Source organism: Mesorhizobium sp. M0960 (assembly GCF_040319055.1).
Classification (GTDB): Bacteria; Pseudomonadota; Alphaproteobacteria; order Rhizobiales; family Rhizobiaceae; genus Mesorhizobium.
On the sequence record NZ_JAMYNN010000010.1, the window covers coordinates 163,255 to 215,164 of the forward strand.

General features: G+C 59.1%; 45 protein-coding genes and 4 pseudogenes (1 of these 49 cut by a window edge). 15 read left to right on the forward strand and 34 right to left on the reverse strand.

The features are described 5' to 3' along the window. From NKH63_RS19390 to NKH63_RS19445, 12 genes and pseudogenes are all read right to left on the reverse strand, one after another. Positions 1 to 225: the beginning of an HlyD family type I secretion periplasmic adaptor subunit gene (locus NKH63_RS19390; RefSeq protein ID WP_023719317.1), read on the reverse strand. 1,089 nt of this gene lie to the left of the window's left edge; only the first 225 of its 1,314 coding nucleotides appear in the window; it begins with the start codon at positions 223 to 225; its stop codon lies off the left edge, out of view. After that, positions 203 to 1,975: a type I secretion system permease/ATPase gene (locus NKH63_RS19395; RefSeq protein WP_352822034.1), complete on the reverse strand. Its 1,773-nt coding sequence runs from the start codon at positions 1,973 to 1,975 to the stop codon at positions 203 to 205. The genes NKH63_RS19390 and NKH63_RS19395 overlap by 23 nt, the downstream gene beginning before the upstream one ends. A gap of 386 nt (positions 1,976 to 2,361) precedes the next feature. Further along, positions 2,362 to 3,153 carry a calcium-binding protein gene (locus NKH63_RS19400; protein ID WP_352483785.1) on the reverse strand — a complete coding sequence of 264 codons (792 nt, stop codon included), beginning with the start codon at positions 3,151 to 3,153 and terminating at the stop codon, positions 2,362 to 2,364. 891 nt (positions 3,154 to 4,044) lie between these two features. Then, positions 4,045 to 4,307, reverse strand: a pseudogene (locus NKH63_RS19405) (hypothetical protein); the annotation flags it as partial. A gap of 8 nt (positions 4,308 to 4,315) precedes the next feature. Beyond that, positions 4,316 to 5,278: a LysR family transcriptional regulator gene (locus NKH63_RS19410; RefSeq protein WP_352918415.1), complete on the reverse strand. Its 963-nt coding sequence runs from the start codon at positions 5,276 to 5,278 to the stop codon at positions 4,316 to 4,318. Between the two features lie 67 nt (positions 5,279 to 5,345). Next, complete coding sequence (locus NKH63_RS19415) at positions 5,346 to 6,134, reverse strand: ABC transporter permease (RefSeq protein ID WP_352494954.1); 789 nt, start codon at positions 6,132 to 6,134, stop codon at positions 5,346 to 5,348. Positions 6,135 to 6,137: 3 nt separating this feature from the next. Further along, entirely contained in the window at positions 6,138 to 7,049 is a 912-nt protein-coding gene (nodI, locus tag NKH63_RS19420; RefSeq protein ID WP_023719311.1) for a nodulation factor ABC transporter ATP-binding protein NodI, read from the reverse strand. A 43-nt stretch (positions 7,050 to 7,092) separates the two neighbouring features. Continuing rightward, positions 7,093 to 7,338 (reverse strand): annotated as a pseudogene (locus NKH63_RS19425) (carbamoyltransferase N-terminal domain-containing protein); the annotation flags it as partial. A 35-nt stretch (positions 7,339 to 7,373) separates the two neighbouring features. After that, positions 7,374 to 7,970, reverse strand: a complete 597-nt coding sequence (gene nodS / locus NKH63_RS19430) for a nodulation methyltransferase NodS (RefSeq protein WP_031194123.1) — start codon at positions 7,968 to 7,970, stop codon at positions 7,374 to 7,376. 80 nt (positions 7,971 to 8,050) lie between these two features. After that, a complete protein-coding gene (gene nodC / locus NKH63_RS19435) occupies positions 8,051 to 9,376 on the reverse strand; it encodes a chitooligosaccharide synthase NodC (RefSeq protein WP_352494955.1) in 1,326 nt (441 codons plus the stop codon). Positions 9,377 to 9,390: 14 nt separating this feature from the next. Then, a complete protein-coding gene (gene nodB, locus NKH63_RS19440; RefSeq protein WP_352457035.1) occupies positions 9,391 to 10,050 on the reverse strand; it encodes a chitooligosaccharide deacetylase NodB in 660 nt (219 codons plus the stop codon). Beyond that, entirely contained in the window at positions 10,047 to 10,640 is a 594-nt protein-coding gene (locus NKH63_RS19445; protein WP_352918417.1) for a NodA family N-acyltransferase, read from the reverse strand. Before NKH63_RS19445 ends, nodB begins: the two co-directional genes overlap by 4 nt. 266 nt (positions 10,641 to 10,906) lie before the next feature. On the opposite strand from NKH63_RS19445, the gene NKH63_RS19450 reads away from it, so the two are divergent. Further along, entirely contained in the window at positions 10,907 to 11,836 is a 930-nt protein-coding gene (locus NKH63_RS19450; protein WP_352591353.1) for a LysR family transcriptional regulator, read from the forward strand. 578 nt (positions 11,837 to 12,414) lie between these two features. Here NKH63_RS19450 and NKH63_RS19455 read toward each other — a convergent pair. Together NKH63_RS19455 and NKH63_RS19460 are read right to left on the reverse strand one after the other, a co-directional pair. Next, positions 12,415 to 13,446 (reverse strand): LacI family DNA-binding transcriptional regulator, encoded by a 1,032-nt coding sequence (locus NKH63_RS19455; RefSeq protein ID WP_352918419.1) that lies wholly within the window; start codon positions 13,444 to 13,446, stop codon positions 12,415 to 12,417. A 302-nt stretch (positions 13,447 to 13,748) separates the two neighbouring features. Further along, complete coding sequence (locus tag NKH63_RS19460) at positions 13,749 to 15,077, reverse strand: dicarboxylate/amino acid:cation symporter (RefSeq protein WP_023678259.1); 1,329 nt, start codon at positions 15,075 to 15,077, stop codon at positions 13,749 to 13,751. Positions 15,078 to 16,074: 997 nt separating this feature from the next. Here NKH63_RS19460 and nifA (NKH63_RS19465) point away from each other — a divergent pair. The 3 genes from nifA (NKH63_RS19465) to NKH63_RS19475 all read left to right on the forward strand — a co-directional run bounded on the left by nifA (NKH63_RS19465) (position 16,075) and on the right by NKH63_RS19475 (position 20,353). After that, positions 16,075 to 17,847, forward strand: a complete 1,773-nt coding sequence (nifA, locus tag NKH63_RS19465; RefSeq protein WP_352615324.1) for a nif-specific transcriptional activator NifA — start codon at positions 16,075 to 16,077, stop codon at positions 17,845 to 17,847. A 234-nt stretch (positions 17,848 to 18,081) separates the two neighbouring features. Next, positions 18,082 to 19,221 (forward strand): histidinol-phosphate transaminase, encoded by a 1,140-nt coding sequence (hisC, locus tag NKH63_RS19470; RefSeq protein ID WP_352918421.1) that lies wholly within the window; start codon positions 18,082 to 18,084, stop codon positions 19,219 to 19,221. 91 nt (positions 19,222 to 19,312) lie between these two features. Then, positions 19,313 to 20,353, forward strand: coding sequence for an LLM class flavin-dependent oxidoreductase (locus NKH63_RS19475; protein WP_023678254.1), 1,041 nt, complete (start codon positions 19,313 to 19,315; stop codon positions 20,351 to 20,353). A gap of 246 nt (positions 20,354 to 20,599) precedes the next feature. Here the strand turns inward: NKH63_RS19475 and NKH63_RS19480 are convergent, their stop codons facing one another. The 18 genes from NKH63_RS19480 to NKH63_RS19565 all read right to left on the reverse strand — a co-directional run bounded on the left by NKH63_RS19480 (position 20,600) and on the right by NKH63_RS19565 (position 37,639). Beyond that, positions 20,600 to 20,803 carry a hypothetical protein gene (locus tag NKH63_RS19480; RefSeq protein ID WP_352457028.1) on the reverse strand — a complete coding sequence of 68 codons (204 nt, stop codon included), beginning with the start codon at positions 20,801 to 20,803 and terminating at the stop codon, positions 20,600 to 20,602. A gap of 159 nt (positions 20,804 to 20,962) precedes the next feature. Further along, complete coding sequence (locus NKH63_RS19485) at positions 20,963 to 22,858, reverse strand: ABC transporter ATP-binding protein (protein ID WP_352720351.1); 1,896 nt, start codon at positions 22,856 to 22,858, stop codon at positions 20,963 to 20,965. Further along, positions 22,858 to 24,726 (reverse strand): ABC transporter ATP-binding protein, encoded by a 1,869-nt coding sequence (locus tag NKH63_RS19490; RefSeq protein ID WP_352855094.1) that lies wholly within the window; start codon positions 24,724 to 24,726, stop codon positions 22,858 to 22,860. Before NKH63_RS19490 ends, NKH63_RS19485 begins: the two co-directional genes overlap by 1 nt. A 73-nt stretch (positions 24,727 to 24,799) precedes the next feature. Then, complete coding sequence (locus NKH63_RS19495) at positions 24,800 to 25,705, reverse strand: SIR2 family NAD-dependent protein deacylase (protein WP_352918423.1); 906 nt, start codon at positions 25,703 to 25,705, stop codon at positions 24,800 to 24,802. A gap of 38 nt (positions 25,706 to 25,743) precedes the next feature. Next, positions 25,744 to 25,956 carry a putative nitrogen fixation protein NifT gene (gene nifT, locus NKH63_RS19500; protein WP_023678250.1) on the reverse strand — a complete coding sequence of 71 codons (213 nt, stop codon included), beginning with the start codon at positions 25,954 to 25,956 and terminating at the stop codon, positions 25,744 to 25,746. Next, complete coding sequence (locus NKH63_RS19505; protein WP_352918425.1) at positions 25,953 to 26,273, reverse strand: nitrogen fixation protein NifZ; 321 nt, start codon at positions 26,271 to 26,273, stop codon at positions 25,953 to 25,955. Before NKH63_RS19505 ends, nifT begins: the two co-directional genes overlap by 4 nt. Positions 26,274 to 26,372: 99 nt before the next feature. Further along, on the reverse strand, positions 26,373 to 26,567 hold the full coding sequence (locus NKH63_RS19510) for a 4Fe-4S dicluster domain-containing protein (RefSeq protein WP_023678248.1): 195 nt from the start codon (positions 26,565 to 26,567) through the stop codon (positions 26,373 to 26,375). Between the two features lie 32 nt (positions 26,568 to 26,599). After that, complete coding sequence (nifB, locus tag NKH63_RS19515; protein ID WP_352918426.1) at positions 26,600 to 28,078, reverse strand: nitrogenase cofactor biosynthesis protein NifB; 1,479 nt, start codon at positions 28,076 to 28,078, stop codon at positions 26,600 to 26,602. Between the two features lie 238 nt (positions 28,079 to 28,316). Then, on the reverse strand, positions 28,317 to 30,080 hold the full coding sequence (gene nifA / locus NKH63_RS19520; RefSeq protein ID WP_036238852.1) for a nif-specific transcriptional activator NifA: 1,764 nt from the start codon (positions 30,078 to 30,080) through the stop codon (positions 28,317 to 28,319). Between the two features lie 181 nt (positions 30,081 to 30,261). Further along, on the reverse strand, positions 30,262 to 30,561 hold the full coding sequence (locus NKH63_RS19525; RefSeq protein ID WP_023678245.1) for a ferredoxin family protein: 300 nt from the start codon (positions 30,559 to 30,561) through the stop codon (positions 30,262 to 30,264). 11 nt (positions 30,562 to 30,572) lie between these two features. Then, positions 30,573 to 31,880, reverse strand: coding sequence for an FAD-binding protein (locus tag NKH63_RS19530; protein ID WP_023678244.1), 1,308 nt, complete (start codon positions 31,878 to 31,880; stop codon positions 30,573 to 30,575). 9 nt (positions 31,881 to 31,889) lie between these two features. Next, positions 31,890 to 32,999: an electron transfer flavoprotein subunit alpha/FixB family protein gene (locus NKH63_RS19535; RefSeq protein WP_352918428.1), complete on the reverse strand. Its 1,110-nt coding sequence runs from the start codon at positions 32,997 to 32,999 to the stop codon at positions 31,890 to 31,892. Between the two features lie 18 nt (positions 33,000 to 33,017). Next, the gene (locus NKH63_RS19540; RefSeq protein ID WP_352466656.1) at positions 33,018 to 33,869 is read right to left on the reverse strand and encodes an electron transfer flavoprotein subunit beta/FixA family protein; all 852 of its coding nucleotides are present in this window, start codon (positions 33,867 to 33,869) and stop codon (positions 33,018 to 33,020) included. Between the two features lie 189 nt (positions 33,870 to 34,058). Then, on the reverse strand, positions 34,059 to 34,439 hold the full coding sequence (gene nifW / locus NKH63_RS19545; RefSeq protein WP_352503026.1) for a nitrogenase stabilizing/protective protein NifW: 381 nt from the start codon (positions 34,437 to 34,439) through the stop codon (positions 34,059 to 34,061). Beyond that, entirely contained in the window at positions 34,436 to 35,644 is a 1,209-nt protein-coding gene (gene nifV, locus NKH63_RS19550) for a homocitrate synthase (RefSeq protein WP_352918429.1), read from the reverse strand. The genes nifW and nifV overlap by 4 nt, the downstream gene beginning before the upstream one ends. Further along, on the reverse strand, positions 35,641 to 36,858 hold the full coding sequence (gene nifS, locus NKH63_RS19555) for a cysteine desulfurase NifS (protein WP_352918431.1): 1,218 nt from the start codon (positions 36,856 to 36,858) through the stop codon (positions 35,641 to 35,643). Before nifS ends, nifV begins: the two co-directional genes overlap by 4 nt. Beyond that, entirely contained in the window at positions 36,809 to 37,054 is a 246-nt protein-coding gene (locus NKH63_RS19560) for a NifU family protein (RefSeq protein ID WP_352815953.1), read from the reverse strand. The genes nifS and NKH63_RS19560 overlap by 50 nt, the downstream gene beginning before the upstream one ends. A gap of 264 nt (positions 37,055 to 37,318) precedes the next feature. After that, positions 37,319 to 37,639 carry an iron-sulfur cluster assembly accessory protein gene (locus NKH63_RS19565; protein ID WP_352815951.1) on the reverse strand — a complete coding sequence of 107 codons (321 nt, stop codon included), beginning with the start codon at positions 37,637 to 37,639 and terminating at the stop codon, positions 37,319 to 37,321. Between the two features lie 725 nt (positions 37,640 to 38,364). On the opposite strand from NKH63_RS19565, the gene NKH63_RS19570 reads away from it, so the two are divergent. The 5 genes from NKH63_RS19570 (at position 38,365) to NKH63_RS31365 (ending at position 42,942) form a co-directional block, all read left to right on the forward strand. Beyond that, on the forward strand, positions 38,365 to 39,432 hold the full coding sequence (locus NKH63_RS19570; RefSeq protein WP_352725743.1) for a hemin-degrading factor: 1,068 nt from the start codon (positions 38,365 to 38,367) through the stop codon (positions 39,430 to 39,432). An 853-nt stretch (positions 39,433 to 40,285) separates the two neighbouring features. After that, complete coding sequence (locus tag NKH63_RS19575; protein WP_352918434.1) at positions 40,286 to 41,503, forward strand: cytochrome P450; 1,218 nt, start codon at positions 40,286 to 40,288, stop codon at positions 41,501 to 41,503. A gap of 41 nt (positions 41,504 to 41,544) precedes the next feature. Next, positions 41,545 to 41,757: a ferredoxin gene (locus tag NKH63_RS19580; RefSeq protein WP_352918435.1), complete on the forward strand. Its 213-nt coding sequence runs from the start codon at positions 41,545 to 41,547 to the stop codon at positions 41,755 to 41,757. A 226-nt stretch (positions 41,758 to 41,983) separates the two neighbouring features. Next, on the forward strand, positions 41,984 to 42,208 hold the full coding sequence (locus NKH63_RS19585; protein WP_352918452.1) for a hypothetical protein: 225 nt from the start codon (positions 41,984 to 41,986) through the stop codon (positions 42,206 to 42,208). Positions 42,209 to 42,534: 326 nt separating this feature from the next. Next, positions 42,535 to 42,942, forward strand: coding sequence for a hypothetical protein (locus NKH63_RS31365; protein WP_502896344.1), 408 nt, complete (start codon positions 42,535 to 42,537; stop codon positions 42,940 to 42,942). 66 nt (positions 42,943 to 43,008) lie between these two features. Here the strand turns inward: NKH63_RS31365 and NKH63_RS19595 are convergent, their stop codons facing one another. Further along, the gene (locus NKH63_RS19595; RefSeq protein WP_352918439.1) at positions 43,009 to 43,644 is read right to left on the reverse strand and encodes a recombinase family protein; all 636 of its coding nucleotides are present in this window, start codon (positions 43,642 to 43,644) and stop codon (positions 43,009 to 43,011) included. A gap of 520 nt (positions 43,645 to 44,164) precedes the next feature. Here NKH63_RS19595 and NKH63_RS19600 point away from each other — a divergent pair. From NKH63_RS19600 to NKH63_RS19620, 5 genes are read left to right on the forward strand one after another with little or no spacing between them, the layout of a single operon-like run. Next, positions 44,165 to 45,988 (forward strand): ATP-binding cassette domain-containing protein, encoded by a 1,824-nt coding sequence (locus NKH63_RS19600; RefSeq protein WP_352842567.1) that lies wholly within the window; start codon positions 44,165 to 44,167, stop codon positions 45,986 to 45,988. After that, positions 45,985 to 47,337 carry an ATP-binding protein gene (locus NKH63_RS19605; RefSeq protein ID WP_352918441.1) on the forward strand — a complete coding sequence of 451 codons (1,353 nt, stop codon included), beginning with the start codon at positions 45,985 to 45,987 and terminating at the stop codon, positions 47,335 to 47,337. The genes NKH63_RS19600 and NKH63_RS19605 overlap by 4 nt, the downstream gene beginning before the upstream one ends. Further along, entirely contained in the window at positions 47,334 to 48,452 is a 1,119-nt protein-coding gene (locus tag NKH63_RS19610) for a hypothetical protein (RefSeq protein ID WP_352842565.1), read from the forward strand. The genes NKH63_RS19605 and NKH63_RS19610 overlap by 4 nt, the downstream gene beginning before the upstream one ends. A gap of 10 nt (positions 48,453 to 48,462) precedes the next feature. Continuing rightward, entirely contained in the window at positions 48,463 to 49,011 is a 549-nt protein-coding gene (locus NKH63_RS19615) for a phospholipase D-like domain-containing protein (protein WP_352918443.1), read from the forward strand. Next, positions 49,011 to 50,162: a hypothetical protein gene (locus tag NKH63_RS19620; RefSeq protein ID WP_352918445.1), complete on the forward strand. Its 1,152-nt coding sequence runs from the start codon at positions 49,011 to 49,013 to the stop codon at positions 50,160 to 50,162. The genes NKH63_RS19615 and NKH63_RS19620 overlap by 1 nt, the downstream gene beginning before the upstream one ends. A 305-nt stretch (positions 50,163 to 50,467) precedes the next feature. On the opposite strand, the pseudogene NKH63_RS31370 reads toward NKH63_RS19620, so the two are convergent. Next, positions 50,468 to 50,746, reverse strand: a pseudogene (locus tag NKH63_RS31370) (integrase core domain-containing protein); the annotation flags it as partial. Positions 50,747 to 50,990: 244 nt separating this feature from the next. Between NKH63_RS31370 and NKH63_RS19630 the strand changes: the two are divergent. Next, positions 50,991 to 51,653, forward strand: a pseudogene (locus tag NKH63_RS19630) (IS110 family transposase); the annotation flags it as partial. Positions 51,654 to 51,910 lie beyond the last annotated feature (257 nt).

The following is a 51,910-nucleotide window of genomic DNA, read 5'->3' on the forward strand; positions in this document are numbered from 1 at the left end:
TTCGCTCACCAGGATTTCTCCCACCACCCCGCCGGTCGGGTGCTGCACCTTCTTCACATAGGAATCGACGACAAAGTGTCCGGACGCGACAACCGCACCGGAGAGATTCGTGAAGGCCGCCCAGGCTCCGGCTCCTCCAACAAAGATCACGCTCGCCAGAAGGCCCGCCACCAGGTGCCGGCGAATGGAGCTGGAAACGTCATTATTCTGATGAATGCCGGCCACCGGGATCCTCCATGTCAGCGCGCTCTCCCACGTTATCCTGTGTAGACTCGATGGCCTTGACGCCAGCGCCTGGTGCCATCGCTGCCCTCTTCAAGACTTTGGAAAGCGCTTCATCACGCGCACCGAATGCTCGCTGCCGTCCACCTTCCATGACCAACACAAAATCCACGGCGCGGATGGCGCTCGGCCGATGGGCGACGACAACCGCAATGCCCTTGCGCCCGCGCACGGAGGCGATCGCCTTGACGACCGCAGCCTCACCTTCCGCATCGAGATTGGCATTGGGTTCATCCAGCACAACAAGGAAAGGGTCTCGATAAAGAGCACGGGCAAGACCGATACGCTGGCGCTGCCCGGCGGAAAGTGCCGATCCGGCCTCACCAATCGGAGTTTCGTAGCCGTGCTCAAATCGGAGGATCAGTTCGTGCGTGCCCGCTGCTTTCGCCGCGGTGACAATAGCCTCAGGGTCAGGATTATCTTCAAAACGAGCGATGTTTTCGGCAATGGTGCCGTCGAACAGTTCAACACCTTGCGGCAAATAGCCGATATGACGGCCTAGCGCTTCCGGGTCCCATTGATCGAGGCTTGCGCTGTCGATGCGAACCTTTCCGGCGACCGGCGTCCATGCGCCGACGATGGCGCGCGAGAGTGTCGACTTGCCCGAACCCGATGCACCGATGATCCCGAGTGCGCTTCCCGCCTGAACGGCAAACGCAAGGCCGGTCACGGTCGGCTTCCTTTCGCCGGGCGGAACGATTGTCACGCCTTCGACGCGGAGTTCGCGTTCAGGTGCAGGCATTGGCATAACAGGAGCGGTTTCAGGAACCTTTCCCAGGAGGTCCTCCAGCCGCGCCCAACCCTGGCGCGCCATGAGGAAGGGTTTCCAGCTTGAAATGGCCAGATCGACCGGAGCCAGCGCACGCCCCATCATGATCGAACTGGCAATCATGACCCCGGCCGTAGCCTCCTGCCTGATGACAAGGTACGCGCCGACGGCAAGAATGGCCGATTGCAGCAGCACGCGCAACGACTTTGCAATGCCACCCAGCCCACCTGCCACGTCCCCAGCTTTCCGGTTGGCGGCCAGATACTCGGCATTGGCCTTGTGCCATCGGGCAGCGATCCGCTTTGCGAGACCGAGAGCTTGCACGACCTCGGCATTGCGGCGCGCTGCTTCCAGTAGACCATTGCGTACCATGTTGTGGTCAATGGTATCGCGTATCGGCCGTTGCGACAGAGTGTTGGTAAGAAGTGTCAGAGATGTGAGACCGATCGCCCCGATAAGTGCCGTCATGCCGATCCAGAAATGAAGGAGGAAGCAAATGGCAAGATAAAGCAGCATCCATGGCAGATCGAAGAACGCTGTCGGACCGTTTCCACCTAAGAATCCGCGAATATTGTCGAGGTCGCGAAGCGGCTGCAAGCCGTCGCCCGGCATGCGCGTTAAAAGCGGAAGGCGAACGATCGCATCGTGAACGCGTCCGGAAAACTGTTCATCGAAACGCTCGCCAATCCGCAGCAGCACGCGGGCGCGCAAAACGTCGAGCAGGCATTGGAACGCATAAAGCCCTGCAGCAAGCACGACGAGCCCCACTAGCGTCGATACGCTGCCACTTGCCAGAACGCGGTCGTAGACCTGAAGCATGAACAGCGGCGAGATCAGCGCAAGCACGTTGACCACGCCGCTGATCAACAGAATTCCCCAAATAGCGGAAGTCAGAGGGAAAGGTCTCAAAGCTGAATCCTTCAAGGAATGGTTACTCACGTAGGTCTCCGTGAGGATCTGGCGACCCAGCTCCCTATATTGCTCCCCGAGCGGCAACCGACTCGCTGATTCAGGATCAGTGCTCCCGCCGAATATGTTTGGCTTGGCATCTAATGGAGCGGGTCAACAACAACACCGTCCGGCTGAAGGTTTGGAAGGGCAACGTCATCGTGGCCGGCCGCAAGGGCCCGAACAGGCTTCCGCCTCCACGCGTTCAGGGAGATTTCGGTGTACGACCAGCGCGACGTGCAGGGCTTCGTCAAGCTGTACACGCTGCGACTGCTCCCGGGCGCCCCGGCCCATCGCAAGTAGCGGAAACGGAAGCGCCCGCCCCCGGGGGGCGGGGCGCTGTTCCGTATGGGTTTTCTGGATCAAACGAAGGTGAAGTCCGACGCGGTCAGGCCTAGGTCGGCCACGGTGACCACACCGCCCAGGTGGACGAATTCATGCGCGTTGTTGTCGGCGGTGACATAGGCCAGAGTTGCGACTCTGTCGGTGTAGCTGCTTTGGTAGACAATGATGTCGCCGGCGTGCTCGCCGGAGATCGCACTCGCGGCTTCAGAAGCAGAGTTGAAAGATTCGCCAGTGATTACCACGACGTGTTCGCCGTTCGCACCTGAGGCCGCACCACTGTAGAAGCTGCTCACCGGGTAGCCGGACTGTATGCTGGCGTTGTTGACGAAGTTCGCGCCAAAACCGTCATTGTAGAGGCCCACCGCATCGAAGGCGAACTTGTCCTCCGCCGGGTTGAAATCGGTGATAGTGGTAATGTCCGACTTCGACCCGACAACCCCAGGCACCGGATTGTGGAACTGGAACACGAACGTGTCACTGTCGGTGCCCCCGGTCAACGTGTCCTGGCCGTCACCCACGTAGAGGACATCCTGGCCGGGACCGCCGCTGAGCCTGTCATTGTCCTCACCGGAGACGCGCGGGTTGAAGCGGCCGTTGTCGCCGGAGAGATCGTCCCAGCCATCTCCGCCGAAGATGCGGTCGTTACCCTTGCCGCCGATGAGTCGGTCACTGTCCGGGCCACCCGAGATCTCGTCGTTGCCGCCGCGACCGTCAATCCAGTCACCGCCCTGGAAACCCTCCATCCAATCGTCAAGCTCGGTGCCGATGAGTGTTTCGGCACCCGGGCCACCCTCGATAATCTTTGCCATCGAAAATACTCCTAATGATGCACCCTGCCTGACGCGTTCATATTGCTCATCGGATAATTAGAGAAATCGATTGCTTGGATAGACACACATTTACGAAATGGATGCATTCACGTTCACTTCGCCCTTCTGCTGAGCAGTTGCGGGCTCGCTGGCGGCGGGGACGCTGGTCGCCCAAGCAATCGATGAAGATTCGACACTCAAACCGGGACTAGGACGAACTTCGTAACGGGGCCGTCCTGGTTGGGCCCCAAACTTCTCTCTGTTTGCTCGACGCCGGCATACCCGCACCGTGAGCGCTGGACGAGGACAAGTTCCGCTGGCGGAGAACGGCGTGATCGGCTTGCCGCGCCGAAACTGATGGCGCTCGTCGAAGGCATGGACTGGACACGCGTTCGAGCCGAACGGCGACGGCGTCCGGCCGGAAGGCGGTGGCGAAGTGACTCAGGCGCAAAAGGCGGGCTTCAGGCCGTGCACAATAAGCTTCTGTCGGCGTCATGATGAGAAGCGCTTCGGCCCGTCCCCACGAAATCGATACGCTCAAGGCGATGTTCGTCGCCATGGCGGCGGAGAAGGCCGAACTGCAACAACTCCGGAGCGAAACACTCAAGGCCGAGATCGTCCGGATGGCGACACTCAACGAGCGTGCCCAGGTGAGGATCGCCGACCTTCATGGGATCGTCAAGCAGCTGGAGCGCGCCGCTTCGGTCGCAGCTCCGAGAAGCTCGAACGTGCCTAGCAGGCCTTCGCCTTCGAAATCCAGACCGGGCTCGGCGCGATTGAGTCCGAGCTCGAGGCCGCAAGACCGACAGGCGAGCCGCGACGTGCTGCGCGACCGCGCAAGGCGTTCCCGGCGCATCTGGAGCGGGTCGAGATCGTCATCCAGCCCGAGCCATGGGGGAAGAAGCGCTCCCGCAGCCAATCGTCCAGTCCGTCAAACGCGGTCGGCCGCACAGGCTTGCGAAACGGAACAGTCCCGCCCTCGCTTAGATACCGAGGCACCGTGTTGCGAGCGCACCCGAATTCGTTCGCCCGTCGGTTCCCCAGCCAAGCTCATGCAGCGGCAGCATCGCTGCCACCTCTTCAGGCTGAAGGATCTGCTCTCCCTGCATCGTTCTCGACAATGCAGGAATCGCCCAATCCCAATCGCCATCCATGCCTCCTCTCATAACGGAGGGGTCGTCGGCCGACAACTGAGACGTCCGGTGCTCTTAGGCGGGGTAATCATACGAGATGCCTCCTGCAACATCATTTCCCGCATCCACAGGCTTGCCGGATCATTATTGTGAAGCGCAGGCCATTGGACGGCCTCCGTGAATGCGGCAGGAAGTGGCGGCGGAAGTTCGACAATCCGCAGGGGTGTTAATTTTGCGAAATGCTGCGCCAGCCGTAAGGGCATTGTCCCAATGCGGTTGGTGCCTGATAGAAGGGGCGGGATCATGCTAAAGCCCTGTACGACGACCTCGATACGTCTCTCGAAACCGTTCTCGAGCAAATACCATTCCTCGATGGAGGGCTGCCGGGTGTCCCCGAATTTAAGCACAACCTGCCCCATCGACAAGTATCGGTCGAATGTAAGTGGCTCTGACAGCTGCTTGTTCGTGCCGCAGCCTACGCATACGAGCATATCTTCGAACAGGGCTGCGCGAGGATGTTTCGACATGAACACTTCGGGCATAATCAGAAAATCAACGTCGCCGCGCCGGAGAAGCTCCTCGGGGTCGTCGGAAATAAGCAGACATTCGAAGCGGACGGCGGGAGCTTCCCGCGCAGCACGCTCTACGATCCTCTTAAAAAATACGAGCGTGAGGTAATCGGAAAGGATGATGCGGAAGCGACGATCCGATCGGGCCGGGTTAAAGGCGTCCCAGGAAATAATCGACAGCTGGATGTGCAGCAATGCGTCCCGGACTGCTGTGGCGAGCCCCTCCGCGCGCGGTGTCAAAATGAGTTCGCGGCCGTTCATCGTAAATAGCTCATCGCTGAAATAGGCGCGTAACCGACCGACGGCGGCGCTCATGGCCGGCTGACTCAGGTTAATACTGCGGGCCGCGGCGGTGACTTTACGCTCCCTGATCAAAGCGTCCAGCACAACCAGGAGATTTAGATCGAGTCCCTTAAAACGCATGTATTGACCTATCCGACGCGTGGATGGGTATCGCCCAAAGAATCAATTTTACGAATGGTGAGTAGCGTCAACGCATCAGCCGACGACGAAATAGAGCAACCGATAGGAAGAACGGCAAAACCGTGTATATGCAAAGCGCGCCGATATGCAGGCCCATGCTGCCGGCCGGACGGCCAAGCATCGCCGGACGAATGAGGTCAATTGCATGTGCGAGCGGCAACAAGGAGGCGACGTCCTGAAAAGTGCCGGGCAATTGGTTGACCGGAAACATCGCGCCGCAAAGGAACAGCATGGGTGTTATAACAAGCGTATTATAAAATATGAAATATTCATAACTGGGCGCAAGCGCCGTGACGACCATCGCTAGACTCGCGAAGGCGAGGCCACTGAGAGCGATGACTGGCAGCAAGCAGAGGATGGATGGCCACGATGTGTAGCCGAGCGTGGTGGCAACAACAGTGATTGCTGTGCCCGCCATCAGGGCCTTGGTGGCTGCCCACGCCAATTCGCCGAGTAAGATATCGCCAAGCGTCAGCTGAGTGCATAACATTCCTTCCCAGGTGCGCTGGTTGTCCATGCGGCCGAAACTCCCGTAAACCGTTTCAGCAGTCGCCGATGCCATCGCGCTTGTGGCAACCATGCCAGCCGCGAGAAACGCAATGTACGACGTGCCCTCAATAGGACCTATCATTGTTCCGATGCCAAAGCCGAGACCGAACAGATAGATCATCGGATCGGCGAGGTTGCCGAGAACCGATGCAAGCCCGATTTTCTTCCATCCAAGATAGTTGCGGCGCCAAACCGCGACCCAATTCCACGCATTGGCGGGCATGGCCGCCGCATAACGTTCGCCCATTGTTCAGTCCTCCATCTCGCGCCCGGTTAGCCGCAAGAACACATCCTCGAGATTGGGGGGACGCTGCAGAAGGCGCAGACCCGCGCGCCCGCGTAGCTGCACCAGCACCTGCTCCGGATCGGGTGCATAGCAAAAAAGCGTCTCACCGCTCACCTCGATGCGCTGTGCGTACGGCCGGATCAGCGCACCCAGTTCATGCGGATTGCCGCCGTAGACCTCGACCACGTCACAGCCGATCTGCTCGTCAATGAGTGCGGACGGGCGGCCTTCGGCGATCTTGCGCCCCTCCTCCATAACGCACAGCCGATCGCACAGCCGCTCGGCCTCTTCCATGAAATGGGTAGTCAAAAGAATAGTCTTGCCCCGCGCCAGCAGCGATCGCAGCCGTTCCCAGATCAGGTGGCGGGCCTGCGGATCGAGGCCGGTGGTCGGCTCGTCCATCACCAGCAAGTGCGGGTCATTGATCAGCGCACGCGCGAGCGTCAGGCGCCGCTTCATGCCGCCGGACAGTTCGGCGACGCGCGCATCCGCTTTGTTCTCGAGGCGGGCGAACTCAAGCAGCGATGGTATGACCGCTTCGATCTGGCGTCTGCTCATCCGGAAGTAGCGCCCGAACACCAACAGGTTCTCGCGTACAGTGAACGCGGTATCAAGATTGTCGAACTGCGGGACCACGCCGATGCGCATACGTGCCAAACGCGCGCGCGCCGGCACTGGAGCGCCGAGCACAGTAATCTTCCCCGCATCAGGCGATGTCATGCCGAGGACCATACGCGCAATCGTGCTTTTGCCCGCACCGTTCGGTCCCAGGAGCCCGAAGCATTCCCCCGCCGCAACGCGGAACGACAGTCTGTCGACAACGAGCTTGTCATAAGTTTTGCTTACGTCAGTAAGATCGATCGCTACCATGGACATGGGTTCATTTTACCGAGAGGGACGCCAAGACTGGCGGTTGCTTGGTTGCCTGCCGGACCTGAAACTGTGACTCGTCTTCGCCATCCCAGCCGTCGATAACGAACTGATCGACATCACAAGGATTTAGCCCCTGTTCCGCCAAAGCGGCGACAATTGCGTCGAGATTATCGATGGTTTGATAACGCGGATTGTTGTGCCGCTTTTCCTGCTCAACGCAGAAGACGAGCCGTCCATCCTCGACAAGGGCGATCGCCCCATCATGGGTCAGCTTGGTACCACAGATGCGCATAGTGTCTCCACGTTAACGGCGATAGATTCGATTGATCAGGAAGCGGAAAGCGGGTTCCGGAAACGGACGAGCAAGCAGTCTTCGTTGACCGACTCGCCCCGACACTCAAGACGCTCTACCTCGATCAACGTTTCGTTCAGCATGGCGATGACCGGCTCAGCACCAGCGGCGTGACCCCAGCGACGGCAATTAGCATCCCTTGCCGATCCGAAGATCAGATGCCCGCCTGGCGCAAGCACCCGCACCAGGTTTTTGACGGCCGCGCGCATCTCGGCTATGTCTTCGAGGTAGTATAGGACCTCCGCCACAACGATCAGGTCAAACAACTCGTCGGTCGAAAACTGTTGAACATCGGAGACTATCCAGTTGATGCGCGACGGCTCCTTTATCCGTTGACGTGCTCGAGCAATCGCTTGCGCCACGACATCGATGACGGTGAGCCCTTGGCAGTTGGGAGCTAATTTTTCCGTGAATGCGCCGGCAGCGCACCCGACTTCGAGGGCATTTGTAATGGAGCCTTGGGCAAGCGCCAGCTGGAGCATTTGCGTGTGGCGCTCCCGCTCGAACGGATTGCCGTCGAGGCGCCACGGATCGTCTGCGGCCAATTCCCGATCGAGCAACTGATGATTCATGTTCTGGGTCAAACTCGTCCACCTCTCGTCCACCTAGGTAATTAGCGATCACTCGTCGCCGCAGATGTTGCTCGACAGCGCTAATCCCGAAGAATCCGCGCAAGATTGAGCCTGCGAAGCGGAGCCGCATGCGGTGAGAATTCTGCCCTGCTTGATCCAGTGATCGGAGTTTGGGTGGGGGCCTGTTTTCCCCCAGTGTTCGATGTAGGGACAGCAGAGCTTCGCGACAGCCAATCGCTATTGCTCAATGTACACAGCGCGTAGGCCTTCAAGGGAAGTAAGAGAAAGATGTTGATGAACGTGTGCAGGGAAAAGCCCAGAAATCGAAACTGTCGAGCACGAAATGCTACCACGCTGCATCGGAGCATGGTCATGGACACAATCATCAGTCCTGTCCACCAAGGCACAGTGCCTGTCAGTGCGAAATGTGCGAGGCCCGTTAGTACCGATAGGGCGAGGAGTAGCGGCCCGAGATTCTGTCCGACCACGTCCAACGTGAGATAGCTATTGAGGCCGGGCAGCAAGCGCAGCCCAAGCAGCGTGTCCCGGAATGTGCTTCGTGCCCAACGGAGTTGTTGGCGCAGATACGGTCCGAGTCTGTTCGGAACGACTGTGGCCGCGATGGCGCCCGGAACGTACTCGGTTCGAAAGCCTGCTTTCAGCATGAGGATAGTGAGATGGCGATCCTCCCCGAAGTCGCTTGGCTTGCCCCGAAAAAATTGCGACTCGTACTGGTCCAGTAACAAAAGGAGCGCAGACCGGCGGTACATGGCACATGGGCCGCAACAGCACATAACGGCACCGAAGCGAGCCTGTGCCGCGCGCTCCTCGTTGCAAGCCAGCCAGTACTCCATGTCTATCAGCCTTGTCAGCCAGCTCTCGCTCCGGTTACTGGCAATCAACTGACCCATGACTGCGCCGACCGCTGGATCTCGCATCTTCGGTACAAGCTTGGTGATGACGTCGGGCGCGAGTATCGTGTCTGAATCAACGTTAAGCACCAAATCCCCGGATGAGCGGCGTATCGCGGCGATCTGCGCCTTGCGCTTTCCAACATTCTCGGGAAGCAAAATGATGTCGAACCTAGGGTCGCGCGCGTAGGTTTCGTGGACAGTTCCTACGGCTTCGCGATTTCCAGAACCGTCATCAACCACATAGACCCGAAGTCTTCCGGCGTATTCTTGGTCTGCAATGGACGCCAGGCACTCTGAAAGCGTGCGCGGATCCTCGTTGAAGCAGGGGACGATGACATCCACGCTGGGCAGTTGATCGGAGCCGACGAGATCCTCCAACGCCGATGAGTCGTTTGTCGGCAGAGCATAAATCCCCTGCATGCTCTTATAAGCAGTCGAGAGCAGTGCATAAAGCGAAATGGCCACAGTGCTGGTTGTACCAAGAAGAGTCATGGGATCTCGTTTGTTCAGTGATGTTGAGGAAGTGAGCGGATTACAAATCCGCGCTCATGAAGTGCTGGAATCAGCCGGGACAGCGCCGTGACCGTCTGGTCGCGCAGACCGGCGTGAGCGCCCTGGCTCAACTCGCCGGGAGGGCATCCGTCGTGCAAGAGTACGATTGCGCCCGGCCGGACAGAGGCGAGCACGGTATCGATAATCGCGTCGACCCCAGGGCGAGACCAATCTCGAGGGTCGACGGACCAATGGAGGGCCGTCAGCCCGGCGATCTGTGACGCTGTGAAGACTTCTTCGCTCCAGGCCCCGTAGGGCGCGCGAATATAGCGCACCGAGGCCTGAGGGCACGCCCTCATGATGGCGCCGTTCGCTTCAAAGATCTCACGTTGCACTTCGCCGAAGCCGCATTTGTACAGATCCGGATGAGTCATCGTGTGGTTGCCTAGCTCGTGCCCTTCTGCAAACATTCGTTGGATTAGATCCGGGTGCTCTAAGGCGTAGGCGCCGATGACGAAGAAAGTCGCCGGCACCCGCTGCTCTGCCAACACATCCAGAATCTCCGGTGTGAAAAGTGGATTGGGACCGTCGTCAAACGTCAGATAAACGCTGCGACGGCCGGTGCCGTCAGAGCACTCACGGCGCACTTCGTACAAGCAATCGGGACGGCTCATAGCTCTGGTCCGTTCCGATCGATCATCGTGCCCGTGGGCCATTCGCTGATCGGCCGTCCAACTGGCAGAACAATGGTGAGTGCGTCATCAATGCGTGTGGGCGGCAGGTCGAGGCGCGCCTCTGGTCGGGTGGAGCGCACGCGAATTCCCGACAAGACGGCCAAAGGGCTGTATCGCCGCCCGAACCTCTCAACATGATTCCGCAGCGCGTCCCGGACGGTTCCGAAAGCGAATGGAACGCCAAGCTCCTGCAGTATTGGAAGCACGACATGGATTGAATGGGGGATTCCGAGACCCTCAAGATCCGGACGTACCCCGTACAGGCCCAGCTCAGCCACCAACAGATCGACCGCGTCAACCTTGATGAAACGGCGCAGTATGCCCATGTGAGCCGCTACACCGTTCGAATCATAGGCGATTGCGCGGAGTTCAGGCCTGGCTCCGGCCCAGCTTCGACTACCTTCGAACGGTTCTGCGTTGGACGCCCCAGTCGGCCCGTAGGTATTACGAAAGAACTGGGCGAGCTCGACGTGGTCCGAGAGCTGCAACTCGTTTTCCCAGCACAATTTCCACTGCACCTGAGGGCGCATTCAGGACCTCTCTTCAAAATAGTTTCTTGCGGGCCGCATTACCCGGCCAAAGCGGCGGCGTTGTTGGCTGCACTCAACCGTTGTCGTTAGCGAAGGTGAGCCAGCCGGTGGGGCTCGCCAATGAGCTCTCTCGATGTTCCCGCCCGTCGCGGCGCCGTCGATTTGAGCTTGACGTCGGTCATTTACGTTCCTCTAATGCATGGTTCGTAAATTCGTAAAATTGATTGTTTAGATGATGCCCATCCACACGCTGGATAGATCAGGATATGCGGTTTAAGGGGCTGGATCTGAATCTCCTCGTTGTGCTGGACGCTCTGATCAGGGAGCGTAAAGTCACTGCCGCGGCCAACAGTATTAACCTGAGCCAGCCGGCCATGAGCGCCGCCGTCGCTCGGTTACGCGCCTACTTCAGCAATGAGCTATTTACGATGAACGGCCGCGAGCTCATTTTGACACCGCGCGCGGAGGGGCTTGCCCCAGCAGTCCGGGACGCATTGCTGCACATCCAGCTATCGATTATTTCCTCCGACGCCTTTAACCCAGCCCAATCGGATCGTCTCTTCCGAATCATGCTTTCCGATTACCTCACGCTCGTGCTTTTTAAGAGGATCGTAGAGCGTACTGCGCGGGAAGCTCCCGCCGTCCGCTTCGAATGTCTGCCTATTTGCGACGACCCCGAGGAGCTTCTCCGGCGCGGCGACGTTGATTTTCTGATTATGCCGGAAGTGTTCATGTCGAAACATCCTCGCGCAGCCCTGTTCGAAGATATGCTCGTATGCGTAGGCTGCGGCACGAACAAGCAGCTGTCAGAGCCACTTACATTCGAGCGATACTTGTCGATGGGGCATGTCGTGCTCAAATTCAGGCACACCCGGCAGCCCACCATGGAGGAGTGGTATTTGCTCGAGCACGGTTTCGAGAGACGTATCGAGGTCGTCGTACAGGGCTTTAGCCTGATCGCGCCCGTCCTATCAGGCACCAACCGCATCGGGACCATGCCCTTACGGCTGGCGCAGCATTTCGCAAAAACAACACCCCTGCGGATTGTCGAACTTCCGCCGCCACTTCCTCATCCCGCATTCACGGAGGCCGTCCAATGGCCCGCGCTTCACAATACTGATCCGGCAAGCCTGTGGATGCGGGAAATGATGTTGCAGGAGGCATCTCGCCTGGCGCCTTTGCTTGAAAGCTATTGAGCGTCTCGGGCTTCCTGGAGGCGGTCGCGATCGCGTAGGAGCGGTTGCCATTCGGGCGTCAGGCCTTTGGCTCGGCAGAGCGGCGCAGTTCCTTGCTGAGTACGAGGGCCAGGAACGAGCAGAACACATGCCCGGGTTGGTGCTGAGTTGACTGCCGCCTCCGATTTCGCGTGCGAAGTCCCACAAGATGTCTAGTCCCACTCAAATGCCAACTTTGCCGGCCTTGCCGCGGCTTTTCACGCGCGGCCAGGCGAGGAGATGCCGGTCGACGAGGTCAATCCCAACGGACTGTGCCGGCCTCGCTCGGCTACTGGCGTGAGGCATCCTTGACGACACCGCCCTGCACCGACAACGTCGAGATGTTGGCAATGAAGCCGGTCGCGATTGACGCTGCGGATGTAGGCAATTTACCTCGCGCTTCCGCCTGAACGCGTGGCCGATCCGTTCACCCAATTGCTTCATCCTGGGCCGCGGCTGAGGCCTGTGGGGTGCGGCTACCCCGCGTGGATGGGATCATCAATCAACTTTCTCTCATTTATGAAAGGAAACTTCCCCGCTTACGATAGAAGCCATCAGTTTCATATATTTTCCGGCAGATGAATGTCGAACGGCAGAAATGTCTGTCCTGGTGTTTCAGCAGTGCCGGTCTCGATAGCCCGCGTCATCAGCGTTATCAGCTCCTGGGAAAGCCGGCGCATTGGCGTGGCGACCGCCATCGTGATGATGTTATCAGCGAGTGCCGCCCGAGATTCCGGCGTGATTTCATTCACGATCGCGACGAGATCGCGACTTTTACCCTCTTCCCGGACCGCGGAGATGGCGCCCTCCATGCCGCCCCCGGCGACATAGAAGCCGACGAGCTCGGGTTCCCGCTGCATGAGATCAAGCGTTGCCTCGTAGGTGACCTGCCGTTTCTCCAGGTTCACAAGCGGATCGAGCACCTCGAACGTCGGCGCGTTCTCACGGCAATAGGAGCGAAAGCCGACGTCACGGAGCTCGTGCCCCTGGAAACGATGGCTACCGACAAACACCGCCACCTTGCCGGGCCGTTTTGCGACCTTGGACACCATCCAAGCGGCCGTGCGCCCCACCTTGCGGTTGTTGAGGCCGATATAGCCCTGTCGCACGCCGGCGGCGAAGTCGGAAAGCAGCGAGAAAACCGGAATGCCTTTGGCCTTGAGGTCCTCAACCGCTGCTGTAATTTTTGGGTGGTCCGGTGCCACCATCGCGATCGCATGGCAGCGTGCGCCCAAATCCTTGAGCGGTGCGATTAGGTCGCTCGGCATATGTGACGGGGCGAATTGGATGAGCGGAATGCCGTGGAAGGACTGGGCCAAATTGACCGACGCTTCGACCTCGCGCGCAAAGTCTTGGTAGAAATGCTGGGCCGGTTTTCTCAAGATGAAGCCCAGACGGTAGCACGGTAGGTCTCGCCGCAAGCGCTGCTTGATGAGCCCGGCAGCATGATAGCCGATCGCGTGGGCGGCGTCGTGGACCCGCCCCGCGGTCTCCTCGCGCACCGGATGGCGGGCGTTCAGAACCCGATCGACCGTTGCTACGCTGACTCGGGCTTCGCGGGCGAGATCGGTAATTGTGGGGCGCTTGGTCATGGGTCCTATTCTGATTGGTTTTTGACGCAGGCTGGCTCTCTGTCACCTAGCGTGATTCGACAATGCTTTCGGGTGGGCAAAGTGAAGACGCCCGCATACTGAATGATCGACAGCGTATTGGACTACTCCATACGTAGACCGGCCGGGTATAACGGAAGGTTCATTCGCTTAGGGCGGCGATGATTTGCACTCACACATTTAGCGCTTCTGATACATGGTCCGTGAGGCGCCGTTTAGAGCCTGCGAGTCGATCGTTCAGGTCATGTGACCAGCTTGGCGAAACCGGTCGCGGTGCGTCGCCCTTACTCGGCGGAGGATAGCCGGTTTGATGCCTCGGCAAGCTGATGACCGCAGAAGGCGGCTTTCATCTGCGCTCGGTCCAATTCTCCTTCCCAGCGGGCAACGACGAGGGATGCCACTGCGTTGCCGACGCAATTCGTCAGCGCCCGGCATTCGGACATGAAGCGGTCGATGCCGAGTATCAGTGCCATCCCAGCAACGGGAACACTCGGAACTACGGCGAGCGTAGCAGCCAGGGTGATGAAGCCCGCACCTGTTACACCTGCAGCGCCCTTAGAGGAAAGCATCGCAACGAGCAGCAGCAGCACCTGATCGCCGATTGACAGATCCGTGTTCGTCGCCTGCGCGATGAAGAGGGCCGCCAGGGTCATGTAGATATTCGTGCCGTCCAGATTGAACGAATATCCGGCCGGGATGACGAGACCCACAACCGAACGCCTGGCGCCCGCCTTCTCCATCTTCTGCATGAGCGAGGGGAGCGCGGCCTCCGAGGAGGACGTTGCGAGGACAAGCAGCAGCTCTTCCTTGATGTAGCGAATAAGAGAACAGATCGAAAAGCCGTTGTAGCGGCAGACCGCGCCGAGAACCCCGAACACGAAGAGGAAGGCGGTGAAATAAAACGTCGCGACCAGCATCGCGAGGTTGACGACCGAACCGATGCCATATCTGCCGATGGTGAAGGCCATTGCGCCGAAAGCGCCGATCGGCGCGGCTTTCATCAGAATGCCGACGAGCTTGAAGACAGGCGCGATGAGCGCCTGAAGGAAGGAAACGACAGGCTTGCCCGTCTCTCCGGCCATCGCGAGCGCCATGCCGAACAGAACCGAGAAGAACAGCACCTGCAGGATGTCGCCTTCCGCGAAGGCGCCGACTATCGTTGGCGGGATGATGTTCATCAGGAAGCCGGTGACCGACTGCTCGTGGGCCTTTGCGGCATAGGTATTCACGGCCTGGACATCGAGCGAGGCCGGATCGATGTTGAGGCCGGCGCCAGGCTGGACGACATTGGCGACGATCAGGCCGACGATCAGCGCGAGCGTCGAGAAGGTGAGGAAATAGACCATTGCCTTGCCGGCGACCCGGCCGACCTTGTGAAGATCGTTCATGCCGGCAATGCCGGTCGCAATTGTCAGGAAGATGACAGGCGCGATGATCATCTTGACCAGCTTGATGAAGGCATCACCCAGCGGCTTCAGGCTCTCGCCGGTCCCCGGATAGAAATAGCCAATTGCGACGCCGAGGGCGATGGCGGCAAGCACCTGCGCGTAAAGCTTGGCATAGAAGGGTTTGCGGGGCGCGGGACTCGCGCCGCGGACTTGTGCAGCTGACACTGTTTCTCTCTCCCTGACCGGATCGAGGTGGCGTGACTTCTCCCGGGCTTCTCCCTATCGCGGCGCTCCGGTCGAACGCTGCACCAAGGCCGCCGCAATACCCATGCCAAATGGATCCGCATGACCTGAACTGACGTTGGGCTCGCCAATGATGGGATGAGCGGTGGCACAAGACGGGAATGACAAGGCCGCCGTCCAGCACGCGCTTGATGTTCTCCGGCAGATTGCCGGTCGATCTCTCTGGCTTGCGGTTTTGCTGCACATCGTGGCGGGCTCCTCGGTTTGCCGACTTTGGGAAGGGCCGCATCGCTGGCACGAGGGCGCAGAATTGCCGTGTTCTTTGCCGCGCTCCCGCTGCAGCGACAGCTTGAAAGCGACGTCGAGACGTAGGGATTGACGCCGCTGGTGCTGACCGCGACGATGCGGTTCAGAAGTTCCGAGCACGGCCGAGAAAGCCGCGCTCGACCGCCACCTTCGCGCCTTCACACGCGACGCCGCCGCCTTATCTGCGTCATCAATATCGAGGAAATGGCGGTTGCCGCGACCGACCAGTGTCGTCGGCAGTGATTATCGCTCCCGCCCCTGGTTCGCAGGCGCTGGTGACTGGCACGGCCCGGCAACTCGGCGCGGTCAGCCGCTCGGGCACCGCATCGCCGGCGCCGTATTTCTGTCGTTCAACATCGCCGACAAAAATTAGAACTGATGAATTCTATCATAGGCCGCGAGGTTTCCTTTCACGAATGAAAGAAAGCTCGATTGACTATCCCGCCTCGCTCCAGTCTTTTGAAAATCAACGTGTGGTTGCCCCCGTGCAAGCCGAGAACGTGGCCAAGCTTCGTGGAGGGAGAGCCAAGCGATGCGTCAGGGGTCGACCCGCTTTGCACTCGACCACACGGCGGTGGCACGAGTTCACGTCAGAGCATTTTCGCGCTTGCCCGCGACGTCGCGGGCGCACATGCCGCCGGCATGCATTTCATGGCGCGAGATCGAGGATCATATGCACCACAACATTCCCAAATCAGAACAAAATGCCAGCGAGTGCCGCATTTCGCTTCCGGATGCGAAAAGGGCTTACCCAAAGTCCGAGATGAACACCGCGGTCCCTTTTGTGCCATCGCACGAGCACGCGCTTACCGGCATCTTCGAAATATCGAAAGTACTCACCGACCCCGCCCGGCTCGAAGTCACGTTGGCCAAGGTCGTCGATCTCCTGCCCTCGTTTGTGCAGATGCGGCACGGCATCATCGCTCTCTTCGACGCTGAGGGCGTACTGGACATCACCGTAGTCACCGGCTGCGACGAGAACAGCGATGAGCGCTCCCGGATGCGCCTGCCGCGCAAGGCAATCGATCTGATTGTGACGACGGACACGCCGCTCGTCGCCGAGAACATAGCGGTGCATTCGGCCTTCACTGCCGCTGACATAGAGGTGCTTGGGGCCTCCGACACCGTGTCCTTCATCGGCGTTCCCATTCGTGTTGATGGGAACGCCGTAGGCACGCTGACTATCGACCGCGCCTTGGACAGCAGGTCAACGTATCGGCTCGATTATGATGTCCGGCTGCTCACCATGATAGCCAACATGGTGGGACAGACAGTCAAGTTGCACCGCTTCTCCGCGGGCGACCGCGAACGACCGACGGAGGTGGAAGATGGGCTGCAAACGCAATTCTCTGATGTCAAGCACCCTGCACCGCAGCGCAAGAAGGTTCACGTCAAGGGAATGATTGGCGATAGTCCGGCGCTAAGCGCGCTGCTCGAGAAGATCGCAGTTGTAGCTAAGGCAAAGACCACGGTTCTGTTGCGAGGCGAATCCGGTACCGGGAAGGAGCTGGTCGCCAAGGCAATTCACGAGTTGTCGCCGCGCGCCAAGCGGCCCTTCATCAAACTCAATTGTGCAGCGCTGCCAGAGACAGTCCTGGAATCCGAATTGTTCGGTCATGAGAAGGGTGCCTTCACAAGCGCGTTCAATTCCCGCAAGGGTCGCTTTGAGCTCGCCGACAAGGGGACGTTGTTTCTGGATGAGATCGGCGAGATCTCGGCCTCCTTCCAGGCAAAGCTACTGCGCGTGCTGCAGGAGCAGGAGTTTGAGCGCGTCGGCAGCAACCAGACCATCAAGGTCGACGTTCGCGTGATTGCCGCCACGAACAGGAACCTTGAAGAGGCGGTTGCAAGGAATGAGTTCCGCGCCGACCTATATTATCGCATCAACGTGGTTCCCTTGCTGGTGCCGGCATTACGCCAAAGGCGCAGCGATATTCCGCTCCTCGCAGCTGAGTTTCTCAAGAATTTCAACGATGAGAACGGCCGTACGCTGACCTTCGATCCGCGTGCGATTGAAGTACTGATGAAATGTGAATTTCCCGGCAACATTCGCGAGCTTGAAAATTGCGTGCACCGGACAGCGATCCTGGCGGAGGGACGATCAATCGGGAGAAACGACTTTGCGTGCTCCCACGACCAATGCTTTGCCGAGGCGCTGCGGAAGAGCAGATCGGGCAAGGCCGCGCTGCAACCAGCGCCAATCCTCCCAGAGGCAGTGAATCCGGCCACGCCGCCGGATGCGGCCGCTCGTTCGGCCGCCACCACAGTCCCGCCTGCCGGAGCAACCCACTCATTGGGCGCGAGGACCACCGACGCCGAGCGCGTCATTGCTGCCATGGAAAGATGTGGCTGGGTGCAGGCAAAGGCGGCGCGCCTGCTTGGACTGACCCCGCGCCAGATTGGCTACGTGCTGAGGAAATACGGCATCGAGGTCAAGCGTCTGTGAAAGCATGACTCAGGCGGATTAGCTGAGACCGCTTAGCGGCTTGGCCCGCGCAGGGATGCAGATCCGCGTCCGCGTCAAGTCGATCCGACCGAGGACAGCCTGGCCGAAATCCCATGGCAGCCGGCGTTGCGACCATCTTGTGAAAGGCGACGCTGCCATCGTCAATCCGTCCGCCATGTTGCTCTCGTTGCGAGCTCATACGGATGCCCCGTGCGACTGAAACGGAGATAAAATATGTCCGATGCAAAACTGCAAGCTGTGCTTTCGTCTCTTCCGCAAGGGACGCGACAGTTAGATGCTCTGCCGTCCAACGGACCAGCGCCGGACAGAAGTTTTGTCAAGCTGAATACGAATGAGAACCCGTTTCCGTTGCCGCCAATCATAATGCAAAGTGCAGTGGCGGCCCTCAATCGCCAGTATCTGTATCCGGACGACGATAACATCAGCTTGAGGGAAGCAGCGTCCAATACCTATGGCGTATCCACGGATCAGGTCATCGCAGGCAACGGGTCGTCTGAACTGCTCGGACTCATCTACAGAGCTTTCCTCGCCCCTGGCGACAAGGTGGCGATGATATCGCCAGGGTTTTCGTTCAACCGCAAACTTGCCATGTTGCATGGTGCTGAGTTTCTCGAGATCGGATGTCAAACTCATTCGCTGCCAATGGAGCAATTGCTTTCCGGTCCGGCAAAAGACGCCAAGTTCATTCTGGTGGCCAATCCAAACAATCCGACCGGAACATTCCTCTCGATAAGCAATATCGAACGCCTCGTGGCACAATCGGATCGCCTGGTCGTCCTTGATGAGGCCTATGTCGACTTTGCACCCGATCACGGGCTGCGCCTCATCAATCGTTATTCGAACCTTCTGATCTTGAGAACATTTTCGAAGAGCTATGCCGCCGCCGGCATTCGCGTCGGTTTCGGTTTCGGTCACCCTGAGATTATTGGCAGGCTGCGCAACATCCAGAACGTCTTCAACATGAACGTGATCGGGCATGCGGTTGGTATCAGCGTGCTTGCGCATCGCGGCGCCTACGCAGAGAACCACAAGCACATCAGACATGAACGACAGCGAGTGACAGCCGCACTGTCGCAACTTGGATTTTCCGTAACGCCCTCCCACGCTAATTTCTTGCTAGCCCGTGTGCCAGCGGGACAGGACGGCTCATGGTGGCAAGCAGCCTTGGAAAGGCAAAAGATACTCGTTGCCTACTTTCCGGACAATGGTTTGGAACATTGCATCCGCGTCAGCATCGGCACAAAAGAGCAATTGGATGCATTTCTTGCTGCCGCTCGCGATATAGTTGGAAACTTAAACATACCAAGCACCACGGGCAGGGGAGCGTCAGGCCCTGCTCGTTCGGTACGCTGACGCTAATCCGATATCACACATTGCTATCTTTAGACTTGCTTGGTCACCCAAGCACGACAACATTTTTCTTTAAAATCGGGGACAATATCGAGTGACAAACGTCTTTCCTTCAAACCTAGCCTTCGGCATCTTCGATCATCTGGACGAGGACGGCCTCGATATCGCCCGGCAGTACGAAGATCGCCTGATATTAGCAGAGGCGTGCGATCAGCTAGGGTTCTATGCCTATCATCTCGCAGAGCACCACTGTACCCCCCATGGGAGAGGTCCATCGCCGAATCTGTTCTTATCGAGCGTCGCCCAGCGCACCCGGCGCCTGCGTCTCGGACCCTTGGTGATGCTGCTTGCGCTTTATCATCCGCTGCGTGCGTTCGAAGAGATCTGTATGCTGGACCAGTTGAGCGGTGGCAGGCTCGAACTGGGCATAGGGCGCGGTGCTCTCCCGATCGAATTGGGTTACTTCGGGATTGGTGCGGACGCGGTGCCGGGCCGCTATGCGGAAGCCAGCGAAATTCTTGTTGAAATACTTGTTAATGCCATGAAGGTTGGCACGCTGTGCTATCAAGGCCGCCATTTTGAGCTCAATGACGTTCCTTTGACGCTAAGACCTCATCAGCGTCCACATCCGCCGACATGGGTCGCCGCCAATCGACCCGAGTCCGCAGCCTGGGCCGCTGCGAATGGAGCAAATATCGCGTGTGTAGGACCTTCCTCTTCTGTTCGCAAAACTACTGATGCGTTCCGCGCCTATCAAGAGGACAACACTGGCGCGGGCGATCGAGCGCCATTTATTGGATTGCTCCGCATGGTCGTGGTTGGGCGTTGTGACACACATGCCTATTCGCTCGCGGCACCTGCTTACGAAAGATGGCTCAAGAGCTTCCAATTCCTTTACGAGCTTAACGCTATCCCCACTCCACCCAACCTGCCGCTGACCTTCGATGCGGCAGTCGAGAGTGAATTGTGCGTGGTAGGATCAGCAGCGTCTGTGCGAGAAGCTCTGCTCAGTCAGTTGGAAGAGGCAGGTGCTAACTACCTTCTTTGTCAACTGGCATTTGGGAATCTGCCGCTAGATGCTTCCCTATACACCGCGACGACCATTCAATCCGAAATCATGGCTCGACTTGGCTGACCATGAAATTCGCGGTCTGATCCGAAGGTAAATCGTTGTAACTGCGCTCCCTCACATTGCTCGAGCGTGCACGTGGTGGGGATTGGGAAATCGTGAGGGAGGCCAAACTGACGACGAGCCGGCGGCACAGATTACCAGGTTTGTGCGTTGGCCGGCATCTGGGCACGGTGTGAGACTGCACGATCCTAAGGAGATGATGGCCGAGCGCGTCACGATGCCGGCACGCATCTGCTCGTCGCGCTCGCGCTAGTCGTTGCCCATAGCCCGCCGCAAGAGGTTCTTCTCGACCGGGGCGGCGCCGGTGGCGGCTCCCGCATCCAGCTTCATCAGCGGCTCGGCGGTAGCAAAGCCGTCACTCGCTACGGCGCTGTTGAGGGCGCGCTCGCGAGCGGCTTTGCTACGCCGAGCGACACCACCTGGAGCGAGTTCGCCCGATGTCGCGGCGTGCACCGCGGTCGGATAACGACGCTGGAGGAAATCGTTCGCAGCCGGTCTTCACGATCCGCGCGAGTGCTTTGCATGAATGCTGCCTGCTTCCTCGTCTGCGGCGGCCTGAGTGTCCGCCGGCACGCCCGAAGTCAATGTCAGTACCACAAGGCCGCCAAGACGTCAGGTCTGGGAGCCGGCTTGTACGGTCGTATCGTGTTCTGGAATATCGTCAAAGGAGGCGTAGTTGAGATTGTAGAGTTTGGAATACAGGCCCCCCATGGCTATTAGCTGATCGTGGTTGCCAGTCGCAATAACTTGGCCATTCTGAAGCACGATGATGCGGTCGGCACCCCGGATCGTGGCAAGACGGTGGGCGATGACGAGGCCAGTGCGCCCCTCAAGCAGCTTTATCAGAGCCTTCTGAATCTGCATTTCCGTGTAGCTGTCGATGTTGGCGGTAGCTTCGTCGAGCACGAGGATCTTGGCGTCGGCGACGAGGGCGCGGGCGAAACTGATAAGCTGGCGCTGGCCGAGAGATAAGTTGTCGCCGCGTTCGCCAAGTTGGGTCTCATACCCGTCGGCGAGGCTCATTATGAAGTCGTGGGCGCCGACCGCCTTAGCGGCCTCGATCACCTTGTCGCGCGTGGCTTCCGTCTTGTGGTATCGAATGTTCTCGAAGACCGTCCCGGTGAACAGGAACGGCTCCTGCAGCACCATGGCGACCTGGCGGCCGAGCGATTCCTGGGTGAGATCGCGCACATCATGTCCGCCGACCAGCACTTGGCCCTGCTGAACATCATAGAAGCGGTGGACCAGGGCCATCGCGCTCGATTTGCCAGAACCGCTCGGCCCGACCAGTGCGACCGTCTCGCCGGGATTGACCCGGAAGGAGACATTTTTCAGCACCGAACGGTTCGGATTGTAGCCGAAGGTGACGTCCCTGAACTCGACCGAGCCGTCCATTTCGGGCGAAAGCACCTCGGCATTGGGTTTGTCCTGAACATCGATCTTGACGTCGAGCACATCGGTCAGGCGCTTGCCTGAGGCCATGGCGCGCTGCATGACCGAATATTGCAGGGTGAGTGAGCGGATCGGGTCAAAGAAGCGCTGGATGTAAAATAGGTAGGCAACCAATACGCCCACATCTATGCGGCCATTCATGACCATCGAGCCGCCGACCACAATAACGGCGGCCATGGCGAGGCCGGTGAGGCCATCGACGATAGGCACCATGACCAGTGCATATTTGGCAGCGATCAGGTGGGTCCTGAGGTTGGCATGGGCCTTGTCGTCAAAAAGGATGAAATTCACCTGCTGGCGGTCCATTGACTGGACGGTGCGCACGCCGTGAATGGCTTCGGCCAGCGCGCCGTTGACGACGGAATTAGTCTCGTGTGCGGCCATGAAGGCGTCGCGGGCACGCGGCAGCCAGACAATGCGGACGATCACCAGGACCGGCAGAACCGAGAGCGTCAGGAGGCCGAGGCGGAAGTCGAGCCACAGCATTACGAAAACGATGCCGAAGAGAAGCGCAACATCGCCTACGGAATATACCGAGGTTTCGAGGAATTCCTGTATGGAGTTGACGTCGCCTTGCAGGCGCGACATGAGGCGTCCGACCTCGGTCTTGTCCATGAAGGAGAGCGAAACCTTCTGCAGATGGCCAAACATGGCGCGGCGGATGTCGAACAGGACAGTTTCGGCCACTTTCCCAACCACGGTTTCCTGCATGTAGCCGGCAGCGAAATTGACCAAAATCGCCAAAACGAACGCGCCGACGGCCGCGAGCTGGGCTGAGCGATCGGTCCTTGCCGGGTTCATGCCCTGGTCGAGCGCGTAGCGGATGATCAACGGGATGAGAAGCTGCGTCCCGGTGAAGATCAGCATTGCTGCAATCGTGATGACTACCCTGGCCCGATAGGGACGGACGAAAGCCCAGATGCGCCGGAGGATGCTCTTGTCGAAAGCCCGGCCGAACATCTCCTCCTCGATGCGGTGCGAGCCGACAACCGCGCGCGGAGGGCGTCTACCGTCGTCACGTTCGGCTTCGACTTCGCCGGCGCGGCCCTGCGCCATCAGCGGGCGCCCCCATACTGGGTCATATTGTCATGACCCGGGCGCGTCTGGAGATCGTAAAGGGCCCTGTAGCGTCCCCGCTTCGCCAAAAGCTCTTGATGCGTGCCGCGTTCTACGATTTCGCCGTTATCGACAAAAAGGATCTGATCGGCATGCACAAGCGCACTCAGCCGGTGCGCGATGATGATCGTCACCCGATCCTTGGCGAAGCGCCGCATCGCCGCGCGGATGCGCTGCTCGGTGCCGGCATCGATCGCGGCCGTTGAGTCGTCGAAAACGACGACGGAGGGGCGCAGCATCATGGTGCGAGCAATCGTGAGACGCTGGCGCTGGCCGCCAGAGAGAGAGACGCCGCGTTCGCCCACGACCGTCTCGTAGCCCGCTGGGAGCCCGAGGATGTAGTTGTGGAGCTGGGCGAATTCGCCGGCGCGTTCGATTCGCTGTCTCTTCGCCCAGGGATCGCCATAAGCGATGTTGTTCTCGATCGTAGTGGTGAATAGGAATGCATCCTGCTGTACGACGGCGACCGCCTTGCGAAGCGTCGCGAGGGTGACATTGCGTATGTCCTGGCCGTCCAGCGTGATGGCGCCACCGGTCACGTCATAAAAGCGGGGGACCAGATGAGCTATCGTCGATTTGCCCGAACCCGGCGGACCGACGATCGCGATCGTCTCGCCTCTACGGGCCTCAAAGCTGAGGTTCTTCAGAATGGCGCGGTTTTCGGCGCTGGGGTACGCAAACGAGACATTGTGGAAGCGCAGAGTGCCGTCGCTTATCTCGAGCGGTCTGGCCTCGAGAGCATCCCTGATTGTGATCTCCTGGTCGAGGAGACCGAAAAGCCGCGAACCGCAGCTAGAAGCGCGGGCAAAGGCATTGACCATGAGGCCGATCTGGCGGACTGGCATTTGCAGGATTGTCATGAAGGTCAGGAAGGTCGCCACCGTTCCGACGCTTATCTCGCCAGCGACGAGCTTGCTGCCACCGATCCAGAGCACCAATCCCATTGCGAAAAAGAAGGACAAGGTCATCGCCGACGTGCTGGGCACGTAGATGTCAACTCGGTCGTGGGCGAGGTCGAGCGCGTTCTTGGAAGCGCCGTCGAACTTCAGCATCTCATAGGCTTGAGCCGCAAAAGCGCGGACCACGCGGATGCCTGCGAGATTTTCCTCCATCACGCGGCTTAGTACTGAAAGCCGCTCATGCAGGTCGAGCCAGGTGGCGCGCAGCCTAAGCTGTGTGGCCGATGAGCGCCAGGCGACAAAAGGCACGAAGCTCAGCGCGACCAGGCCGAGCATGGGATCGGTCGAGATCATCATGTAGGCGCCGATCCCGATCAGCATGGTGAGCAGGAGCACGCGAACGAGCGCGGTGGAAAAATACATCCGCACGCCTTGGAGATCGAGCATTCCGATGGTGATCAGATCGCCTGAATGGACCCGGTCGTGAAAGGAAAAGCTGAGACGCTGGATCTTGTCGTAGTAGGCGAGCCGCAGTTCGTACGCGACATGATGCCCGACGGCTTCGGCAAAATAGTTCTGCGCCATCGTGAAAAGGCCGCGTAGCGCGCTGACGGCGAGCAGCAGGAGAGCCGGGATCCAGAGCGCTTGTCCTGCCGCGGTCCCCGCGACACCGCCCCCGATGGCTGTCTGGGTCAGGTCGACGGCCCGGCCGAGAAGCTGGGGAATGAGCAACTGGAGGATTGCCGCCAGGACCGTCGAGCCCATAGCGAAGGCGACCTGCCAGGGATGCCGCAAATTCATACGCGTGATGCGCAACAGCGTACTCAAATCCCGGCCCCAGCGCGCCGCTTCCACATGGGTCAACGAATTCAGAGCGTTCGTTGCGCTGCCGATAGCATCACTGCTCACGGGTGTATTCCCGACTGCATTTTGCGCCTTCGAGGCAAGCCGAAGGACCAATCATCAAAGGGGCCCGCCATTGTTAATCCTGTCCACCACCTGCAGCAGTGCCCGTTCCTATAAGCCGAGCCGCGGCTTCACTTACTGGCATGTCGATCACCGTGATTCCGCTTGCCGCAAGGAAACGCGCTTCGTTTCTGGTCAGCGTTTCCGCGTCCATTACCGCGCAATGTGGACCTCGGGAGCGCTTCATGATCTGCCTGGCGTAGGTGCGCAGCATCTGATCGTTGAAGCGGCAGCCAACGAAGAAAAATCCGCGGGTGATGCGCCGTTCCTTCACCACGTCTGGGATCGGTGTCTGGATATCGATTTCGGTCAGGACTTCGACATAGTCGGAATCTGCGACGAGAAAGTTTTGCGCCGGCCTAATACTCCCGTGAGGTGTATAGAGAACCGTCTTTGCCCCCGATCGGGGGTCGAGTTCCCTCCCGGACAAATCGTAGGTTTTCGTCCAAATGTTACCGATTTCGTTCGCCCGCGTGACGCCTTGTATCTCAACGACGTCCGTTCGGCCGGTCTCTACGAGAGCCGTGCGCATCGCGCCGTCGTACCAGCTGTCGACGATGAGGGAGAGCGGCAGCCTTGCGAGCCAGGCGTGGAGGAGGGTCGGCGCCACCGGCGCTGCGAATATGTCGGTCATCCAAGCTTGAAGCGTCCGGCGATGCCGGCGCTGTTCGATGAACTGCGCAACCGACCACATATTGGTGCGGATCCTGGAAGGGGCTGGCGCCCGCGCATTGAGTGCCGCGGCAACGAGCTCCGGCGTATGCGGCACAGGCGGTTCCGCACACTTGAACCCAAGAAGACCCGGACCGAGATAGGGGATCACCTCATCGGCGGCGAGCGCTTCCTTCGCCAGGTCAAGCAGCTTTTCGGCAAAACTGTCCCGCACGATGACGAGGTGGCCCGCTGTCAGGATGGTGTTCATGCTCGTTTCCTCGCGACGCACCTTATCAAGGGGCAGCATCAGTCCTCTTCGGAAACCTTCCTTGCCTCGACGGTGATCGGCAGACGCGTATCCCGTGGAAGATCGGGTAGGAGGAGCCGCCACCCGTTCCTGAGCGTCACAGTTCCGCCCCACAACTCTTCCTTCTCAAGCTTGATGATCGGCTCTTCGAGGTCCTTTTTGGGGACATACGCCGACAAGCCAGCATCGGTCCTGCGGATCATGACTTTCATCTGGCCGTCCCTTCATTGGTATTGTTTTCAGCACTGCAGGGCGCCTCGGCTTTGTCGAGGCTCATCAGTTCACGCGCTCGCATGCCGACGACGGTGCCACGGTCGACCCATTCGACCGCATAGATGAAGAACTGCTGGAGAAAGGTGCCAATGTCGCGCACATATCCCTCGTCGCCCTTCCGCACGAGATTTTCGCCGATCTCCCTGCCAGGATAGGTGCCGTCATTTTTTATGTGGCGAGTGGCACGTACCCGCTCTCCCGGCATGAATCGTGGAGGCCTGCGGATTTCGACCTCCTCTTCGCGTCCGAGCGACATGTCCGTTCCCTGATTTCTCTTGAGGCTGCAGATTGTGAACAAAGGCGTTCCAGGCGTCCTGCGAAGGCATCCCCGACCATGTCGGCAGCCCAATGTTCGTCACGCAGGAACGCAGGTCTTCGGCACCGGGCATACCGAGGCACATTGCTGCGCATCGAAGACCCCCTCGCACTCGGTGCACTTTTGCGGCTCGATCACATAGCTCTCGCCTTTGAACTTGATCGCGCCGGAGGGACACTCGAATTCGCAGGCGCCGCATTGGGTGCATTGGGATGCGATGATCTTGAAAGCCATTTTAACTCCTGGTCCGAATGGATGAGACGCGCTCAGGCCGTCGCCGCGAGTGCGGGGGTCCCAGATGCGGCCGCGTAAATCGCGCTGATTGCGGTCTCGATATAGTCGTGGGCATATGCGTCGGTGGCTTGGATTCCAGCGTCGGCGAGCTGATCCTGCGGGCAGTTTCCGATCTTGGCGCACAGCACGACATCTATGCCCTCAAGCGCAGCGATGACGCCATCCAGGGTGGCCTCTGCGCCCCAGCCGCCGAGACAATACTGCTCGACCTTGCGATGCCCGACAAAGCTGATCCCTCTCGGCGAGGCTTCGTAAACCTGGAATTCCTTCGCATGGCCGAAATGTTCATTGACGCGGCCGCCGCCCTTGGTCGCCACCGCGAAGAGAAGGGACTTGCCGGGGCTCGCTGCCTTGACCAATCCGATCGCTTCTCTCCTAGCCGCCACGTGATCACGGCGCTCCTCCGCGACCAGCTCCCGATAGGCCTTGCGATTGCTGGCATCGTAGGTGACCTCGCCGGGAATTCGGTCGACTGTGAATTCCTGGCCACGATCCTCACCGAGCAGGCCGACGGCATCTGCCCGGCACTGCCGGCAGTGGCGCATCAACTGGGCGCCGCCTTCGACACGATCCTGAAGAGACTTCATCTCCATTGCGTTTGGGCCGCGTTGCCCGCTCAGTCCGTAGTGCGTGCCGTGCGCCGGGTCCGAAATCAGCGGCATGAGGTTGTGCAGGAACGCGCCTCGCTCCTTCACCCATCTATTCACCTTGATCAGATGCTCATCGTTCACGCCGGGGATCATCACTGAATTGATTTTGGTGAGGATGCCGCGCGCGGTCAGCATCTCCAGACCCAACATCTGCCGCTCGTGCAGGATCCGGGCGGCTTCGATGCCGACGTAGCGGCGATGGTCGTAAAAGATCCAAGGATAGATCTTTGCACCGACCTCAGGGTCGACCATGTTGATGGTGATCGTCACGTGATCGACATTCATGTCGGCAAGCTCATCGACATGGTCCGGCAGCGCGAGCCCATTCGTGGAGATGCAAAACTTGATGTCTGGGATTTCCCTGGCAACTCGTTCGAACGTTGCCTTCGTCTTCTTCCAGTCGTAACAGGCATCGCCCGGTCCGGCGATGCCGAGCACGGAGAGTTGCGGCACCTCGTTGGCGACCGCGACCACCTTGCGTAGCGCCTGGTCGGGTGTCAGCGTTTCGGAGACCACCCCAGGCCGGCTTTCGTTCGCGCAGTCATATTTGCGATTGCAGTAGTTGCACTGGATATTGCAGCCGGGCGCGACCGCGACGTGCATGCGCGCGAAATAGTGATGCGCCTCTTCTGAAAAGCAGGGGTGATCCTTGATCTTCTCCCAGATAGCCGGATCCGTGTCGTCCGGCTTTATCGACGAGCCGCAGGACGAAGACGCGCAGCCACCGGCTTTCACGGTGGCAAGCAACTGGTCACCGAATGTCGTGCTGAGGCTCTCAAGCGAAATTGCCGGTGCGGACATCGAACGGCTCCGTTGCTGGGTGAATGTCGCAGTTCAAACCGCAAGAGCTATGCCAGCTCAAAGAGCGGTTTTGGTTCACGAATTGGCTTTCGTGTCGGATTCCGTCGGATTGCTCCGACACATCTTTGTCGGGCTTCCGACAGTGGACAAGCAAATCGGGTCGCGAAGGCTACCAGCCTTGGGCGCGAAGGGTGTGAGGGAGACTACTCCGGACTTACGTTTGACGTCATCACGACGTCTAGAATTTCTTCACCTCGATGCCATATCGGCGCAGCGCGTAGCCGATTTGCCGCGGCGTGAGGCCGAGGATACGAGCCGCCCTAGCCTGAACCCAACCGGCCTTGTCCATCGCGTCGATCAGCCGGTCGCGTTCCGTCAGACGCGGGGGACAAGCGGGATCGTTTGGATCGCCGGCCGCAAGGGGAGATACGTTGCCTGCGGAGGCACCGATGCGACTGGCCGGCAGCCGCAATCCGACCGGCACTGCGTTGACCCGTGCGAGATCGTCGATGGTATTGCCGCCATTCGAGCGGTCGGCTCGCTTCCAGAGGAGCCAGGAAAGGCACTGGCTCTTCTTACAGGCGAAATCGGATGGCGTGATCGTCCTTGAACGCGCAAGTGTGGCCGTCCTTTGGACGCAGTTCTCCAGCTCGCGTACGTTACCAGGGAAGTAGCATTGCGAGATCAGGTCAAGCGCCGACGGCGCGAAGGCGAGTGCGCGATCGTTCTCCTTGTTGAATCGGTTGAGGAAGGCGTTCGCAAGGCGTGGAATATCGCCGGGTCGCTCTCTGAGCGGAGGCAGGATAATTGGCACCACATTGATGCGGTAATAAAGGTCGGCCCGGAACTCCCCTTTTATGACGGCCGTCTCGAGGTCCTTGTTGGTGGCGCATATGAGGCGCACGTCGACCTGTAGCGTTTTGGTGCCGCCGACTCGCTCCAACTCGCCTTCCTGCAAGACACGCAACAGTTTGGCTTGAAAGGCCGGCGAAATCTCGCCGATTTCATCAAGTAGCAGCGTTCCCTCATTTGCCAATTCAAAACGACCGGCGCGCTGGGAGATAGCACCCGTGAAAGCGCCCTTTTCATGCCCAAACAGTTCTGACTCCAGAACGCTTTCAGACAGTGCGGCGCAGTTCAATTTGACGAAAGACTTCTTCCTCCGACGTGAGAGCTTATGGATGGCTTGCGCAAAGAATTCCTTGCCGGTGCCGCTTTCACCCCGCAGTAGCACGGTGGAATTGGTCCCTGCTACGACCGAGACGGTTTCGAGCACCTGCTTGAGTGCGGGGCTTTCCCCGATGATCCCGTCGATTTTGACATCCGCATGCCGGGCAGGGTCGTAGGTCCTCCCCTCGTTGGGCGATTTCTCCGGTCTCCATTGCTCATGGACAGACCGCTGACGATCTGTACTCAGGATGCGATGGAGACGGATCGTCCGGCCGACAAGGTTGGCGACCATCGTCAGGAAGTATGTGTCCTCGTCGTCGCGAAAGTCGGTGGCGCCGTCTCCGGCGCGGTCGATCGACAATGTCCCAAGGATTTTATGATCAGCCTTTAGCGGGATACCGATAAAGGCAATTGGGATGGTGCCGCTGCTCGAAGATGTTTGAAGGTCAGCCTGAAATAGTTGGGACTTGCGGACGTCCGGTATGAAGAGCGGCGTCCCCGTAGCGACGATTTGATCTGTTATGGCCTGTGGTATGACGCGGCGAGTGCCTGATTGAGGTGCGTGGGTATTGCCGGCAGTTGCGGCAATCTCCGGCTCTCCTTCAGCGTCCAGGACGACGATTGCTCCGTGACGCATCTGCAGAAACGAAGGCAGGATGTTCACGACATTGGCGAGCGTAATCTCCAGCTCGCTGGGGGCGGTCAGCACCTTCGATATCTCGTAGAGTCCCCTGAGCGCGATATCTGCTTGGGGCATGCTTTTGATGGGCGGTTCAGGGCGGGTATCCCGAGGTGCTACCTCGTCGACCCGATCTTGCGGTACGTGAGCCATGGAAACACCTCAGCGGTTGTCGTCCAGAGTGCTCCTCCTTTTGTGTCTGAGTCTGAATTGTGAAAGCACAGTATTCACGAGCTTCTCTTCGTGGCGCGGCAATTCAAGCAAAGATAGACTTGGCGTTGGTCGCGACCTCAGGTGTACCAAGATTGACCCTCTTGATACGGTGCGTGCGTCCTCATCCGAATTTGAAGAGGACTCCGAAGCCGCCGCGTGGATAGTTCCACTCGATCTCGCCACTGGTCTCGCACAAAATCCGGCAGGTGCCGCACTCCATGCAGCCGTCGGCAGTGATCTCCACTTGACCTTTGTCGTTCAACTCATAACATTTCGCCGGGCAGACGTGGGTCAGCGCGAGCAAGTTCGCGCTTGGCCTCTCGTGCGGTCGCACTTTGATATGCGGACGGCCGGAATCCACCAAGTAGCGGTTCTGGTAAAGCTTGTCCTCGACACGTGACTTCGTCACTGCGATCGTCATTTCGTCTCCCCTCAGCGCCACGCCAATGCAAGGCGGACCGCGTCGCTGACCAGCCCCCAGCGCGAGCGCGCCTTGATGAAGGCCGCCGTGGTCGCCTTTTCCTTCTCGATCTTCGGCGTGCCGTCGACACGCATGAAGTTCTGCGCGGCTTGCGACATCAACCGCGGATAAGCCGTGAAGTAATTGCAGGAATTGGTGTGGAGCAAGGCCGGCATGTCTTTGTATTTCCTTAGGTCCTTGACCACGAAGGACTTGTCCAGCATGGCTTTGTAAAGGGCGAGATTCCGTTTGGTCATAGGACCGTTGCGGCTCTTGACCTCGATGATTGCCTCAGCCGCGATGCGGCCGGAGGTCATGGCGAGGTTCGAACCCTCGCGGTGAATGGCGTTGTTCAGTTGCGCGGCATCGCCGACCACGACCCAACCGTCGCCAAAGAGCTGCGGAATAGCCTTGTAGCCGCCTTCGGGAATGAGATGCGCGGAATATTCTTTCACTTCCGAGCCGGCGATCAGCGGCCGGATCGAAGGATGGGTTTTTAAGGCGTCGAGGAGGACGTAAGGGCTCTCGACCATCGCGGCGAAATCGGAGACGAGGCAGCCAATGCCCAGTGAGATCGACTCCTTGTTGGTGTAGAGGAAGCCGAGCCCGGCCATGCTGCGGGAGGTCGTGCCCACCGCCTCGATCACGCAGCCTTCATCGCCTTTGAGGCCGAACCGCTGCTCAATGACCTCTTCGGGCAGGAAATGCATTTCCTTGACGGCGAGCGCCACGGTTTGCGGCTTCGGCATCTCGCGCAGGCCGGCCCGCGTGCCAAGCAGTCCGCATACACCTTCTGCGAGGACGACCACGTCCGCGTAGATGGCCCCGCCGGCCCGGTCTGTGCGGACGCCGATCACCCTGTCCTTGGCGTCACGGATGAGTTCCGTCACGGTCGTCTCGCACAGAACCGTCGCGCCGGCCTCGCGCACCTTACGCGAAAACCATTTATCGAACTGGGCACGGATGATCGTGTAGCGGTTGGGCTTCGCCTCATTGAAGTCGTCCGACCGATAGTGAATCCCGGTATGGGATGTGTCGTCCATCACCCAAAGCCGCTGTTCAACCAAATGCCGCTCGAGAGGCGCATCGTCCCGGAAATCCGGGATGATCTTCTCCAGCATGTTCGCGTACATGATGGCACCCTGGACATTCTTGGAGCCCGGATATTCACCCCGCTCCAACTGCAGCACCTTCAGGCCGTGGCTGGCCATGGTGTAAGCAGCTGCGTTTCCGGACATGCCGGCCCCAATAACAATGGCGTCGAATTGTTCCTCAATCATGTCCATCCCTTAGCTCGCAAGCTTATCGCGACTGTGGGGCGACAGCCGCCGGGTGAAGGCTTCCGTCAGTGCGGGCAGGAAGCGGATCGCGTCGGTGACGATCCCGAGGTGAGCGAAATCGAAAATCGGCGCGTTCGGGTCGGTGTTGATGGCCACGATGAGATCCGCCCCCTCGACGCCAACCCGATGCTGGACGGCGCCGGAAATCCCGGCCGCTATGTAAAGCTTCGGCCGGATGGTCTTGCCAGTTTGGCCGATCTGCCGATCAGCTGGCATCCAGCTCTTCTGGACCAACGGGCGCGAACAGCCATGCTCGGCGCCGATTGCCCGCGCGAGATTCTTCACAAGCTGCAGGTTCTCCGCCGCGCCTAGACCGAGGCCTCCCGCAACCACGACGTCGGCATAGGCAAGATTTGCCTTTGCCGACTGACTATCCGGCAGGAAGCCGAGGATTTTGGTAACGATCTCGTCCTCGGCTACCGAGAGCTTGTGCCGGATGACACGCCCGACCGGTTTATCCGCCCGCTGCGGCATGGGCATGACCCTCGGTCGCACTGTGGCCATCTGGGGGCGGAAATTGAGCGTATAGATCGTGCACAACAAGGAACCGCCGAAAGTCGGACGGGTGGCGGCGAGCGAACCGTCGGTATCCACATCGAGTTCGGTGCAGTCGGCCGTGAGCCCTGTCTGCAAGGTCGTCGCCACGGAGCCGGCAAGATCCCTGCCGAGTGTGGTGGCACCGAGAAGAAGGATCTCGGGTTTGTGGGTATCGACCAGATCCGTCATCGCCTTGGTGAAAGGCTCGTTCCTGTAGTCGGCGAGCAGCGGCTCCTCGACGATGTAGACCAGGTCGGCACCATAAGCGAAGGCTTCGGCAACGGCGTTCCCGATGGCCTCTCCCGGCGGTCCAAGCACGACGCCCGCAAGCTGGACCTGAAGCTTGTCTGCTAACTTGCGGCCTTCGCCGAGCAGTTCGAATGATACGGGATGGACCTGACCGCGTTCGAGCTCGATGAAAACCCAAACGTGCCGGTAGTCTTTGAAATGCGCGGGCAGCTCCTTCTTTATGCCGGCACGGCCGGCTGCAGGGCGAGGCGTTTCTCGGTTCGCGGTCGACATCGTCTGCTCCTTGCCCTCTCACGCGCCGCCGTTGAAGGCGAGCTCATGTTCCAATGCCGGCTGGCGGGTGAAGATTGCCGTGATGAGTTCGTCAGCGACATCGCGCAAGGCCATCTCGGCGGTGTCGATTTTTGCCGCCTTTTCCGCTCGCGCAGGAGGCGCGAAAACGCGCTTGACCACCGTCGGTGAACCGCGCAGGCCGCATTTGGTGAGATCCTCAATGCCGGCGTCGGCCGCACTCCATTTCAAGACCTGGCTGCGCGCGGCGCACAGGGCGTCCTGGATCGAGCCCCGGCGGATCTCGTTTGTGCCTTCCAGCATGGTGATCAGGCAAGGGAGCCTGCTCTTCAGCATCTGTGTGCCGCCTTCGGAGCGGCGCTCGACCTTGATCTCGCGCGCAGCAAGGTCAATAGAGGCGATCTTCGCGACATAGGTCAGTTGCAGGAGTCCGAGGCGCTTGGCGATGCCGGGCCCGACCTGGGCGGTGTCGCCATCGATCGTCTGCTTGCCGGTGAAGACGAGGTCTGGCGTGCCGAACGTCTCGCCAACCTTCGCGATTGCCTGGGAAAGGGCGAACGAGGTCGCCAGCGTGTCGGAGCCGGCAAAATAGCGGTCGGTCAAGAGCACCGCTCGGTCGGCGCCGTAACCGAGCGCCTTGCGCAGCGCGTCCTCTGCCATGGGCGGACCCATAGTGAGCACGGTGACTTCGCCACCATAGGCGTCGCGCAGTCTGAGGGCTTCTTCGAGGGCGAACAGGTCGTAAGGGTTGATGATGGTCGGAACACCCTGGCGCATGATCGTGTTCGTCACCGGATGGACCCTTATCTGTGCCGAGTCCGGCACCTGCTTGATGCAGATTACGATGTGCATTGGCGGTTTCTCCAGGCTCCTGTCCGGATGCGGGCTTGGCGGTTCATCTCCTTGGGTTGCATCATTCGTGCCAACTGTTTTGCGCTGCCCCCAATTCCTAGAACTTCGCTTGGTTGCTTCTGAGGGCGCCGTGGTGATGACCGGATTTGTCGGCTTCTCGACATTGTCGCGTCGCAACCCGTGTCGCGGTCATTCCTGTCCGAACCGCTTCAGTACGGAGTCGAACGGGACAAAGGTGCGGCCCGGCGTGGCAGGTTTGTTCGGATCGTGGTCTTTGAGCACCTTGAAGACCCGATGGGTGAGCGGCGAGGAAACCGCGAAGTCCTCGTAAGCGCGTTCGAGCGTCGCGCGCACCCGCGCGGCAATCACCTGGTCGGGCAGACCGGAGAAATCTTCTTCGGCAAGGTATTGGCCCACGCGCTTCATGATATGGAGCCGCGAGACATTCAGCACCTTCGGATCATAGGAGACGCCAAGGACTGCGAAGAACTCCTCCGCAGCCGACAGGCGCTTCAGTCGTGCGAGGATGTCGGTGACATCGATGGGGCGGCTGTCAGCGGAACAATTCATTGCATTCTCCCTGGTCGGAAAACTGTGGTGTCGGTGGGCTCGCGCACGGCTGACCTGGACCCGCACAGCTCCGCGAGGGATGCCTCGCTGCACATTTCATCGTAGAGCTCGACCAGTTGAGTTGCAGTGACGGTCGATTTGGTCTCGGCCGCCTCGCGCCGGACGCGGGCCACCATCGCGGCTGCCAAATCCGGGTCGAGATCGCGACCGCTTTCGCTCAGCACATGGGCAATCGCAGTGGCGCCGGAATGCTTGCCAATGACGATACGCCGGCAGCGGCCCACGAGAGCCGGATCGAGCCCCTGATAAGTACGCGAGTCCTTCAGCAGCCCTGCGACGTGAATGCCGGATTCGTGGGTGAAAACATCGGCGCCCACGACCGGCTTAATGGCCGCGGTCTGCCGGCGGGAGGCCCAAGCCACCTGGGCGGCGAGGTCGGGCAATGCGGTCAGCTCGATGCCGGTATTCGCGCCGTCGAGGACCGCCATCGCGGCGGCCACCTCTTCCAGCGCGGCATTGCCCGCACGCTCGCCGAGCCCCAGGACGGTGACGGACGCATGGCGCGCGCCTGCGCGGATCGCGGCCAGCGTGTTGGCGGCAGCAAGTCCGAGATCGTTGTGCGCATGAAATTCAAGCTCGATTGGAGACTGCGCCACGAGCTGGGCGACAAGTTCGAAGGTCGAAAACGGGTCGAGAACGCCGACTGTGTCGGCTAGCCTGACGCGGCTTGCGCCGGCGCGTGCAGCCGTCTCGATGACGCGGGCGAGATGATCCCGATTGGCCCGCGAGGCGTCCTCGCAGCCCACCGCGACGAAGAAGCCGGCGGCGGCTGCGCGCCTGACCATACGTTCGATGACCTGGAGCGCTCCCGCCTTATCGAGGCCGAGCTTGGCGGCAAGTTGGATGTCCGACGCAGGCAGCGATAGATTGATGGCGTGGACGCCGCTCTCGATCGCTGCATCGAGATCCAGCGACGTCATCCGGCACCAGGCCATGAGCCGAACCGGGAGACACCGCGCGACCACGGCGCGAATTGTTTCGATCTCGTCGGCGCCCATGACCGGCGTGCCGATCTCGATCTCTGTGACGCCGGCCGCCGCAAGAGACTCGGCGATCTCCAGCTTTTCCGTCGTGGTAAAGGCGACGCCGGGCGCCTGCTCGCCATCGCGCAAGGTCGTATCGTTGAGAAAGACATGACGGGTCATGAACGGTAGCCGGTTCTGCTGCCGCTCAGGCATAGACCGGATTGACCGTCTTCGGAGGTTCGGTTACCCGGCCCAGAACTGGGAAAGCCACGCAGCTTCTCCACGATTGCCGGCATGACCTCGAGCACCCGGTCGACGTCCGCTTCGCCGTTGTCCCGCGCCAAGGAGAAGCGGACTGCCGCGTGTGGCGTTTTCATCGCGCTCAGGACATGGCTCGGTTCCAGCGAGCCGGAGGTGCAGGCGGAGCCGGAGGAACACGCGATGCCCACGCGGCTGAGGAGAAGTGGAATTCCATCACTTTCGACATGTTCGAAGGAGATGTTTGCGGTGTTGGGCAACCGTTCCAGGGGATCACCAGTGACACAGGTGCTTGGGATGCGCTGGAGAATCCCGTCCTCTAAACGGTCGCGGAGCGACTTTACCCGTGTGGTCTCGTCGTCCATGAATTTCAAGGCGAGTTCGGCCGCCATGCCGAGCCCGACTATGCCGGGCGTATTCTCGGTGCCAGCACGCCGGTTGTGTTCTTGGTGGCCCCCCTTGATCAGCGAGTGGAAATTGACGCCACGTTTTACGAAAAGCGCGCCGATCCCTTTCGGCCCGTGCAGCTTGTGGCCGGAGAGCGACAGCATGTCGATTGCGGTCGACTTCAGGTCCATCGGAAGCTTGCCGACCGCCTGCACAGCATCAGTATGGAAAAGGGCGCCCACTTCCTTGGCCAACTCGGCAAGCCTGGCCACGGGGAAGATCACACCAGTCTCATTGTTCGCCCACATTATCGAGACGATTGCGACCTGTGGGGTGAGGGCGGCCATATAGGCGTCGAGGTCGAGCCGGCCACGGCAATCCACCGGGATCTTGTGCACCTTGACGCGGCGGGTCTTCTCAAGATGCGCGCAGAGCGTCAGCACGGCGGGATGCTCGACCGCGGACGTCACGATCTCGGTTCGGTTGGGCGCCGCCTCGAGCGCCGAAAGAAGCGCTGCATTGTCGCTTTCTGTCCCACCCGAGGTGAAGGTGATCTCATCGTCGAACTCCGCGCCGATCAGAGCTTGCAACTGCCTCCGCCCCTTTCTCACCGCCGCACTGACTGAGGCGCCAAGAGCGTGCGCCGACGAAGGGTTGCCGAATTGATCCCTAAAGAACGGCAACATCGCTTGCACGACCTCAGGATCGACCCGTGTGGTTGCGTTGTTGTCGAGGTAGACAGGTTTCATGTGCGATCCTCAGTTGAGCGGAATGACGCGAGCGCGCGACCGCCTCATTGAGCCTCTGGCGTATGCCGTTGATGATGATGGGCCCGAACTGGCAGCCGGCGCAGACGCCCGAGAGTTTGACGTAGACCGGATCGGCGTCGACACGGACAAGTCCGCAGTCGCCGCCGTCAGCCCGCAGGTAAGGACGCCCGAACACGACAACGTTATCGATAAGCCGAATTTGGCGCAGCGGCGCGATTTGGCGGCCAGCAGCTTGGGTGCCACCAGGAACCGAACTGTTTCGGGAGGCGACGTTCTTTGCGTCCTACCTGAAGCGATTGCCGGTCCCAAGATCGGCTTCGACCTTGCCTTGTTCTTGAGGACAGGGACATCTGTTGTGCCGGCCATATAAGCCTCCTCTGCCGCAAATGAGTCCGTCGGCGGCAATCGCTTCATGGACCCGCACAGGCGCTTCGGGCGATCAACTGAAGGACTTGCCGCAGCCGCACTTCTCGCGCGCGTTGGGGTTATCGAAGACAAAGCCGCAAGATTCGAGCCCGGTGAGGAAGTCGACGGTCATGCCGGCGACATGCGGTTGGGAGCCCGCGTCCACGAACAGCTTGATCCCATCTGTCTCGGTGATCGCGTCGCCCTCGCGCGACACGCTCTCCAGGCCCATTAAGTATTTGAAGCCGGCGCAGCCGCCGGCCTGGACCATGATGCGAAAGCCTTCCGCCGGCTCGCTGGCGCGGGAAAGAGCAGTCTTGATGGCGGCAACAGCGTTGTCGGTGAGCGTAATCATGGCTCCATTCTCCTCAGTCCGGGACCTGCTTGCGCATCACGTTGCATGCACCGTGCCAAAGCGAAAAAACGTTTCAACACAGCGCGGCATCTCTGACACTGCTGTGGTTCTTGTGAGTCCATTGCTGCGAAGGTGTCGGCCAACCGACACGTACTGTCGGGTTTGTCGGGTCCGCCACGCGGGATGTTGGGCCTGAGTTGTTGGCTGAACTCACATTAAACCAATGACCATTACAGAAGACTTCTTCTGAGCTTGCTTCGGCCCAATTGGCACGGTTTTTGAAGCTCAACTGGCGAGGTGGCAAGAGACTGCCGATCCACAATCGTGTCGTGGGTGCCCTCGCGATCGATGCGGCGAAGCAAGGGAGCAACATGTCAGGACTGGGTCAGACACGCTTTGTTTGGCGAAGCAGCGCCGCCCGTGGCATCCGAATGACCGATTGGCCGATTGCGACAACACCCACAATCGCTCACCACCGCCCGGTGGCCACCGACCGGCTCGATGAGATTCCATCGGCATGTGCCTGCTCGTGTCACTCGGGTCTCGCCGCTCCGATAGCACCCCCGGTTTTCGCGCGGGTGCGACGACGTGCGCACGCTGTCCAGCGACACTTTGTTCACGGGCCAGCAGCAGATCAGGGTCGAGCATTACGGCGCGCCCGATCGGCTGAAGATTCACCGGCAGGGCAGCTGATCCTCACACGTAGGTGGAAGCAGGGGTAAGACATGGACCAGCGCGAGAAACCGTCGCCGGACGAAATCCGGCGGGCGTGCGAAGACAATCCGAAAATCCGGGAGCATGATCTCGCCGCTCGATTGGGCATTTCGGAAGCCGAATTGGTCGCGGCGCATTGTGGTCACGGCGCGGTGCGCATCGAGCCGCGCGTCGATGATCTGCTGACCGGCCTCGAAGCGGTCGGCGAGGTGATGGCGGTCACCCGCAACCAAAGTGCCGTGCACCAAAAGATCGGCGTCTACGACAAAGTGGTCACCGGCAACCCGCATGCCATGGTGCTCGGCGACGAGATCGACCTGCGCATCTTCCCGAAAGCGTGGGCGTATGGCTTCGCCGTCGAGAAGCGCGAGGGAGCCGAGATCCGCCGCAGCCTGCAATTCTTTGATGCCACCGGCGAGGCGATGCACAAAGTACATCTCAGGCCCGCCTCGAACCTGCACGCCTATCAGAATCTGGCGGCAGAGCTTGTATCCTCCGACCAGGAGCCGATCATATCGGTCGAGGCGAGCGGGGCGCTCGATAATGCAGTGAGTCCAGACCAAGCCGCCACGGTCGACGACCTACGCGAGCACTGGAGCCGGCTGAGCGACGTGCATCAGTTCTACCATATGTTGAAGACCCTGAAGCTCAGCCGCTGCCAGGCGATGCGTATGGCCGACGAGGATTACGCCTGGCTGCTCGACAATGATGCCGTTGGCGCCCTGTTCCAACAGGCGGCCGAAGACGAGATGCCGATCATGTGCTTTGTCGGCAATCGTGGTTGCATCCAGATCCATTCCGGCCCGATCAAGTCGGTCAAGCAGATCGGGCCGCGGATCAATGTGCTTGACGAGAACTTCCATCTCCATCTTAGGACTCATCACATCCGCGAGGTCTGGGCCGTGCGCAAGCCGACGAGGGACGGTCACGTCACGTCCGTTGAAGCCTATGGCGCCGACGGCAAGATGATCGTCCAGTTCTTCGGCACGCGCAAGGAAGGCGAACGCGAGCGCAGCGACTGGCGGTTTCTGGCCGAGAGTCTGCCACGCGTTCCCGGTCCGAACGACCGGGATGTGTAGAGTGCCGACAGGCCCTCGGATTGAACCGGCCGCCATAGGACTCGGCACCACGTTCCGACAGCGGCTCGCGAGGAAATATAGGTCCATGTGCGATAGAGCTTGCCGTGTTAGCGCATACGCACGGTCAGGTGTGCACGCCGGAATTGACCGCATCGATACAGTCAGGCTCGTCGCCGGCCGGATCGCTGCGCACGAGTGCATCGCTCGTCTGACCGGAAATCCTTGCAGCGGCTACAACAACGCATATGCCATCAGCGCCGAACCGAAGCGGAAGCGCGGCCGGGTCTTGTCGGACCGCACCCGAACCTTGCGCTGGATCGCGTCGTTGCTCAATCCGGGCCGTGCGAGCGATCTCCTCGCTCGTCGACCGGAAGGCTGTGCAGCAGCAGCCAAGCCGAACAGCCCCATGTCGCGAACTCGACAAAACCGACCACGGATGTCGGTTGTCGGACGTTGTCCTAAGAATGATGGACAGGTGATCATCAGCGGCGGGCCTAGTGCAGGCTGGCATTGCTTGGTGCAGCGCCATGGGTACGCCTATCCGGCACGCGACTTGCTTCGACAATTTGATCAGCAGGGCATCAGCAGTGCGTCACGGAGCTCAGAGGTGATTGACCAGCCTCTCAACCCTAACGGGGATAAGCGGCGGCTTTGCTTCATGACCGCAGCGCGGCGGAGATGCCCCTTCTGATCGACTTCGCAACCGATCTCATCCGCGCTGGTGCAGGTGGGCTGTATCAGGCGACAGAATCTAGAAGGCGCCCGACAAGAGACGTGCCCATGCTGGAAATCGACTTTATGAACAGCGGTGCAATCTCAATCGAGCCATGAACGCCAATGTAGAGAAAACAAAATGGCGACCAACCCCGTTCCAGATCATGTCCCGCCCGAAATGGTGAGGGACTTCAGCCTGTTTACATCGCCAGGGATGCCACCAACACCCAACGGGGATCCACACGCAGCTGTCGCTTGCGTACATGACGGGCCTCCGATCTTTTACTCCCGCTACAACACGCAAGATGGCCGGGGAACCTGGGTCATCACCCGTGCCGCGGACCAGCGGAAGGTGCTGCAGGACGCAGAGACTTTTTCCAGCCATCGCAGCATCTTCTCCTCCATACTGGGTGAAAACTGGCCGACGATCCCGCTTGAGCTCGATCCACCGGCCCATGGCGTCTTTCGCTCACTGCTCAATCCGCTGCTTTCGCCAAAGCGGGTGTTGGCTTTGGAACCGGCTGTCCGCGAACGGGCGGTCGAGCTGATCGAAAGGATCGCCGCGTCGGGCACAAGCTGCGACGTGATGAAGGATTTTGCCTTTCCTTTCGCGGTGAGCACCTTTCTTCGCTTTCTGGGGTTGCCCGATGACCGACTCGATACATTCGTCGGCTGGGGGAAAGATCTGCTCCACGGCGACGATAAGGAACGACCTGTGGCTGCCCGGACGATCGTGGCATTCATCGACGAACTTGCAGCCATGCGCCGCCAGGAGGCGGTTGACGATTTCATGACCTTTATCGTGCAGGCACAGGTCGAGGGCCGCCGGCTGACGGACACCCAAGTCCGCGGCATCGGCGTGCTTGTCTTCGTCGCTGGGCTCGACACGGTCGCAGCAGCTATGGGCTTTGACTTGGCGTACCTCGCGCGCAACCTCAAAGATCAGCAATTGCTGCGGAGCGAACCGGACCGCATCCCGCTCGCAACCGAAGAATTGCTGCGGGCCTATCCGCCCATTCAGTTGATCCGCGTGGCTACGAAAGATATCGACTTCGAAGGCGCGCCGATCCGGAAGGGGGACTATGTTTCCTGCGCCACGATGATTGCCAATCGTGACCCGGCGGAATTCGAATGCCCCAACACGATCGATTTGGAGCGGGAGGACAACCGCCACGCCGCCTTTGGCTATGGTCCCCACCGTTGCCTTGGCTCACACCTTGCCCGGCGGGAGATTGTCATTGGCCTGGAGGAGTGGCTGGCGCGCATCCCGGCTTTCAGGATCAAGCAGGGTACGGCACCCATAACCTCTGGCGGCCATGTATTCGGGATCGAAAATTTGATCCTGGACTGGTCCTAGGCCCGCCCCCAAGCCGGCGCACAGAGAATGGAGGCAGCGCCATGCGCATCATCGTCCAAAATGCCAAATGCCAGGGTCACGCGCGATGCGCGGCGCAAGCGCCGGACATCTTCAAGCTTGATGACGAGGGTTACATCCTGCCTGGTGACATTGAAGTTGCGGAAGGGGAGGAGCTGCCTGCATCGCGAGGCGCGCGATCCTGCCCTGAACGTGCGCTGGAACTCGACCGTACACCGGCTGCGCGGGTTGAATAAGCGGCATTCAAGTCGAGAGTCTAGGCGGACTTGAATGGGTCGACCATGTGGCCGCACACTGCGAAAGGACGGCGCGCGATCCCTGTCCCGGCACCGTCCTCGTCCAACTGCCTAGGGGGGCGTCTCCGGTGTTGAGGTGCTCTGACGCGCAAAATGCAGGGCGCGGGTTGCCGAAACACCGCTTCCAATCACAGAATTGCGACAGAGCCGATGGATCAGGCGAAAATTGCCGAACTACTTGACCGTGGAGGCGATCCGCGACTGCCTCTATCGGTACTGCCGCGGAATAGACCGCGCGGATGAAGCGGCGCTGCGCAGCGTGGCAGCCAAACTTGATGCCGTGCTTAAGGAAGGTCAGCTTTCGGAAGACGATGTCGAGTTCCCCTGGCCCCAAATCCGCTCGGCCTTTGAGGATATTGCCGAGATTGGCCGACAGACAGACCCGAGCTGACGGCGGGTGACTTTCTAATCGCACCCTCCGCAGGGACGCAGTTCAGAAGGAGATGACATTGAAGACCGCCTCCGCCTTAATCGCTTTCGCACTTGCAAGCTTTGCTGCGGCGGAGCCGGCCCTGGCGAGGGACTTAGCCGGTGAGCGGGATGAGGTACCCGAAAGCCCGTCAAACGCTGCTAAGCCGAGGATGGAAGCCCGCCAGCGTCCCGAAGGGGCAGTGGGTAGGGCGCCCGGAGGTGTGTGCGACTTATCCGGAAACGGACGACTGTGCGGGTACAGGTCTTGGGCAGTGCAAGTTTCTGTTCACCGACGAAGCCCGGTCTGTGCTAACCGTAATCACGGTAGGTGAAGATCCGCTGCTGGTAGACAGCTCACATATCGAGGGAGAGGCCGCCTCCGGCGAAGTTGTCGAGGTCACGCACGTCGGGGCTGTTGGCCTCTCCGAGTTTACCTGTCTCGACTTCCGAAGAAAGCAGTTTGATGAAGCGAGATTGCTTCTAGGACACGCGCTTCTCGACCCAGTTGCTGTTGCTTCAGCTGAAGTCGAAATGGTATCAATACTGCAACATCGACCAGCCGACGCTGAACGGTCTTCTGACGGCCTCGTCACTTGGGAAATTCTACAGCACACGCATTCGGGACAATTTTGCCTGTCGTCGCTGATGGAGTCCCCGTGGCAGTTCGCCCTGTCAGAGCCAGCGGAGAAACCAATTCCAAAACAGGACGGCTAGCCGAGCGCCGCGTACGCTACCATAAACACTACTGCCGTTGTCTCAACCATTGTTGTGTTCTCCCCTTCAAAGGCCCCAAGCCGAAAGCGCCCGGTCCGCAGAGATTGGGTCGTCCTTGATGCGCAATATCGTCTGGCGAGTGAGGCCCGACGCCCTTGCGATAGCCGACGCTCCCTCCCCATGGGCCAGCATCTCGGTCACCGTTCGTAGTGTGGCTCGGTTGTAGCTCGGCTTGCGGCCGCGGTAGCGGTCCTCCTGTGCCCGAGCGGCCGCTATGCCTGCCCGCTGGGCCTCCTTCGTGGCCTCGGCCTGCGCTTGTGCGGTTGCCGCCATGAAGGCTATCAGGGCATCCCTCACGGCCTGCCGCATGAGGTCTTTTGTTGCCCCGTCGAACGTCATGGAATTGATCACCGTGCGGACCACCACGCCCTTGCGCATGAACTCCCGAATTGTGTCACAAACATCCTGGTAGTTGCGGCCCAGCCGGTCTACCCAGCGGACCACCAGCGTGTCCCCCCGGCGCAGCATATCCCGGAGCCTGCGGCCCTCGGGGCGCTCGGCAAGCGTGGTGCTCACCCCGGAGACCCCGTGGTCAGCCACAACCTCGTCAATCGTGAACCCAGCGGCCTCCGCTTGGGTCCGCTGGTGGGCGAGCGTCTGGTCAACTGTCGAGACGCGGGCATAGAGGATGGTCTTGGACATGGGTTTCCTTCGGTGTCCGTTAGCGTGATGTACGCTGATTAGACTGTCCGTTGATCAAAATCAACCCTAACGGACATGCTTTCAGAAAGAGGCCAGCACTGTACGCTGGGCTATACCCTTTCGGACGAGTGTCATTGAAGGGTCGGCTCTGATAGGACCCGTATTCAGTCGGAAGGAACCCCTAGTAGATGAGAAGAATTGTCGTGGGCCGCCCCCGCCGGAATTGGGCCCTAACGAGGAACTCGCCGGGAACTCGCCGAAAGACCAAAGCGGCGTCACCTACTCGGTTATAGATGCAAAAAAGATTGACGATCGGAAGCTTAGGCCGAATGACCCGGCGGGGGGTGTCTGGGTTCATCAACTGTCGAGTTTGATGCCTTGTTTTTTTTGACTATTTTCAAACTCCCGCCCCAAACTTTTGGCAGTTTTTGCGGCCTAGAAGGGGGCAATGCCGGCCTGGTCAGCCACTCGAACAAGCGCTATCTTAGCGCACCGCAGAGAGACTTGGGCCGGGAGTAAGATGCTTAGAATATCAGACAGAGATGCCGACAAGGACGCCAAGGTTGTGGTCGTGGGCCGAGTCGTGCTGGGCCACGAGTCGCAGATTCGTCTGGATAACGGGCGGACGATACTGGCACGTCGTTTCCTTCCAGTGGGAAAGGAAGACGTGCTCTCGCTCAGCGGCCCTTCGATCAAGGTTTTGGCAAGGAAAGACAATCGCTGGATTGAAGTCGGAATCCCTTGGGAAAAAAACGAGACCATTGACGTTGGGGGGACACCAGCGACCGTTTGCTTCAAAGAGATTGAGACGGCGGAGGAGTTATCCCAGTTTGAAAATCTGAAAAAATTTCACTATCGCGGAGGCGGGGGTGCGGGCCGGATTGTGCCGATAATTGCTAAATCCGACTTGTGGGACCTGCCGGCGCTCCTAGGTTTTGTTGAACTCTCATCGAGCATGATAGCGAACACGGCGCGGAAGAAGTTTTTCGACTTTCCTTACAAAGAGATCGGAGGCATACACTGGACCTCGTGGGATCGTGACGCGACCAAAGCCTATTCGAACATAATCTGCAGGATTTCTCGATTCGTGATCCATCCCGAGATACGGGGCTTGGGGCTCGCCAAACATTTTGCACAAGCCGCGCGGAACTATGCCGCAGAACGGTGGCACTACGGAGGTTATGGCGCCCGCTTCCTCGAAATAACCGCCGATATGCTCAGATACTATAAGTTCGTTGACGGGCCCTTCGCTTTTATGGGGAACACAGAGGGTAACGAACACCGGCTTACGAAGGACATGAACTACTTGTTGAAAAAGGCTTTGTCCGAAGAAGGCACGAAGGCCATGCCTCAGGGCGGCGGCGGGATCATGACCCTACAAAGGGGCTATGCTTCGCAGTTGCTGAAATTTCTAAAGGAGAACGACGTTTCGCTGGCGGATGCGATAGGCTCCCTCAAGCATGTTCCGGCGGCACTTGATCAGAAAACATGGGAGGCCCTTCATCGGCTGAACAGAAAGCCAAAGCCTTGCTACGTTGCCGGTCTAAGTGAGGCAGCCAGAAAATACGTTGAACTTCGCCGACGCGCTGAAACGGGGGGACAACGCACAAAAGCCTCTCAGAGGAGCAGGGCACTTCCCGGCTGGGAGTTGGCTGACATAAATATTATCGCAAAATCCGCGATGGCTCAGACATCAGAATCTCGAAATATACAGGACGCTTTTGGATTCGTCGGTGCAAACCTTACATCGACAGTTGTGGAGGGCCTCACGTTTCGCATTCAGCCTAAGCAAATTACGCTGATATGTGGAGCTAGCGGATCGGGAAAAACACTTCTACTTGACACCCTGCTCCGGCTTTTGGGCAATCGGGAGGGTACGGAAGCTGCGGCACTCGAGAACGGCGTAACTGCAACTGGTCTCTCTGACAGGGCGGCGACTGTTGCCACGCTCGCCGCCCTACCTCCGGCGCTGACTCCTCTCGATTTGAAGGGCCGCGCGTCGTTGTCGGACTTCTTGAAGGTAGCTGCACATTGCGGACTTGCAGAACCACAGCTTTTTGTGCGGCCCGTTCGGAGCCTAAGTTCGGGACAGAGATATAGGCTGCAACTTGCGCTGGCGTTTCTAGCGTGTCCGGATGTAGTGATAGTTGATAACTTCTGTGAGCCACTGGACAAATATACAGTTGCGGCGGTCTGTAAGGGAATCAAAATATTGACGTGCCAATATAACTCTGCGTGCATCGTAGCGACCGCCGCATACGAAAGAATTTCAGATGTTCTCAATCCAGATCAGAAGATACTATTGCGGAGAGGGAATAAACCGCTTCTGGAGGGGAGAGAATGAATTACAAGAAGGTTTTTAGCTCGACCAGGTTTCACACTAAAAGCCAAAACAATTTCTCGATAGATAGTAAAAATAAGAGCGTTATTATTGGACGGCGACCGGACAGCGAAGGTCGCACCGCTTTCATTGGAAAAATTATCGAACAGGGACGCGCCTCAAACGTCCTCGACTACGGCGTGCAGTGCGATATTGCCTTCCCCCACGTGGTGGGGATTTTTGGCAGTCGGGGAAGTGGCAAGAGCTTCGATCTGGGGGTGCTTCTAGAAGGTGTATTTATTCCGGAAGCGGCTTCGGGGCCAGTTAGAGAGGCCGCTATTGTATTTGACGTTCAGGACCAGTTTTGGACCCTAGCCTACGAGCCCAAGCCGACTATCGTAGACGATCAATCCCAATTGGCCGACTTGGGTCGGTGGGGGCTCCAACCCAACCGCGTTGCAAACGTCCACGTGTTGGTTCCTCTTGGGAGCGATACCCAAGTTCCGGGCGCCGTTCATTTCGCACTTTCGGCTGACCAATTATCGACCGCTGATTGGTTGGCAATTCTGGAACTTGAGCGCTTTAGCGCGATGGGCCAAGCGCTGATAACGCTTTTAGCCGACGTGGGCGCCGCCACGCCAAGTGAGCTCGCCCAGGCGTGTGCTGCCGGACAGGCGCTCGGAAGCTTCCAGCAAGGGACCATTGACGGGCTTCAGTGGAGACTAGAGAGCCTTGCTACGACCCGCATTATCGAGCCCACCGGACTATCAATAGACGAGCTTCTCAGACCTAGCCGCCTATCGGTTGTGTTAATGAGGAATCTAGCGGAGTCGATAAGAGGGCTCGTGGTGGGAGTGGTATCTAGGCTCGTCGCGGATCGAATGGGCCGGATACAGCAGGCTAGGAAGGTCGCACTGCGGGCGCCCAACCCCTCGGAGGGGCCAAGCGCAGAATTGACCGGGCGGCTTTGGCTGGTGCTTGACGAAGCCCACGTGCTAGTACCGTCCGACGGCACAACTGCCGCAACCGGACCGCTTATAGATTATGTCAAGCGCGGCCGAGACGCAGGGCTTTCTCTTGTCTTTGCCACTCAGCAGCCATCGGCGGTAAATTCAAAGCTCATGAGCCAAGTGGACCTCTCCATAACACATATGCTCGGATTTGAGACCGACTTGTCTGCTGCGGTGGCAAGAATGCCTACACGCGCCAACGTTGAATATGATGTTGACAATCAAAAGGTATCATCTATCGCCGACGTCATTCGGAGCCTTGGCCCGGGCGAAGCCGTTGTTGCTGACGCGGCTAGCGGCCGTGCATTCATACTAAAAGTTCGACCTCGTATGACTGCACATGGTGGAGCCACGCCTAAGTGACGTTTGGGGGCACGCGTTCGGATGCAGAAAAAGCGCTGGCGAAAGCGCTCTCCCGCTACATCGGATACACGACCGGAGCATATGATCTCGTTCGGATCGTCTCGGTCCTTGAGTGTTTCGCCGGGCGGGCCTCGGCATACAAGGAAGAAGTCGTGGCAGAGCTGCGGTCGCAAAGCGAAGACAGGCGCAATGAACCCGCCGACACATACCTGTCGGAAATTATTAACTTTGCGCAGGCGATGGATTTGATCGCTACCGTGTCATCCAGGGAGACAAAGCTCCAGCGTCTGGCGCCGACTGAGACAGGTCGATCAGTTCTTGGCGCAAAAGCAGCTAACGATGCTGGTTTTTACCAATTCTATCTCGCAAGAACCGTTCTACAGGCCGATTCCGACTATCTTTACCCAGTCATAAAGTATTTCACCGGGATGCACGGTGCAAACATCCAGGAATACTTTGTTTTCGCACAGACGGCGTTGAGGGAAGAACGGAAGGCTTGGTTGGTGGAGGTGTTCCCCGAAAAAATACTTCTATCGCGAATCGCAGAGCAGATTTCCTGGCTTTCCGCGCCAAGGGGAGGGGCAGGTGATTATCGCATTGACGTGCCCACCATGAACACGGCTCGGCACCATTCGGCACCCCGTCAGGGTTGGTTGCACGAGTTGGGCATATGGGATCGCACGTCAAAGACACTAACGAAATTCGGAACCGACGTGCTACGCACCTTGGAGCCCTCAGGAAGTTACTTCTGGCTTGGACCGGACTCGGGCGTGCAGGACGCTCTGCGGATCGTTCCTGCGCTACAAAAGGGGGGGCCCTTTGAAGACCAACTCGAATTTGCGGCGTATGAGACCGAGCCCAGCGAAGCGGACGTAGCTGCGTTAGTCTCTGATGTATCCGATGTGATGGTGGCGAGTTTCAGGGACGCCAAACTTGTGCATGCGGCCCAGGCTTCCTTGCGGCTCCCTATCGAGTATATTCAGTATCGCGCATATCAGGATAAAAAAAGATATGACTGGGTTTCGCTCTTAGAGAAGCTATTTCATGAAAAGAAAGCTATTCTTGAGAGATTCTCCGCCCATAAGGGGTTAGTAGGATTCTATAGGGCAAAGTAGGGGGATATTGATGCTACTGCCGAAGGAGAGGGTGACGGCACATGACGTTCACTATACGAAAACGTTCCGGCGGCGCTTCATATCGTCAATGAGCGACGATATTGCGCACATGGTTGTGTGCTCGCCCTTCTTCGACAAACTGCCCGCACCGTTCAACGACCTTCTTGGGTTCTGTAGTTTCCTCAACCGACGGGGGACTGACAGCATTAATATTATCACTCGACCGCCAGGAGCTGATCCCCAAGCAATGAAATTGGATGTCGCGCGGCGGCTCGCGGCGCAGGGTGTTCGTATCTTTATCCGCGCCAGCCCCTACCTGCATGCGAAAGTGTACCATTTCGAGTATCGAAAGGGCTATTATCGCACGTTCATAGGTTCTTCTAACTTCACTGTAGGTGGGTTTGAACGAAACCACGAGGTGGTTAGCGAGGTAGAGGGAGTAGGTGTTGGTAGCGCCTGCCATCGCGAGATTGCGCGAATGGAAGAACTAGGCGGAGCGCAAACATTTGAGGCTTGGATTGTAAATGGACAACCGAAAGGTGAGTTGGGGGAGATATGATGTTAGAGAAGTTTGACCTGAAGCATGACCCATTCCCAATTGTTCCAGATGGCCCGGTCCACAATTGGGCGGGAAGGCAGGAATTAAAGCTAGACCTTATAGACATAATCAAGGGAGTAAGAGGTCGAGACATAGGTATTACTGAATTTGTAGTTGTTCATGGCGAGTACGGTGCAGGAAAAAGCCACGCTCTAAGATATCTAAAGACAATGATTGCCGAGAAGGCGGACGAGTTTAACTCTCTGGCCGTATATGTAGAGAGGCCTCGTGTTTCAAGTAAGTTAAATTTCTTAGAATTGACAAAGTATGTAGTCAAGGTTATTGGACGGGAAAATATAAGAACGTATTGTAGCGCCATTAAGGTCCAACTTGATAAAATAATAGACGAGCTTGCTGCGGCAGCCGGTATTCCTGATGTCAAAAACCGGTCATCGTTCTACGAAACAGCTATAAACCAGTTTCCAGCGGATGACCAGAATATGATCAAGCTTCTAGCTCGCGGAAGCGCAGATGAGGGGAAGGGTCTTTTTCTGTTTCTGAGCGGAGCCGAAAGGAATGACGGCGATGAATACGAGGGAAAGATAGACTCGGATTTTGTGGCGGCGAAAGTCCTGTCAGATCTATTTAGAGTATTGATATCGGAGATACGCCCGGGGGTGCGGATTCTAGAATCGGTATATCTTTTTATAGACGAGGCCGAGATTTTAGCCGAGGCGAAGGCTTCTGAGAGTGAACTGGTGTTCAACGGTTTGAGGGAGCTAATTAACGGGCTGCCCTATCGTTTTGGGCTAGTCATAAGTTTTTCCGCTGCGACGGCCCTCATCGAGGCGATAATGCCCCAGCATTTATTGAAGAGAATGACTCGACCGTACATTGAGATTCCTATGCTTAATGACATCGAGGCGGTCGAATTTTTGCAGAGTCAGATCAATTTCGCCAGGACGGCTGGTTCTCAATATTCCGGGGACGTCTATCCTTTTACGATGGAAGCGATTGAGTTCATTGTCCAGAATACAACTACGCTGACCCCGAGAAATTTGTTCATTGATTGCAAGCGCGTGTTGGAGCGGTCGCTGCGGCGCTTTGAACTGGAGCCTGGCGAGCGAATTACGGAAGATATGGCTGAAAAGATTTTGCAGAGCTACCGGTAGGAGACTCTCAATTGCAAATTGGGGAGTTCAGGAACCCGCATGAAGGTAGGGGGAACCGACGCGCCGGCTTTCCGCCCGCGTACATCCACACGTCGCCAAAGAGCCGCCGGTTGTGAATGACCGTGGAATCCGAACCCCGCATTTTCGCGTAAAAGGTACGAAAAGCACCCCTCAAAACGGGGTCCTCATTCCATGAAAAATTCACACCCGTTCTTTCCGGGCGAGAGAAGGCCGACGAAGCGATTGCGCACTGGGAGGCACTCAAATGTCATAGAGCGATTGACGTTGCGCCCAGTTTCTATCCAGTTTTGAGTTCCGGCGTGGGTTGTGCCCTGCTGGGCGGGTGAAGCGACGGGCGCTGGCGCGGAGCCTTTGGCATAGCGCAGCGCGAGCGACCGTCGCAGATTGAAGGTGGTGGCGAACTCGGCCGGTGTCTGCCGGGCGATTTGGGAATGCGGCTGCGCGGTGTTGTAGTCGGCGCGCCACAGGGCGATGGCGAGGCGTGCCTGAGCCAGCGCAGTAAACAGCGTCTCGTTGAGCAGTTCATCGCGCAGTCGGCCGTTGAAGCTCTCGATGAAGCCATTATCCGGCATGATGTTCTTGGTGCCATCGTTTGTTCGGTACGTCAGGTTCGTTAAGCTTGGCGCATCCGGGCCACGCGGCACCGGGAGCACGCAAGTGCGGGCAGGCCGTCGTATGCAGATGAACTGCGAGTTCGAGCACATTATCTGGCCGCCCCTACGACTCGCCCGGATGCGCTGCGAGCGCGGATCCGTATTTGTCGTGTTGCCCGCTCGCTCCCTGTTCGTGACCAAGATGGAGGGAACCGTGCGTATTATCGGCATGGACATACACCGCGTAGCCGCCGAGGTCGTGTCGTTGCTTGATGGCAAGGTCGTCAAGCTCGGCCGCGTTCAAATGCTGCGCAACAAGCTCGAGGAGTTCGCCAGGAAGGAACTCACCCACGATGATCATGTGGTGATCGAGGCCACGGGCAATGCTGCTGCCGTCGCTGAAGTGCTGTCGCCCTACGTCGATCGGATCGTGATCGCCAATCCCAAGCAGGTGCACATGATCGCGCACGCGAAGGTGAAGACTGACACGATCGACGCCACTGTCCTTGCGAAGCTCTACGCCTCGGGCTTTCTGCCGGAGGTCTGGGTTCCGGATCCGGGGACCCTTGCCCTCCGAAGACAGGTCACCAGGCGGACACAGCTGGTTCGCCAGCGTTCGCGGCTGAAGAACCTGATCCAGTCAATCCTCCACGCCCACCTGATCCCGCCGTGTCCGCATGGGAACCTCGTCGGGATCAGCGGGCGCAAATGGCTGACGAGGCAAATATTGCCTGCGGATGAGCGCGCCGCCATCGAGCGCCACCTCGGCTTGATTAACCAGATCAACGAGGCGTTGACGGTGGTCGAGGCGGATATCGCCGTACATGCCCTTCAGGATCCGACAATCCGCCGCCTGATGACGTTGCCCGGCCTTGACACCTGTGCATCTGCAAGAGCGGTTCAAAGATACCCAGCAACAGCCGATCCGCTCCGACCAGCTGTCGAACCCTTGCCTCGAAACGAACGCGCGTGACGGCGCCAATCTTTAGCCCCAGGGGACGCAACAAGCCTCGGATGACCTGCTCGTTGGCAGTGACCGCCCTGACCGTAGCCTTGCGCGCGGCGGTGAGCGTGCGCAGCCTCTGGCCGGCAGCGGACTTCAGATGAACTGCCTTGAACCAACCTGTGCGCACA

Bases quoted from the DNA above. Each gene is read 5' to 3' on its own strand.
- NKH63_RS19400 (WP_352483785.1), bottom strand. From the start codon at position 3,153: ATGGCAAAGATTATCGAGGGTGGCCCGGGTGCCGAAACACTCATCGGC.
- NKH63_RS19410 (WP_352918415.1), bottom strand. From the start codon at position 5,278: ATGCGTTTTAAGGGACTCGATCTAAATCTCCTGGTTGTGCTGGACGCT.
- NKH63_RS19415 (WP_352494954.1), bottom strand. From the start codon at position 6,134: ATGGGCGAACGTTATGCGGCGGCCATGCCCGCCAATGCGTGGAATTGG.
- nodI (WP_023719311.1), bottom strand. From the start codon at position 7,049: ATGTCCATGGTAGCGATCGATCTTACTGACGTAAGCAAAACTTATGAC.
- nodS (WP_031194123.1), bottom strand. From the start codon at position 7,970: ATGAATCATCAGTTGCTCGATCGGGAATTGGCCGCAGACGATCCGTGG.
- nodC (WP_352494955.1), bottom strand. From the start codon at position 9,376: ATGACTCTTCTTGGTACAACCAGCACTGTGGCCATTTCGCTTTATGCA.
- nodB (WP_352457035.1), bottom strand. From the start codon at position 10,050: ATGAGCCGTCCCGATTGCTTGTACGAAGTGCGCCGTGAGTGCTCTGAC.
- NKH63_RS19445 (WP_352918417.1), bottom strand. From the start codon at position 10,640: ATGCGCCCTCAGGTGCAGTGGAAATTGTGCTGGGAAAACGAGTTGCAG.
- NKH63_RS19450 (WP_352591353.1), top strand. From the start codon at position 10,907: ATGCGGTTTAAGGGGCTGGATCTGAATCTCCTCGTTGTGCTGGACGCT.
- NKH63_RS19455 (WP_352918419.1), bottom strand. From the start codon at position 13,446: ATGACCAAGCGCCCCACAATTACCGATCTCGCCCGCGAAGCCCGAGTC.
- nifA (WP_352615324.1), top strand. From the start codon at position 16,075: ATGCACCACAACATTCCCAAATCAGAACAAAATGCCAGCGAGTGCCGC.
- hisC (WP_352918421.1), top strand. From the start codon at position 18,082: ATGTCCGATGCAAAACTGCAAGCTGTGCTTTCGTCTCTTCCGCAAGGG.
- NKH63_RS19485 (WP_352720351.1), bottom strand. From the start codon at position 22,858: ATGGCGCAGGGCCGCGCCGGCGAAGTCGAAGCCGAACGTGACGACGGT.
- NKH63_RS19495 (WP_352918423.1), bottom strand. From the start codon at position 25,705: ATGAACACCATCCTGACAGCGGGCCACCTCGTCATCGTGCGGGACAGT.
- nifT (WP_023678250.1), bottom strand. From the start codon at position 25,956: ATGAAAGTCATGATCCGCAGGACCGATGCTGGCTTGTCGGCGTATGTC.
- NKH63_RS19505 (WP_352918425.1), bottom strand. From the start codon at position 26,273: ATGTCGCTCGGACGCGAAGAGGAGGTCGAAATCCGCAGGCCTCCACGA.
- NKH63_RS19510 (WP_023678248.1), bottom strand. From the start codon at position 26,567: ATGGCTTTCAAGATCATCGCATCCCAATGCACCCAATGCGGCGCCTGC.
- nifB (WP_352918426.1), bottom strand. From the start codon at position 28,078: ATGTCCGCACCGGCAATTTCGCTTGAGAGCCTCAGCACGACATTCGGT.
- nifA (WP_036238852.1), bottom strand. From the start codon at position 30,080: ATGGCTCACGTACCGCAAGATCGGGTCGACGAGGTAGCACCTCGGGAT.
- NKH63_RS19525 (WP_023678245.1), bottom strand. From the start codon at position 30,561: ATGACGATCGCAGTGACGAAGTCACGTGTCGAGGACAAGCTTTACCAG.
- NKH63_RS19530 (WP_023678244.1), bottom strand. From the start codon at position 31,880: ATGATTGAGGAACAATTCGACGCCATTGTTATTGGGGCCGGCATGTCC.
- NKH63_RS19535 (WP_352918428.1), bottom strand. From the start codon at position 32,999: ATGTCGACCGCGAACCGAGAAACGCCTCGCCCTGCAGCCGGCCGTGCC.
- NKH63_RS19540 (WP_352466656.1), bottom strand. From the start codon at position 33,869: ATGCACATCGTAATCTGCATCAAGCAGGTGCCGGACTCGGCACAGATA.
- nifW (WP_352503026.1), bottom strand. From the start codon at position 34,439: ATGAATTGTTCCGCTGACAGCCGCCCCATCGATGTCACCGACATCCTC.
- nifV (WP_352918429.1), bottom strand. From the start codon at position 35,644: ATGACCCGTCATGTCTTTCTCAACGATACGACCTTGCGCGATGGCGAG.
- nifS (WP_352918431.1), bottom strand. From the start codon at position 36,858: ATGAAACCTGTCTACCTCGACAACAACGCAACCACACGGGTCGATCCT.
- NKH63_RS19565 (WP_352815951.1), bottom strand. From the start codon at position 37,639: ATGATTACGCTCACCGACAACGCTGTTGCCGCCATCAAGACTGCTCTT.
- NKH63_RS19570 (WP_352725743.1), top strand. From the start codon at position 38,365: ATGGACCAGCGCGAGAAACCGTCGCCGGACGAAATCCGGCGGGCGTGC.
- NKH63_RS19575 (WP_352918434.1), top strand. From the start codon at position 40,286: ATGGCGACCAACCCCGTTCCAGATCATGTCCCGCCCGAAATGGTGAGG.
- NKH63_RS19580 (WP_352918435.1), top strand. From the start codon at position 41,545: ATGCGCATCATCGTCCAAAATGCCAAATGCCAGGGTCACGCGCGATGC.
- NKH63_RS19595 (WP_352918439.1), bottom strand. From the start codon at position 43,644: ATGTCCAAGACCATCCTCTATGCCCGCGTCTCGACAGTTGACCAGACG.
- NKH63_RS19600 (WP_352842567.1), top strand. From the start codon at position 44,165: ATGCTTAGAATATCAGACAGAGATGCCGACAAGGACGCCAAGGTTGTG.
- NKH63_RS19605 (WP_352918441.1), top strand. From the start codon at position 45,985: ATGAATTACAAGAAGGTTTTTAGCTCGACCAGGTTTCACACTAAAAGC.
- NKH63_RS19615 (WP_352918443.1), top strand. From the start codon at position 48,463: ATGCTACTGCCGAAGGAGAGGGTGACGGCACATGACGTTCACTATACG.
- NKH63_RS19620 (WP_352918445.1), top strand. From the start codon at position 49,011: ATGTTAGAGAAGTTTGACCTGAAGCATGACCCATTCCCAATTGTTCCA.